Below are 49,353 nucleotides of genomic sequence, written 5' to 3'. Positions count from 1 at the left end.
GGTCACCCCGTTCACGTCGTCCGACACGGACGTGCCCTCGGCCGACTCCTTCCAGAAGGCCAGGACGGCCTCGACGTCGTCGGGAGCGGCCGGACTCGGGCTCGCGGCGTGATCGGCAAGACGCCCCCTAGTCGCCCAGGACCTCCGCGAAGTGCGTGTTCACCGCGAGCAGGCCGCCGTCGACGCGGAGGGTCGTGCCCGTGATCCAGGCCGCGTCCCGGGAGGCGAGGAAGGCGACCGCCGCCGCCACGTCCTCCGGGGTGCCGACGCGGCCCAGGGGGTAGACGCGGGTGGCCAGGGCCGTGAGGTCGGCTTCCCGGCCCGCCCAGGCCGTGGTCGCGATCGTGCCCGGGTTGATCTGGTTGACCCGGACCCCGCGCGGCGCCGCGTCGCCCGCCAGGGTGCGGGTGAGGGACGCGAGGCCCGCCTTGGCCGCGCTGTACGCGTGGTTGCCGAAGTCCGCCTCCGCGTTGACCGAGCCGATCGTGACGATCGCCCCGCGCCCGTCGGCCGCCGCGAGGTGCGGCAGGGCGGCGCGGGAGCAGCGGACGGCGCCCATGAGGGTGACGTCGAGCTGGGCGGTCCAGCCCCCGTCGGGCTCCTCCTCGAAGCGGTCCCGGTCCGCGGCGACGGGGGCGAGGGCGTTGTTGACGAGGACGTCGAGGCCGCCGAAGGTCTTCACCGCGTACGCGACGGCCGCGTCGACCGACGCCTGGTCGCCGACGTCGCAGCGCAGCGCCACCGCCCCGGGCAGTTCCCCGGCCGTCTTCCGGGCCGCCTCCTCGTCGATGTCCGTGACGAGGACCCGCGCGCCCTCCGCCGCGAGCCGCCGGGCGGTGGCCGCGCCGATACCGCGCGCCGCGCCCGTGACCAGTACCGCGTACCCCTCGAACCGCTCCCTGAGATCCATGGGTCCATCCCAGCAGATCCCCGCACCTCGTCACGGCGTCCGGTTCGTGATCGTCCGAGGCCGGGGAGCGGGGGCGCGGCGGCGGAGTACGCGCTGGTCACCGGCGGATCCGTGCTCCTGCTCATCGGCCTCCAGGGATCCTCGCTGGGGCTCGGCGTGACCGGCACGATCGCGGCCGTCCTGGTCGGCCTGGTGGCCCTGGCCCTGCTGCGCCGGTTCGGCGGGGCGCTGGTCCCCCGGCAGGTCTTCGGCCGGACGCCCTCCGCGGGCGCGGCACTGGCGACCGTCGGAGCCGTCGTGGTGATGTACGCGACGGTGACGGTGCTGCCGGTGCGGCTCGCCGCGCACGGCGCGTCGACGACGAAGATCGCCGTGATCGTCGGCCTCTCGGCGGTCGGTTGGGTCCTCGGCAGCGCGGTGACCGGAGGCGTCGTCGCCAAGCGCGGCTACCGGCCACCGATGGCCGTCGGCTCGCCGGCGCTGCTGGCCGGCACGGTGTGCAGCGCGACCGGGGCACTCCCCTGGCTCGCCGGGGCCACGGCCGGGCTCGGCACGGGCGCCGTCACCGCGGCGACGCTCGCGCTGCTCCAGGACCAGGCTCCCGCCGAGCAGTTCGGTGTGGCGACGTCCGCCGCGACCATGCTGCGCAACATCGGTTCTGCTGTGGGCGTCAACGGCATCGCCGCCCTGTCCGCCATACTGGTCGCCTCTTCGCACTCCGAGAACGGCGCCTTCTGGGCACTGACCGTCCTCGTCGCACTGACCGTCTTCGCTCCGGCGCTGACCGCGCCCCGGCGGCGTACGACGGTGCACTGACAGCACGCACCCGCTTCGGGGCCTGCGGTCGGCCGGTCCGGCCGCGGGCCCCGGCGTGTGCCAGAACTGATCGGAGGCCCTGGATGACCACCACGACGGAGAGTTCTGCGAGCGAGGGCGCGCCCTCGTCGCACCTGAGCGCGCCCGCGCCACGGAGAGGCAGGTGGGGCCGGATAGGCGGTGTCTCACTGCGGATCCTCTCGGTGCTGTTACTTCTCGACACCCTGTTCCAGGCCGCCCTCGCCGGTCTGTTCGTCACCGGAGACGTCGCCCTGCTGGCCTGGCACGCGACGAACGCGATACTGCTGAGCGTGCTGGCCGTGTTGGTGTGCGTGGCGGCCGTGGTCGTGTGGCGCGCGGCGCGCAGGAGCGGCTGGCCCGCGCTGCTCGGCGTCGTCCTCGTCGCGGCGGTCGGCGTGCAGAACGGCCTCGGCGAGTCCCGGGAGCTCGGCGGGCACATCCCGCTGGGCATGACGATCTTCGGGATCGCGGTGGTCCTGGCGTACTGGTCCTTCACCTCGCCCCGCGCGATACGCGAGGAGGGGTCCCGGTGAGCGAAGCGACGGCACGCGGGTCCATGGGCCGCCGGCGCTTCCTCGGAGCCGCCGCCGGCGCGGGGGTCGCGGCGACCACCGTCGGCGCGGTCGCCTGGGGCCGGCTCACCGGGGAGACCACCGGCACGGTACTGGCCAGCAGGGGCGAGCCCGCCCCGCAGTTCGCGGTGGAGCTCCCGATCCCGCCGACGGCCCGCCCGACCAGCCGTAAGAACGGCGTGGACCACTTCGACGTCGAGCAGCGGGAAGCCTCGGTCGAGATCATCCCCGGGCGCAAGACGACGATCTGGGGGTACGACGGCATCTTCCCCGGCCCCACCTTCACCGGCCGCACCGGTCACAAGGCGGTGGTCCGGGTCCTCAACTCCCTTCCCGTCCCCACCTCCACGCATCTGCACGGCGGCGTCACCCCGCCGGACTCCGACGGCTATCCGACGGACCTGGTGGTCCCCACGAAGCTGTGCGGCCAGAAGCTCCGCGGGGGCTCCCCCGGGATGTCCGGCCACGCCATGTCCGGCCACGCCATGCACGCCCCGGCCTCCGACTGGCACCTCTCGCCGGGCTCCAAGGCCTACGAATACCCCCTGGACCAGCGCGCGGCCACGCTCTGGTACCACGACCACCGGATGGACTTCAGCGCCCCGCAGGTCTGGCGCGGACTCGCGGGCTTCTTCCTCGTCCACGACGACGAGGAGGAGCGGCTCCCGCTGCCCCGGGGGGAGAAGGACGTCCCGCTGCTGCTGTGCGACCGGTCCTTCGAGGCGGACGGCGACTTCCGCTATCCCGCCAAGGACCCCACCTGCACCGGTGAACCGGGGGTGCACGCGGACTACATGGACGGCGTACTGGGGGACGTCCAGCTGGTCAACGGCGCCCCCTGGCCCGTGCTCGACGTCGCGGCCACCCGCTACCGGTTCCGCCTCCTCAACGGCTCCAACGCCCGGCGCTACCGTCTCGCGCTGGAGCCCGGGCCGCGGCAGGGCGTTCCCTTCACCCAGGTCGGCAGCGACGGAGGCCTGCTCGGCCGGCCGCAGGGACTCCAGGACATACCCGTCTCGCCCGGCGAACGCTACGACGTCGTCGTCGACTTCTCCGGCTACCCGGTCGGCACCGAGGTCACCCTGGTCAACACCCTCGGGAAGGACCGGATGCGTCAGGTGATGCGCTTCCGGGTCGTCCGCCGGGAGCGGGACGACACCCACGTACCGACACGGCTCTCGTCGACCGCCGGGGCCCTGGACCCGTCGGACGCGGTCCACGTCCGGCAGTTCGACTTCCGGCGCACCGGCTCGGAGGGCGCGCAGGCCATGTGGACGGTCAACGGACGCCCCTTCTCCACCTCCGAGGTCCTGGCCGAACCCCGCCTGGGAACGGTGGAACGCTGGCGCTTCACCAGCGACTTCCACCACCCGGTGCACCTGCACCTCGCGCACTTCCAGGTCCTCACCCGGGACGGCAAGCCGCCCCGGGCCGCCGACGCCGGCTGGAAGGACACCGTCGACGTCCGCCCGTACGAGGTGGTCGAGGTCCTCGCCCGCTTCGCCGGGCACCGGGGCCGCTACATGCTCCACTGCCACAACCTCGAACACGAGGACATGGCCATGATGGCCAACTTCCGCGTGGTGTGAGCCGTCGGCGCGTCGCGGGCACCCCGTGCTCCGGCGCGCCGGCTGCGCCGCCCCGTTCTCGCGCCGCCCCTCGGCGATCGGCTAGGTTCGCAGTGCTCGTCGAGGGGTGGGGGGATTCATGGGGCAGTTGATCGCCGTGGCGGTCATCACGGTGCTGGCCGTCATCAGCCCCGGCGCGGACTTCGCCATGACCGTCCGCAACAGCTATCTGTACGGGCGGACGGCGGGCGTCCTCGCGGCGGTCGGGATCGCGGCGGGCGTACTCGTCCACGTCACGTACACCATGCTGGGCGTGGGCCTGCTCGTCTCCCGCACACCGGCGCTGTTCACCGCGATGAAGCTGGTCGGCGCCGGGTACCTGGTGTACATCGGGTACAGGACCTTCGTGGCCAGGTCCCAGGCGGACGTGGACCTTTCGGGCGACGCCGGGATGACGAAGGCCGGGGCGCTGCGCACCGGGTTCCTGACGAACGCGCTCAACCCGAAGACGATGCTCTTCGTGCTGAGCACGTACACCCAGGTCGTCAGCGCCGACACCCCGGTCCTCCAGCAGGTCGGCTACGGCCTGTTCATGTCGTTCGCCCACCTGGTGTGGTTCGGGCTCGCCGCCGTCCTCTTCTCCAACTCCGCCCTGCGGGCACGGCTGTTGCGGCGACAGACCGTGCTCAACAAGGTCATCGGGACCGTGCTCGTCGGGCTCGGGATGGCGCTGGCGCTGACGCCCGCCATGGCCTGACGCCGTCAGTCCGTGGACACCCGCTCGACGCGCGGTTCCGCGATCGACCGGTAGTCCTCGGCCGAGAGGGCGAGCGAGCGGTCGAGCCGGGCCGCGTTGAAGTAGAACTCCTCGTGCGCCAGGAGGTCCGGGTCGACGAACAGGTCGAGCCGTTCGTCGAAGGAGAACGGCAGGATGGTGCCGCTCGGCGAACCCGCGAGTTCCTCGGCGATCTCCGGGGAGGCGAAGGAGACGTACGTGCCGCCGTACAGCGCCTTCACCGCCGCGAGGTCGATCCGCCGGTCGCCGGGGACGACGACCAGCGCGAACCGCTTCTCCTTCTTGCCGATCTTCACCATCGCGATGATGCACTTGGCGGCCTGTGCGAGGTCGTGGCCGCGCAGCGCGCTGACCGCCTCGGTGGCGCCCTCGGGGGCGTGCTCGATCACCCGGTAGGAGGCCCCGCGCTCGTCGAGGAGGGCGAGCAGCTTCCCGTACGTGTCGTGCGCCGTGTCGTCCGAGTCGTGCGCCGTGCCGTTCGTGGAGTCCACCGTCGTCATGCGTCCGCTCCCCTGCAACTGGTCCGTTTCTCCGGTGCCTTGACCCTACGCGTCAGAGCGCCGCCGTCTTCACCGCGCGCACCAGCGCCTGGGCGCGCGGGTCGGCCGTGACCGTCTTGCGCATGCCGTTGGTGACGTACCCGAAGGCGATCCCCGTGTCCGGGTCGGCGAAGCCGAGGGAGCCGCCGCGGCCGGGGTGGCCGAAGGAGGACGGGCCGAGGAGCGGGGAGGCCGGGCCGTGCAGCATGTGGCCGAGGCCGAAGCGCGTGCCGACGAGGAGGACCCGGTCCGGGCCCGCCGACTCCTCCGTACGGGCCAGGGTGAGCGTCGCCGGGGCGAAGAGGCGCTCGGCGCCGTCGACGGGGCCGAGGGCGGCGGCGTAGAAGCGGGAGAGGGCCCGGGCGGTGGCGACACCGGCCGAGCCGGGGAGTTCGGCGGCCCGGTAGACGGGGTCGTTCTCGTCGGGCTTGGGGTCGATGACCCCGAAGGCGCGGCGGGTGAGGGACTCGGGGTCCTGGTAGGCCTCGGTGACGGAGCGCTTGGGGCGGAGCTTGAGCGCGCCGCCGCCCGGCGGGTCGATCTCCTCGACGGGACCGAGCCGGCCGACGCGGTGGGCCTCGGCCTCGGGCAGGCCGATCCACAGGTCGAGGCCGAGGGGGCCGGTGATCTCCTCGGCGACCCAGCGGCCGATGGTGCGGCCGGTGACCCGGTGGACCAGGCCGGAGAGGAGCCAGCTGAAGGTGTGGGCGTGGTAGCCGTGGGCGGTGCCGGGCTCCCAGACGGGCGCCTGGGCGGCTATCGCCCCGGTCGCGGTCGGCAGGTCGACCGCCTCGGCAAGGCTGAGGGGCCGGTCGAGGACGGGCACCCCCGCCTGGTGCGCGAGGAGCTGCCGTACGGTCACCCGGTCCTTACCGTGGGCCTTGAAGTCGGGCCAGTACGTGGCGACGGGGGCGTCCAGGTCGAGCAGTCCGCGCTGGTGCAGCAGCAGGGGGACGGCGGCGGCGACGCCCTTGGTGGCCGAGCGGACGACCTGGGCGGTGTCGGCGGTCCACGGGTCCGTGCCGTCGGCGTCGCGCGTGCCCGCCCACAGGTCGACGACCTTCTCGCCGTCGCGGTGGACCGTGACGGCCGCGCCGCGCTCGCCCCGCTGCTCGAAGTTGCGCAGGAACGCGTCCCTGACGGGCTCCCAGCCCGCCGCCACCGTGCCCTGGACGTCCACGTCCCCACTCCTCACTCGCCGATCCGACTCTCCATGGTGCAACGCGGCCGGTGAGGGGCGGATTCCGGGGGCCGTCAGACCACCGAGCCCGGCACAAAGCCGAACGGCAGCTCCAGGCGGTGCCGGGCCATCAGCTCCTCGTCGGCGAGGATCCCGGCGGTCGGCCCGTCGGCGGCGATGACGCCCTCGCTGAGGATCACCGAGCGCGGGCAGAGCTCCAGGGCGTACGGCAGGTCGTGGGTGACCATCAGGACGGTGACGTCGAGCGTCCGGAGGATGTCGGCGAGCTCGCGGCGCGAGGCCGGGTCCAGGTTGGAGGACGGCTCGTCGAGGACGAGGATCTCGGGCTCCATGGCGAGGACGGTCGCGACGGCGACCCGGCGGCGCTGCCCGAAGGAGAGGTGGTGCGGGGGCCGGTCCGCGAAGTCCGCCATCCCGACCCGGTCGAGGGCCTTGCGGACGACGGCGTCGAGCTCGGCGCCCCGGACGCCGGCGGCGGCCGGGCCGAAGGCCACGTCCTCGCGGACGGTCGGCATGAACAGCTGGTCGTCGGGGTCCTGGAAGACGATGCCGACCTTGCGGCGGATCTCGGCCATGTGCTTCTTGCCGACGGGCAGCCCGGCGACGGTGACGGTGCCCGCGCCGCCGGTGAGGATGCCGTTGAGGTGGAGGACGAGGGTGGTCTTGCCGGCGCCGTTGGGGCCGAGGAGGGCGACCCGTTCGCCGCGCCCCACGGTCAGGTCCACGCCGAAGAGGGCCTGGTGGCCGTCGGGGTAGGCGTACGCGAGGCCGCGCACTTCCAGCGAGGCGGTCATAGGGTCCATCCCAGGAGGCAGATCAGGAGTGCGGAGAGCGGCAGGGCGGCGGCCTGCGCCCACTGGGCGCGGGTGGCGGTCACCTCGTCGATGACCGGCATGGTGCCGGTGTAGCCGCGGCTGACCATGGCGAGGTGGACGCGTTCGCCGCGCTCGTACGAGCGGATGAAGAGCGCGCCGGCGGACTTGGCGAGGACGCCCCAGTGGCGGACGCCCTTCGCCTCGAAGCCGCGCGAGCGGCGGGCGACGGACATGCGGCGCATCTCGTCGGTGATGACGTCGCCGTACCGGATCATGAACGAGGCGATCTGGACGAGCAGCGGCGGCAGCTTGAGGCGCTGGAGGCCGAGGATCAGGGCCCGCAGTTCGGTGGTGGAGGCGAGGAGCACGGAGGCGGCGACGCCGAGGGTGCCCTTGGCGAGGACGTTCCAGGCGCCCCACAGGCCGGGGACGCTCAGCGAGAGGCCGAGGACCGTCGTCCGCTCGCCGGGGACCACGAAGGGCATGAGCAGCGCGAAGGCGACGAACGGGATCTCGATGAGCAGCCGCCTCAGCAGGAAGCCGGCCGGGATCCGGGCCTTCGCCGCGACGGCCGCGAGGAGCGCGGCGTAGAGCGCGAAGGCCCAGACGGCCTCGCGGGGCGTCGAGACGACGACCACGACGAAGCCGAGGACGGCGGCGAGCTTGGTGTGCGGGGGCAGCCCGTGGACGGGCGAGTGCCCGTGCCGGTAGAGCTTGTGCGCGTGCCCCGCTCCCATGTCAGGCCTCCAGGGCGGCGGTCTTGCGGCGGCGCACGACCCAGAAGGCGCCGGTGCCGACGGCGAGGGTGGCGCCGACGCCGATCGCGCCGGCGAGGCCGCCGGAGAGCCGGGGGGCCTCGATGCCCTTGACGCCGTAGTCGGCGAGCGGGGAGTTCGCGGCGGCGTGCTCCTCGACGTTCTTGTCGATGCCCTGGTCGGCGGCGACCTTCTCCAGGCCGTCGGGGCTGGCGGAGGCGTAGAAGGAGACGAAGCCGGCGAGGACGAGGGCGGTGACGACGCCGCCGATCCACAGCTTCTTCGGGGAGCCGCCGGCCGCCGGGGCGGCGGCGGGGGCGGCGTCGACGAGCTCGCCGTCGACGCGGAGCTTGAGCGGAGCGGTCAGGCCGCGGGCGCCGTACACCAGGTCGGGGCGGACGGCGACGACGGCGCCGACGGTCAGCATGGTGATGACGGCCTCGCCGACGCCGATGAGGACGTGCACGCCGACCATGGCCGTGAGGACCTTGGGGACGGGGACGTCGGTGGTGCCGCCGATCGCGTAGACGAGGGTGAAGACGGCGGCCGCGGCCGGGACGGAGACGAGCGCGGCGGCGAACGAGGCCACGGTCACCGAGCGGCGGGTGCGCGGCAGGACGAGGACCAGGCCGCGGAAGAGGGCGTAGGCGACGACGACGGTGACGACGCCCATGACCGTGATGTTCACGCCGAGGGCGGTGAGGCCGCCGTCGGCGAAGAGGATGCCCTGCATGAGCAGGACGACGGCGATGCACAGGACGCCGGTCCAGGGCCCGACGAGGATCGCGGCGAGCGCCCCGCCGAGGAGGTGCCCGCTGGTCCCGGCCGCGACGGGGAAGTTCAGCATCTGCACGGCGAAGATGAAGGCCGCGACGAGCCCGGCGAGCGGCGCGGTCCGCTCGTCCAGTTCGCGGCGGGCTCCGCGCAGGCCGGCGGCGACGGCGCCGGCGGCGACGACACCGGCGGCGGCCGATACGGGGGCGTTGATGAATCCGTCAGGTACATGCACGTTCGAAATGATAGAGCGCTCTTGCGAAGAGCTTGCAAGAGCGCATCGGTCACAGAACCCCGGCGCGTGACCCCGCCCACACTCCCGGTCATCCGCGCATGCGTCGCGCGCCCGCCGGGAAGGAGTGGGACATTGGTAGACAAGAGGACAAAAGGTGAGGAGTCACCATGGCCGCCGTAGACGAACACGTGATCGACGACCATGCCAAGGGGCGGATCATCAGCGACGCCCCCCTCTCCCGCCCCGTCCCCGTGGCCCTGCGCTACGACCCCGAGCACTCCCCCGCGACCGTCCGCTTCGTCTTCCCGGGCGCCGTCGAGTGGTCCTTCCCGCGTGCCGTCCTGGAGACGGGGATGCGCACCCCCACCCGCCGCGGCGACATCGGCGTCTGGCCGTGCGGCCGGGTGCAGACGGTCGTGGAGCTCCACCGGGACGACGGGGTCACGGTCGTGCAGTTCGACACCACCGCCCTGGTGCGCTTCCTGAAGCACACGTACGCCGCCGGCACGTCGTCGATGACGACGCGCTGACGGCGTCCGCGCGGAACCGGCCGGGGGTCAGGCCTTCACGAGGTCCGGCTTCGCGGCGCCGTGCCCGTCCGCGGACTCGACGAGCCCCTTGCCCTCCACGTCCACGTTCGGCAGGATCCGGTCCAGCCACTTCGGCAGCCACCAGGCCTTGTGGCCGAGGAGCGCCAGGACGGCCGGGACGATCGCCATGCGGACCACGAAGGCGTCGAAGAGGACGGCGGCGGCCAGGCCGAAGCCGATCATCTTGACCATCTGGTCGTCCATGCCGATGAAGCCGGAGAAGACACCGATCATGATCACCGCGGCGGCGGTGACCACCCGGGCGCTGTGCCGGAAGCCGCTCACGATCGCCTCGCCGGGCCGCTGGCCGTGCACGTACGCCTCGCGCATCCGGGTCACGAGGAAGACCTCGTAGTCCATCGCGAGGCCGAAGACGACGCCCACCATGAAGATCGGCATCATCGACATGATCGGGCCGGTCTGCTCGACGCCGAAGAGGCCGCCGAGCCAGCCCCACTGGAAGACCGCGACGACCGCGCCGAGGGCGGCGACCACCGAGAGCAGGAAGCCGAGGGCCGCCTTGAGCGGCACCAGGACCGAGCGGAAGACGAGGGTCAGGAGCACGAAGGCGAGGCCGACGACGAGCGCCAGGTACGGCACGAGCGCGTCGTTCATCTTCTGCGAGAAGTCGATGTTCATCGCGGTGGCGCCGGTGACGAGCACGTCGTCGCCCGTGGCGTCGCGGATGTCGTGGACCAGGTCCTCGGTGGCCGTCGAGGACGGCCGGTCCTTCGGGACCACGGTGATCGTCGCGGCGTCGCCGGCCTTGTTCGGCGTCGCCGGGGTGACCGCCGCCCAGCCGTCGAGGCCCTTGATCGTGGAGACCGTCCGGTCGGCGGTCGCCTTGTCGCCGTCCACGACGACGAGCAGCGGGCCGTTGAAGCCGGGGCCGAAGCCGTCGGACAGCGCGTCGTACGCCCGGCGCTCGGTGGTGGAGGTGGGCTTCACGCCGTCGTCCGGCAGGCCCATCTCCAGGGAGGCGGCGGGCACGGCGATCGCGCCGAGGCCGAGGACGCCGACGATCAGCACCATCAGCGGGCGGCGGATGACGAAGCGGGCCCAGCGGGTGCCGCCGTTGGGCTTGTCGCTCGCCTCGGCGCCCTCGGCGCTCTTCGCGGCCTTGCGCTGTTTGCGGCCGACGACCTTGTCGCCCGCGAAGCCGAGCAGGGCGGGGATCAGGGTGAGCGCGATCAGTACGGCGATCACGACCGTGCCGGCGGCGGCGAAGCCCATCTTCGTCAGCATCGGGATGTTGACGACGGCCAGGCCGACCAGGGCGATGACGACGGTGAGTCCGGCGAAGACGACGGCGGAGCCGGCCGTGCCGACCGCGCGCCCGGCGGCGTCCTCCTTCGCGCGGCCCTCGGCGAGCTCCGCGCGGTAGCGGGAGACGATGAAGAGGGCGTAGTCGATGCCGACGGCGAGGCCGATCATCGACGCGAGGATGGACGTGGTGGTGCCGAGGTCCAGGACGTTCGCGAGCGCTGTGACCGTCGAGACGCCGATGCCGACGCCGATGACCGCGGTGAGCAGCGGAAGCCCGGCCGCGACGAGCGAGCCGAAGGTCAGGACGAGCACGATGCCGGCGATGACCATGCCGATGGCCTCGCTCGCGCCCTGCTCCGGCGCGCTCTGGAGCGCGTCGCCGCCGACCTCGACGGTCAGCCCCTTGCCCTGGGCGCCCAGTCCGGCCTGGGTGAGCGCCTCGCGGGTCTCGCCGGTCAGCTCCATGGCGTTGACCTTGTAGGAGACCGAGACGTAGGCGGTGGAGCCGTTCTGGGAGACGGCGTGCGCGGTGTACGGGTCGGTGACCCGGGCGATCTGGTCCGAGCCGGACCTGAGCGCGGCGACGGTCTCCTCGACGACGGCCTTGTGGGCCGGGTCGGTCATCTTCTGGCCCTCGGGGGCCTTGAAGACGACGCGGGCGGTGGCCCCGTCGGCTCCGGCGCCCGGGAAGCGCTCTTCGAGCAGGTCGAAGGCGCGCTGGGCCTCGGTGCCGGGGATCGAGAAGGAGCTGGAGGTGGGGGTGGACGCGGTGGCGGCACCGACGCCGGCGATCGCGAGGAGCGCCACCCAGAGGAGGGCGACGAGCCGTCGGCGCCGGAAGGCGGTGCGACCCAACTTGTAGAGGAACGTGGCCACGGGGGCGTACTCCCGGTGTGAAGTGGGACAGGGCATGGGGAGCCGGCCCGACGGCGTGAGCGGTTCGTCGTCAGGTGGAGCGAACGAGGTGGAGCGGGTTCAGACGCCGAGTGAGGGGAGCACGACGGCGTCGACGTAGGCGCTGAGGAACGCGCGGTCGACCGGCTGATCGTCGATCAGCGGCCGGGCGACGAACGCGCCGATCAGCATGTGCGGGACGAGCTTCAGCGCCGGGTTGCCGGCGTCGACCTCACCCCTGCGGACCGCCCTGCGCAGCACTTCGTCGAGGCCGTTCATCTCGGGTTCGATGAGCAGCTCGCGCAGCGCCCGGTGCAGGTCGGGGTTGGTGTGGACGGCATGGGCCAGGCCCCGCATCAGCGCGGAGTCCTTCTCTATCTGGCAGTCGTCGGTCCTCGCCATGAGCGCGTGGAAGTCGCCGCGCAGGGAGCCGGTGTCGATCTCGGAGAGATCAGCCGGCTTGTTGGCGCGCAGCGCCCGGGCGACCAGCTCGGGCTTGCTCCCCCACTGGCGGTAGAGGGTGGCCTTGCTGGAGTGGGTGCGGGCGGCGACGGCGTCCATGGTGAGGGCGTCGTAGCCGACCTCGCGGAGGAGGTCGAGCACGGCTCCGTACAGCTCGGACTCACGCTCTGGGGTGAGCCTGCTGCGGGCCATGCGGACCTCCGGACCGAACGAAACGGTTTCGTACAGTACGAAGGTACCCCTGCCCCCAGCGAAACGAAACCGTTTCGTACGTGTCCTGGGCCACACCGGGGCGAACCCGCGTACGAGTTGCCTCACCCCCTCAGCGCGGAAAGCATGGGGAGGTGAGTGACGACGTCGCGTATCTCCGTTTCCCGCACCTCCACGACGACCTGCTGTGCTTCGCCGCCGAGGACGACCTGTGGATCGCCCCGCTCGTCCCCGAGGGCCACCGCCCCGGCCGGGCCTGGCGCCTCACCGTCGACCGGACGCGGGTCGGCCACCCGCGCTTCTCGCCGGACGGGCGGCACATCGCGTACACGAACTGGCGCAGCCTCGATCCCGAGATCCACCTCGTCCCCATAGAGGGCGGCACCGCCCGGCGGCTCACCTACTGGGGCTCCACCGACACCCGGGTCTGCGGCTGGACGCCCCCCGACAAGGACGGCCGCTCCGACATCCTCGCCGTCTCCTCGCACGGGCAGCCCTTCTCGTACTACTCCTGGGCCTACACCGTCCCCACCGACGGCTCCCCCGGCCTCCGCCAGCCCTGGGGCCCCGTCTCGGACATCGTCCTCACCGGCGACCCCGCCGTCTGCGGCACCGGCGCCGAGCGCCGCACCCTCCTCCTCACCGGCAAGCCGCCGCACGAACCGGCCGCCTGGAAGCGGTACCTGGGCGGCGCCACCGGCCGCCTCTGGCTCCACGGGGAACGGCTGCTGCCCGACCTCGGCGGCCACCTCGACGCCCCCATGGTCGTCGACGGCCGGATCGCCTTCCTCTCCGACCACGAGGGCATCGGCAACCTCTACTCCTGCCTGCCCGACGGCACCGACCTGCGCCGCCACACCGACCACGACGACTTCTACGCCCGCCACGCCTCCAGCGACGGGCACCGGGTCGTCTACCAGTGCGCGGGCGAGCTGTGGATCGTCGACGCCCTCACCGCCGACTCCCGCCCCCGCAAGCTGGAGGTGCGCCTCGGCGGCCAGCGCGTCGGCCGCCGCTCCTACCAGGTGCCGGCCGCCCACCACGTCGACGCCGTCTCCGTCGACGAGACCGGCCGGGCCTCCGCCGTCTCCGTGCGCGGCAGCCTCTACTGGCTCACCCACCGCGACGGCCCCGCCCGCACCATCATCGACACCCCCGGCGTCCGCGTCCGGCTCCCCGAGATGCTCGGCAGCGGCGGCCAGGTCGCCTACGTCACCGACGCCGAGGGCGAGGACGCCGTCGAGGTCGCCTACCTCCCGCGCGCCAGCGGCGACCGGCCGCCCCGCAGGCTCGCCTCGGGCGACCTCGGCCGGGTCGAGGAACTCGTCTCCGACCCCGACGGCGAGCGGCTCGCCATCGCCTCCCACGACGGCCGGCTCCTCCTCCTGACCGTGTCCGAGGAGGCGGCCGCCGACGCGGGGGCGGAGGGCTCCGACGGCGAGGTGACGGAGCTGATCAGGTCCGTCAACGGGCCCGTCCGCGACCTCGCCTTCTCCCCCGACGGCGACTGGCTGACCTGGTCCCACCCGGGCATCGGCCGGTCCCTGCGCTCCATCAAGATGGCCCGGATCTCCGGCCCCGGCCCCCGCACCGTCGTCGACGTCACCAACGGGCGCTTCGAGGACGAGAACCCGGTCTTCACCCGCGACGGCCGCTACCTCGCCTTCCTCTCCTGGCGCGGCTTCGACCCGGTGTACGACGTGCACACCGGCGACCTGTCCTTCCCGCTCGGCTGCCGCCCCTACCTCGTCCCGCTCTCCTCCGCCACGCCCTCCCCCTTCGCGCTCCTCCCCGACGGGCGCCCGGCGGCCGGCGGCCTCGACCCCGCCGACGACGACACCGAGACCGGCGACGGCACGGTCACCGTGGAGATCGAGGGCCTCCCCGACCGGGTCACGCCCTTCCCGGTCGCCGCCTCCAAGTACTCGGCACTGCACCCGGTCAGCGGCGGCGGCCTGGTCTGGCTGCGCTGGCCCATCTCGGGCGCGCTCGGCGAGACCTTCGCCAACCCCGCCGACACCTCGGGCAAGCCCACCCTGGAGCACTTCTCCATCACCAAGGCCCGCAAGAGCGAACTCGCCAAGGACCTCGACTGGTTCGCGGTCAGCGGCGACGGCACCCGGCTCGTCGTCGCCGACGAGGGCGAACTGCGGGCCGTGCCCGCCACCGAGCCCGGCGACGGCGACTCCACCGTCTACCTGGACCTGCGGCGCATCCTGCACGAGATCGACCCCGGCGCCGAATGGCGGCAGGCCTTCGACGAGGCCGGCCGGATCGTCCGCGCCTACTTCTGGGAGCCCGACATGGGCGGCGTCGACTGGACGGCCGTCCTCGACCAGTACCGGCCCCTCGTCGAACGGGTCGCCTCCCCCGACGAGTTCGCCGACCTGCTCCGCGAGGTGATGGGCGAACTCGGCACCTCGCACGCGTACGTCACCCCCGCCCGCCGCAACGAGGGGCCACCGCACTACCAGCGCCCCATGGGCCTCCTCGGCGCCAACCTCGTCCCCCGGGAAGCCGGTTGGACGGTCAAGCGCATCCTGCCCGGCGAGTCCTCCGACTCCAAGGCCCGCTCCCCGCTCGCCGGCACCGGCATCCGCGAGGGCGCCGTCCTCACCCACGTCGACGGCCGGCCCGTCGACCCGGTCACCGGCCCCTACCCGCTGCTCTCCGGCACCGGCGGCACCACCGTCGAGCTCACCTTCACCCCCGCCGAGGGCGAAGGCCGCGCCCGCCGCGTCGCCGTCGTCCCGCTCATCGACGAGCGCCCCCTGCGCTACCAGGACTGGGTCGCCAAGCGCCGTGCGGTCGTCCGCGAGGTCAGCGGCGGCCGCTGCGGCTACCTCCACATCCCCGACATGGGCGGCTCCGGCTGGGCCCAGTTCAACCGCGACCTGCGCATGGAGGTCTCCCGGCCCGCCCTCATCGTCGACGTCCGCGGCAACGCCGGCGGCAACATCAGCGAACTCGTCATCGAGAAACTGACCCGCCGGATCCTGGGCTGGGACCTCACGCGGAACGCCCAGCCCGTCAGTTACGCCTCCAACGCCCCGCGCGGCCCCGTCGTCGCCCTCGCCGACGAGGCCACCTCATCCGACGGCGACATGATCACCGCCGCCTTCAAGCTCCTCGGCCTCGGCCCCGTCGTCGGACAGCGCACCTGGGGCGGGGTCGTCGGCATGACCGGCCGCCACCGGCTCGGCGACGGCACCCAGATCACGGTGCCGATGAACGCGGCCTGGTTCCCCGAGTACGGCTGGTCCCTGGAGAACCACGGCGTCGAACCCGACCTCGCGGTCCTCCGCACCCCCCTCGACTGGGCCGAGGGCCGACACGCCCAGCTCGACGACGCGGTCCACGTCGCCCTCGCCCTCCTGGACGAGACCCCGGCGGCGAGCCCCCCGGGCTACGAGTCCCTCCCGGACCGCTCCCGCCCGAAACTGCCGCCGAGGCCGTCCTAGACGGTCGCCAGGTCCAGTTCGTACGCGGTGCCGACTCGCCCGTCGAGCGTCACGCTCCCCACCGCCCCGAAGCCGACCCGCCCGAGCACGGCCCTCGACCCCGCGTTGTCGAGGGTCGTGACGGCGGTCAGCCGGCTCAGCCCGTACTCCTCCCGGGCCAGCCGGCACAGCTCCCGCACCCCGGCCGTCGCCACCCCGCGCCCGGTCGCCCGCTCGGCCACCCGGTAGCCCAGCTCGGCACCCCCGTCGGCGACGTCGATCAGGTTGAACCGCCCGAGGATCTCCCCCTCCTCCCCCACCAGCACGTGGAAGTGGATCGTCCCGGTCTCCTGCTCGTCGAGCAGCGCCCGGTGCCGCTCCGCGAAGTCGGTGAAGTACGCGTCCCCCCGGTCGGGCACGGACGCGGCGAAGAACCCCCGGTTCTCCCGCTCGAAGGCGAGCAGGGCGGGGGCGTGATCGGGTCGAAGTCTCTCGAGTACGGCCATGCCGCCACCGTACGAAGATCCGGCGGCGTACGCGCGGGAGTTACGCGACAAGATCCGAATACGGACACGCCTCCCGGGCACGCGCGAAGGCGCACCCGGCATCCCGGGTGCGCCTCCTTCAAGGACGGACGTCAGGCGTCGTAGTCCTGGTCCAGGCGGTCCTGGTCCTCCTGCGGAGACCGGCCCGACTTCTCCCGCTGCTCCCGCAGGCGGTCCCGGCCCTGCTGGGCGCGCTGGGACGCTTCGTCCTTCGCCCCCTGCATCTTCTGCTTCGCCTGCTGCGCCTTGTTCTGCATCTCGTCCTTGATGCCCATGCGGATTCACTCCTAGAAGGGTGTGAGGGAGGCCGGGGGCGGGGTGCCCCTCCGGCCTCGACCAGCCTTACACGAGCGAACATTCCACGCATTTCGATCAGTTACGGAGGGCTACCGCGCGGCGGAACCCTCCGCCCGCGCCTGCTCGTCGGCCGCCCCGCCCGCGCCCACCAGGCCCTTGGAGACCGAGCCCAGGCGCGGCTCGAAGCGCCGCATCTCGCGCTGCCCCACCGAGGCGATCAGGCCCGGCAGATAGCCGCGGACCGACTGCATCCCGCGCAGCCACCACTGGGCGTACACATGGGCCGAGCGCCGCTCGATGCCCGCCACGATCCGGTCGACGGCCGGGCCCAGGGGGTACGTGCGGTTCGAGGGCCACGGCAGCCGCTGCCGCAGCTCCTTCATCACGTCGTCCTGGTCCGCGCCCCGCACCATGTCCGTGTCGGTCCAGGACAGATAGCCGACGCCGACCTTCACGCCCTTGTACGCGACCTCGGCCCGCAGGCTGTGCGCGAAGGCCTCGACGCCCGACTTCGAGGCGCAGTACGCCGTCATCATCGGGGCCGGCGTGATCGCGGCGAGCGAGGCGATCTGGAGGAAGTACCCGCGCGACTCCATGAGGACGGGCAGGAAGGCCCGGCCGGTGACGGCGCCGCCGATGAGGTTGACCTCGATGACCCGCCGCCAGGCGACCGGGTCGGAGTCGACGAACGGACCGCCCGCCGCCACACCGGCGTTGGCGACGACGATGTCGACCTTCCCGAACCGCTCCTTCACCTCCGCCGCGACCCGGGCCATCGCCTCGTGGTCGGTGACGTCGGCGTGCCACCAGTCGGCCTCCGTGTGCAGCCGCCCGGCGACCTCCTTGAGCTGCTCCGGCTCCAGACCGACGAGCGCGATCTTCGCACCGCGCGCCGAGAGCTTGCGGGCGAGGAGCTCCCCGACCCCCCGGGCCCCGCCGGTGACGACCGCGACCTGTCCTTCCAGGCTCGTCCTGCTCATGCTCCTGCCTCCTCGTTCTCCTTGACGCCCAGGTATGTGAGGGTCAGTTCGCGGATCTGCGCGGTGACGGCCTCCGGGGCCTCCACCGGTGTCATGTGGCCCATGCCGGCCAGCTCGACGAGCCCCGTGCAGTGCGGCAGCGCCTGCGCCATCGCGCGGGAGTGGACGGCCGGCGTGAGCCGGTCGGCGGTGCCGACGAGCACGGCCGCCGGCACCCGGAGCTCCCGCAGTCCCGCCTCCAGGTCGAGCCCGGCCAGGACCTGCGACCAGCCGTACCGGGCGCCGCGCGGGCAGGCGTGCACGATCCGCGCACAGGCCTCGACGCGCTCCGGCGCCGAACCCGGTCCCATCGTCGCGTACTTCAGGATCCTCTTCGACACGGCGTTGACCGGGCCGAGCGGCGCCTTCGCGCCGAGGACGGCCGCCGTCAGCCGGCTCCGCAGCCCGCCGGGCCGGAGCGGTACGACGGTGGCCTCGGCGGTCAGCCGCGAGGGTCCCGTGGAGCAGAGCAGGACGGCGGCGGCGTGCTGCCGGAAGCCGGGCCGCCCGGCGGCCGCCATGATCGTCATGCCGCCCATGGAGTGGCCGGCCAGGACGGCCCGCTCGCCGGGGCCGAGGGTGGCCGCGAGCACCGCCTCCAGGTCGTCGGCGAGCGCGGTGGTCGAGTAGCCCCCTGACGCGGGGGCGGGCGACCGGCCGTGGCCGCGCTGGTCGTAGGCGATGACCCGGTGGTCGGCGGCGAGGGACCGTATCTGCTCGGCCCAGAAGGCGATCGAGCAGGTCCAGCCGTGGGACAGGACGACGGCGGGCGCGCCCTCGGGGCCGTACGCCTCGGCGTGGATCAAGGTGCCGTCGGCGGAGACGGCGGTGAGCGCGCGGGACTCGGGCAGCGAGTTCAGGTGCCGGCTCACTGGGCGGCCTCCTTCTTCTTCGGGGGACGGCGGGCCGCGGGCGCGGTCCGGGGGGCGCGGATCACCTCGTACTCGGAGAGGTCGACCTGCCGGGTCTCGCGCCGGAACTCGGCCGTGGTGCCCGGCCACAGGGTGGTGTTGCGGCCGTTGGCGTCGAGGTACCAGCTGTCGCAGCCGCCGGCCTTCCACACGGTCCGCTCCATCCGGGACTGGACCTTGCGGTTCCAGGCGTTCACGGCGGAGGGGCGGACGGCGAGGGCGGCGCGTCCGCCCAGGACGTTCAACTGGCGGAGGTAGTCGGCCATGTAGTTCAGCTGGGACTCGATCATGAGGATCATGGAGGAGTTCCCGAGGCCGGTGTTCGGTCCGATGATCATCATCAGGTTGGGGAAGCCGCCGGCGGTGGCCCCGCGCAGCACCTGGACCCCGTCCTTCCAGGACTCGGCCAGGGTGTGCCCCTCGGCCCCGACGACGCGCTCGGCGATCGGGATGTCGGTGACGTGGAAGCCCGTGCCGAAGACGATCGCGTCGACCTCGGTCTCGGTGCCGTCGGCGGCGACCACGGTGGAGCCGCGGACCTCGCGGAGGCCGGAGGCGACGACGTCGACGTTGGGCTGGGCGAGCGCCGGGTAGTACGTGTTGGAGAGCAGGATCCGCTTGCAGCCGATGCGGTACGAGGGCGTCAGCCTGGCCCGCAGCTCCGGGTCCTTGATGGAGCGCGCGATGTTGGCCTTGGCGAGCCTCTCGACCAGGCCCAGCTCGCCCGGGTGCTTGGTGAAGGCGCCGACCTGGAGCTCGCGGATGCCCCAGAGGAGGCCCCGGCGCAGGGTCGCCGTGGCGGGGAGCGCCCGGTGCAGCCGGCGCTCGAAGCCGCTGATCGCGCGGTCCATGCGGGGCATGACCCACGGGGGCGTGCGCTGGAAGAGGGTGAGCCTGCCGACCTCGCGCTGGATCTCGGGCACGATCTGGATGGCGGAGGCGCCGGTGCCGACCATGGCGACGCGCTTGCCGCGGAGGTCGTAGTCGTGGTCCCAGCGGGCCGAGTGGAAGACCTTGCCGGGGAAGTCGGCGAGGCCCGGGATGTCGGGGATCTTCGGGTCGGAGAGCGGCCCGGCGGCGGAGACGAGGACCTCGGCGCTGAAGGTGCCGCCGCTGGTCTCGATCTCCCAGCGCAGCGCCTCCGCGTCCCACCGCGCCTTCAGCATCTCGTGGTTCAGGCGCAGGTGCGGCCGGATCCCGAAGGTGTCCGTGACGTGTTCGAGGTAGGCGCGGATGTGGCGCTGCCCGGAGAAGGTGCGGGGCCAGTCCGGGTTGGGCGCGAAGGAGAAGGAGTAGAGGTGGGAGGGGACGTCGCAGGCGCAGCCGGGGTAGCTGTTGTCGCGCCAGGCGCCGCCCACGGAGTCGGCCCGCTCCAGGACGACGAAGTCGGTGATCCCCTCGCGGCGCAGCCGGACGGCGGCCCCGATGCCGCCGAATCCCGACCCGATCACCGCCACCCGTACGTGCTCGTGCTTCGCCATGCCGCCTCCCGTGCGCCCGGCCAAGATTCCGCCAGCAATCACTGGCACAGTCGGGACTGTAGAGCAGCTCCATACCGAGCGGTAGGGGTACGGCGAGGGAAAGTTACCGGCGGTACAACATAGGCTTGCGGCTGTGGCAGAAGGATCACGTCCCGAGACGGGCGCACAGGACGACCCGCGCGAGGCGACGAGCGGCGGCGCGCTCGACGACGCACCCGCGCCCCGCGAGTACCGCATGGACGAACTCGCCGCCGCCGCCGGCATCACCGTGCGGACCCTGCGCTTCTACCGCGAGCGCGGCCTGATCCCGCCGCCCCGCCGCGAGGGCCGGATCGCCTGGTACGACGACAACCACCTGGCCCGGCTGCGCACCATCGCCGCCCTCCTGGAGCGCGGCCACACCCTCAACGGCATCGCCGACCTCACCACCGCCTTCGAGAGCGGCCGGAACGTCCGCGAGGTCCTCGCCCTCCCCGCCCCCTCCGAGGAGGAGCCGGTCCGCCTCACCCCCGAGGAGCTCGCCGACCACTTCGCCGGCGAGGTCACCGCCGAGAACCTCGCCGCCGCGCTCGACCTCGGCTACCTCGTCACCGACGGCGAGGAGATCATCCACATCAGCCGCCGGCTGCTCGACGTCTCCGCCGCCCTGGTCCGGGAGGGCGTCCCGCTCGCCGAGGTCCTCAAGGCGGGCGCCCGCGTCCGCGAGCACGCCGACGCCCTCGCCGCGCTCTTCACCGAACTCCTGCGCGCCCACACGGCCGAGGACGACCTGGGCAGGCTGCGCCCGCTCGCCAAGAGCGTGGTGGAGGCCGAGCTGTCGATGGCGCTCGACCGGCGGCTGAACCCCGGGAAACCGGGCTCATGACCGCCTGACAGGTTCTTCAGGAGTTCTTCATCACCTCCGTCCCACGGTCGCCGCACCCACCGAGGAACGGGAGAACCGACGAGGACCGACCGGGTGCTGCCGGCCGCCGCGGCGGCCACCGCCTTCGCGCTGACCGGCTGCGGCGGAGGCGGAGGCGACGAGGAGGACGAGCGCGAAGACCCGCAGCAGCTCGTCCCGGGCGGAAAGGATCTACAGCTCGTAGACGGCGGTCACGGGCGCGTGGTCGCTCCACCGCTCGCCATGAGTGGCAGCCCGCTCGACGTACGCCTTGACGGCCTTGGCGGCGAGTCCGGGGGTGGCGATCTGGTAGTCGATGCGCCAGCCGGTGTCGTTGTCGAAGGCGCGCCCGCGGTAGGACCACCAGGAGTAGGGCCCCTCCTGCTCGGGGTGGAGGGCGCGCACGACGTCGACGTACCCCCCGTCCCCCTCGTCGAGAACGCGTCCGAGCCACTCGCGCTCCTCGGGGAGGAACCCGGCGTTCTTCTTGTTGGCCTTCCAGTTCTTGAGGTCGGCCTCGCGGTGGGCGATGTTCCAGTCGCCGCAGACGACGACCTCGCGCCCGTCGGCGGCGGCGCGGGTCCTGAGCTCCTTCAGGTACGGCAGGAACTCGCCCATGAACCGGTACTTCTCGTCCTGGCGCTCGGTGCCGACCTCGCCGGAGGGCAGGTAGAGGCTGGCGACGGTCACGCCGGGCAGGTCGGCCTCGACGTACCGACCGCTGGAGTCGAACTCGGCGGACCCGAAGCCGATGCGCACGGCATCGGGCTCGCGGCGCGTGTAGAGGGAGACGCCGGCGCGGCCCTTGGCGGCGGCGGGGGCGTGGACGGTGAACCAGCCCTCGGGGCTTCGCACCTCCTCGGGCAGCTGCGCCTCCTCGGCGCGCACCTCCTGGAGGCAGACGGCGTCGGCGGAGGTACCGGCCAGCCACTCGACGAAGCCCTTCTTGGCGGCGGCGCGGAGACCATTGACATTCGCGGAGGTCACGGTGAGCATCCCGGGAGAATACCGACACCCGTGGATCGCACACCCGTACGATCCACGGTATGAACATCCGGCCCACGCCCTATGACCACCCCGACGCCGTCACGCTCGACGACGCGGTGCAGGCCGAGTACGCCGCCCGCTACGACGACGAGGGCGACGTCACACCGCTGGACGCCGCCATGTTCGTCCCGCCCCACGGCCTCTACCTCCTCGCGTACGACCCCGAGGGCCGTCCGGTCGCCACCGGCGGCTGGCGCACCCAGGACGAGAACGACCAGGGTTACGCGGACGGCGACGCCGAGCTCAAGCGCATGTACGTGATCCCCGAGGCCCGCGGCCTGGGCCTGGCCCGCCGCATCCTCGCGGTCCTCGAAGCCGACGCCCGCGCCGCCGGCCGCGTCCGCATGGTCCTGGAGACGGGCATCGCCCAGCCGGAGGCCATCGCCCTCTACACCTCCAGCGGCTACGAGCCCTGCGCCAAGTTCGGCCACTACCGCCACTACCCCACCAGCCGCTGCTTCGCGAAGCCCCTGGGCTGAGACCGCCGCCGCCCCGCGCTCACCAAGCGCGGATCAGCCCCTCCGTACCCCGGGACAGCAGAAATCCCGCCCGATCTCGCGATCGGACGGGACTCCCGTGGACGCGTCGGGCACCTACTGCTCGCGAAGCGAGGGGCGGCGCGGGACGACGGTGGTGGGGTCGGTGGCGGTGTGGGGGGCGGTGTCGCCTCCTCCGGTGACGGTGGCGCTGTTGGTGACCGTGTCGGGAGCGTTGCGGGCGACACGGACCCTGAGGGTGATGGGCGGGTAGCTGCTCCCGGGGGCGAGGACGTCGCTGCGGGTGCAGGTGAGGGTGGAGCGGGTGCAGCTCCAGCCGGGGCCGACGAGCCTGCCGGCGCTGAGGCCTGTCGGCAGGGTGTCCTGAACGGTGACCGGGGTGCCGTTCGTCGGGGCGGTCCCGTTGTTGCCGACGGTGATGGTGTACTCGCCCCGCTGACCGCGGGTGAAGGTTCCGGTGTGGGACTTGCCGATGGTCAGGGAGGGTTGCTGGGGCGGGGTGGCGCCGCCGTTCTGGTAGCGGGCCACCGCGAAGTCGGTGGTGGTGCTCGAGGCGTGACCGGCGGCGACGATCTTGCCGTCCGCCTGCAGGGCCACCGCGTTGGCTCCGTCGTTGGCGCCGAAGAAGTCGGTGGTCACCCTGCCGTCGGCGTCGAAGCCGGTGTCCGGGGTGCCGTCGGGGTTGTAGCGGGCGAGTGCGAAGTCGCCCGGGGTGCTCTGGCCGACGACGATGATCTTGCCGTCGGCCTGTACCGCCACCGAGGCGGCGGTGTCGTTGCCGCCGGAGAAGTCGGTGGTCGCCCTGCCGTCGGCGTCGAATCCGGCGTCCGGGGTGCCGTCGGCGTTGTAGCGCGCCAGTGCGAAGTCGAAGACGCCGCCCGCGTTGGCGAGGCCCGCGGCGACGATCTTGCCGTCGGCCTGCAGCGCCATCCCGCGAGCCTGGTCGAGGCCGCCGAAGAAGTCGGTGGTCACCCTGCCTCCGGTGCCGAAACCGGTGTCCGGGCTGCCGTCGGCGTTGTAACGGGCCAGCGCGAAGTCGTCGTTTCCGCCCGGGTCGGCCTTGCCGGTGGCGACGATCCTGCCGTCGGGCTGCACCGCCACCGCGAAGGCCTGGTCGAGCCCCCCGAAGCCGGTGGTCACCTTGCCGTCGGTGTCGAAGCCGGTGTCCAGGCTGCCGTTCGCGTTGTAGCGGGCCAGCGCGAAGTCGTACGTGCCTCCCGCGTTGCTGGCACCGGCGACGACGATCTTGCCGTCCGCCTGCAGTGCCATCCCGCGAGCCTGGTCGGTGCCGCCGAAGTCGGTGGTCACCTTGCCTCCGGTGCCGAAACCGGTGTCCAGGCTGCCGTTCGCGTTGTAGCGGGCCAGCGCGAAGTCGCCGCTGTTCGCGTGACCGGCGGCGATGATCTTGCCGTCGGCCTGTACCACCACCGCGGCAGCCTGGTCGAAGCCGGAGAAGTCGGTGGTCAGTCTGCCGTCGGTGTCGAAACCGGCATCAGGGCTGCCGTCGGCGTTGTAGCGCGCCAGCGCGAAGTCGTGGACGCCGCCCGAGACGCCGCCCGTGTCGGTGAAGCCGGCGGCGATGATCTTGCCGTCGGGCTGCACCGCCACCGCGTTCGCCTGCTCGAAGCCTCCGAAGTTGGTCGTCGCCTTGCCTCCGGCGCCGAAGCCGGTGTCCAGGTCGCCCGGCGCCGCCAGCGCGAACCCGGGAGACACCAGGACGAGCGCCGCGCTCAGGGCCGCCGTCGCCGCCGCCCGGCCGCTCCTCGACCATGGCCGGCCCGGAGCACGTCCGGCGCTTCGCTTCGATACGGACGGTGGATCAGGGAGGGACGTGGAGATGGCCATTCACGCTGCCTTTCACGCTTGTGCCCTCGTTCGCCCGCACCGCGTTCGACGGTCATGGCTGCGACGGCACGATTCCGGGGGACGCCTCGTACACCTGAGGGGGCAGACCCGGGAGGACGGCACGTCGCCCCGGGCCCGCATCCACAGCTGTTCCACGTCTCCCTGACAACGCTTCATGGATTCGGCCAAGTGATGCCGGGAAAGCAGAGATCCCGCCCGATCTTGCGATCGGACGGGATCTCGGTGTCTGTGGACCTGTGGGGATTTGAACCCCAGACCCCCTCGATGCGAACGAGGTGCGCTACCAGACTGCGCCACAGGCCCTTGCGACGTGTGAAACATTAGCATCCCGATCGGGAAGAACAAAAATCGCTTCCGTCCCAGGTCAGCCGGGGGCCGTCGCGGGCCCCCGGCCGGGGTCATTCGTTGGCCGCCCGGGGGCGGTCGTCGTCGGCGTACTGGTCGAAGAGCGGGGTGCGGCCGTGGTCGCGGCCTCGGCGGGGCTGGGCGGTGCGCTGGCGGGGTGCCGGGGGCGGGGCGGGGGTCGGGTCGGCCGCCGTGGAGGAGCGGGCCGCGCTCCAGGTCTCCGGGTCCGTGATGTCGACGCCGCTCGTGGCACGCGGGGCGACCGGGGCGGTGACGTACGTGGGGAGCGGCACCGGGACCGGGTCCCAGCTGTCGCCGCGGGCCGGCCCGCGCTCGCGCTGCTGGTCCACCCACTCCGCGTGGTCGGTCTGTTCGACCAGGGCGCGCCGGTCCGCCTCCTGCGGGGAGACCGCCGGGGCCACCGGGGCCGGGTCGGCCTCCGGCTCCGGGGTCGGGACCGGGCGGCGGCTCTCGCGCAGACGGGCGGCGGCCGCTTCGGCGCGGCGCCGGTCCATCACGTACACGAAGCGCCGTCGCTCCTGGATCCGCAGGTGCACGATGTACGCGCTGAGGAGCAGCGCCGGGACCGCCGGGGCCCACAGGAAGGCGACGCCGCCGACGGCCGCGACGACCGCGCCGAGGGTGAAGGCGGCGAAGAGGAGCGTGGTGGTCCGGCGGCGCCGGGCGAGGACCTTGCCCCGGCGGGCGCGCTCGGCAGCGCCCGGGGCGGGCCGGGCCGGTGCGGGGCCGGGCGCCGGTTCCGGTTCGGGTTCCGGGAGCTCCAGGCGCGCTTCCGTCCTGGCCGCGGGCGCGGAGAAGGCCCGGACGTCGACCGAGCTCAGATGCTCGGTCTCCGCGTCCGGGTCCACGTCGGGCGTCGGTCCCTCCGCCGTACGGTCCCGTTCCCTGAGCTCCTTGGCGTACCGGCGCTCCATGCCCGCCCGTCCGGAAAGCAGCCGGATGGCGGTGCTGAAGCGTTCCGTCGGACGGGCTTCGTTCAGCTCGTCCTGCCTGCGGAGCCACATCGGCACCAAGTAGGCGGCCCAGGCCCCGACGATGACTGCGTAGATGAGGCCGCTGCTGCTCACGCCTCACACGGTAGAGGGGTTCCGCAACACGCATCGGCCAATTGGCCCGGTGTGTCGCACGATCTGGCTGATATCACTGAAGTTTTTTGTGATTGTTCAGATCGATTGACGCCAACTGGTGATTAAATTCGAACACTTATTGCATTCTTGCGTGGTGCCAGCGCCTCAGGAGTCCTTCCGGCACCTCTTCCGCCGTCAGCGCGAACACCAGATGATCCCGCCACGCCCCGTCGATGTGGAGATAGCGGGGCCGCAGACCCTCCTCGCGGAAACCCAGCTTCTCCACCACCCGGCGCGACGGCACGTTCTCCGGGCGGATGCAGACCTCCATGCGGTGCAGCCCGACCACGCGGAAGCAGTGGTCGACGGCGAGCGCGACCGCCGTCGGCATCACCCCGCGCCCGGCCACCTCGTTGTCCACCCAGTACCCCACGTGCCCCGAGCACATCGAGCCCCAGGTGATCCCGGCCACCGTCAACTGGCCGACGAGCCGTCCCCGGTACTCGATCACGAACGGCAGCATCCGGCCGGCGTTCGCCTCCGACCGCAGATGGCGCACCATCTGACGGAACGTGGGCCGCTGAGCGACCGGAGCGCCCGGAGGCGCCGGCGGAACCGTCGCCTCCCAGGGCCTCAGCCACTCGCGGTTGCGCCGGTTCACCTCGCGCCAGGCCGCCTGGTCGCGCATCTTTATCGGTCGGAGCAGCACCTCGCCGTCGACGAGGACCACCGGCCAGGACGGGATCACGACGCTCTCGGGTGGTCGCCGCCGCGGATCTGGTCGACGGCATGTCGCAGGAGCGGCTCCAGGACGGCGAGCCCGTCGCGCACCCCGCCCGGGGACCCCGGCAGGTTCACGATCAGCGTGCCGCCCGCGACCCCGGCCAGGCCGCGCGAGAGCGCCGCCGTCGGGACCTTCGCGCGGCCGTACGCGCGGATCGCCTCCGGGATGCCCGGGATCTCCCGCTCCAGGACCCGGCGGGTCGCCTCCGGGGTCTCGTCGGTGGGCGAGATGCCCGTGCCGCCGGTGGTGACGATCACGTCGTACCCGGCGGCCACCCCCGCGCGCAGGGCCGCCTCCACGGGCGCCCCGTCCGGGACGACCTGCGGGCCGTCCACGGCGAAGCGCATCCGGGTCAGGCCCTCGGCGATCAGCGGCCCGCCCTTGTCCTCGTACACCCCGGCCGAGGCCCGGTTGGAGGCGGTGACGACCAGCGCGCGGTAGGCCGCCGCGGGGACCTCCTCGGGCCCGCCGGACGGCGCCTCGTGCTCGTGCTCGTGCGTCCCGGCCACCCGGCCCGCGCGCGTCACGCCTCGGCCCTCGTCCAGTGGCCCGACTTGCCGCCCGTCTTCTCCTCCACCCGTACGTCGGAGATGACCGCGCCCTTGTCGACCGCCTTGATCATGTCGACGACGGTCAGGGCCGCCACCGAGACCGCCGTGAGGGCCTCCATCTCGACGCCCGTGCGGTCCGTGGTCTTCACCGTCGCCAGGATCTCGACCGCCTCGTCCGTGACCGCCAGGTCCAGCGTGACGCCCGAGACGGCCAGCGGGTGGCAGAGCGGGATGAGGTCCGGGGTCTTCTTGGCGCCCATGATCCCGGCGATGCGGGCGGTGGCGAGCGCGTCGCCCTTCGGGACGCCCTCGCCGCGCAGCAGCTCGATCACGCGCGGCGAGACGAGGACCCGGCCGCTGGCGCGGGCGGTGCGGGACGTGACGTCCTTCGCCGATACGTCGACCATGCGGGCCGCGCCCGCCTCGTCGATGTGGGTGAGACCTTGCTGCGTGCTCATGGCCGTGACACTCCCGGTCGCTGTGTGAAGGACGACACACCGTACCCCCAGCGTCGCCCCCTCAGCCGAGGAGGACCACTTCCAGCTCGGTGCCCGGCTCCACGCTCTCCGTGTCCTCCGGGACCACGAGCAGGCAGTCCGCGTGCGCGAGGGCCGCGATCAGGTGGGAGCCGGAACCGCCCACGGGTGTGACGGTGCCCGCCTCCCGGTCGTACGTGCCGCGCAGGAACTGGCGGCGGCCGGCCGGGGACGACAGGGCCTTCTCCGCATCGAGCACCGCCCGCACCCGGGGCCGGTGCAGGTCCTCGACGCCCATCAGCGCGCGGATCGCGGGGCGCACGAACAGCTCGAAGGAGACGTACGACGAGACCGGGTTCCCCGGGAGGGCGAGCAGCGGGATCTGCTCGGCGCCGATCGCGCCGAAGCCCTGCGGCTTGCCCGGCTGCATGGCCAGCTTGCGGAAGTCGACCTGCCCGTCGGCGGTCAGCGCCTCCTTCACCACGTCGTACGCGCCGACGCTCACCCCGCCGGTGGTGACGATCAGGTCGGCCCGGATGAGCTGGTCCTCGATGGTGGAGCGCAGCGACTCCGCGTCGTCGGCGACGGCCCCCACCCGGTAGGCCAGGGCTCCGGCGTCCCGCGCGGCGGCGGCGAGCGCGAAGCTGTTGGAGTCGTGGATCTGGCCCTCGCCCAGCGGCTCGCCGGGCTGGACGAGCTCGCTGCCGGTGGAGAGGACGACGACCCGGGGGCGGGGGCGGACCTTCACGGTGCCCCGGCCGATCGCGGCGAGCAGGCCGATCTGCGGCGGCCCGAGGACCGTGCCCGCCTCCAGGGCCAGCTCCCCGGCCCGTACGTCGCTGCCCGCCCTGCGGACGTGGGCGCCGGCCTCGGCGGCCCGGTGGACCCTGACCTCTCCGCCGGCCCCCTCGGGGGCGGTGCTCGCGGCGGTCATGCCGGTGGCCGCGCCGCCGCCCGTGCCGCCGTCGGTCCACTCGACGGGGACGACGGCCTCGGCGCCGGGCGGCAGCGGGGCGCCGGTCATGATCCGGGCGGCCTGGCCGGGGCCGACCTCCGGCAGGCCGCCGGCGCCCGCGGCGACGTCGCCGATGACGGTGAGGACGGCGGGGAACTCCTCGGTGGCACCGGTGACGTCGGCGACCCGGACCGCGTACCCGTCCATGGAGCTGTTGTCGAAGGGGGGCAGCGCGACCGGCACCGTCACGTCCTCGACGAGGACGCAGCCCTGGGCGTCGAGGAGTTGCAGCTCGATCGGTTCGAGCGGGGCGACCGTCGCGAGGATGTCGGCGAGGTGCTCGTCCACCGACCACAGGCCGCGGGCCGGGCCCGCGCAGGGGTCCGCGGGGCCGTGCCCGTGGTCGTGCCCGTGCCCGTCGTGGCCGCCGTGGCCGTGGTCGTCGTGCTCGTCGTGGGACGGCGACGGTGCCGCGCTGCTGCTCAAGGTGCTACATCTCCTCGCTGACGTATCTCCGGAGCCAGGCCCGGAAGTCCGGTCCCAGATCTTCACGTTCGCACGCGAGTCTGACAATGGCACGCAGATAGTCCCCGCGGTCGCCGGTGTCATAGCGGCGCCCCTTGAACACGACGCCGTGCACCGGGCCGCCGATCTTCTCGTCCGAGGCGAGTTTCTGCAGCGCGTCGGTCAGCTGGATCTCGCCGCCGCGGCCCGGCTCGGTCTCCCGCAGCGTCTCGAAGACGGCCGGATCCAGTACGTAACGGCCGATGATCGCGTAGTTGCTGGGCGCCTCGCCCGGGCCCGGCTTCTCGACCAGGTCCGTCACCTTCACGACGTCCGGGTCGGCGGTCGTCTCGACCGCCGCGCAGCCGTAGAGGTGGATCTGCGAGGGCTCGACCTCCATCAGGGCGATGACGCTGCCGCCCTCCCGCTCCTGGACGTCCACCATGCGCGCGAGCAGCGGGTCGCGCGGGTCGATCAGGTCGTCGCCGAGGAGCACCGCGAAGGGCTGGTCGCCGACGTGCGGGGCGGCGCAGAGCACGGCGTGGCCGAGGCCGCGCGGGGCGCCCTGGCGGACGTAGTGCATGGTGGCCAGGTCGTTGGACTCCTGGACCTTGGAGAGGCGTTCGCCGTCGCCCTTCCGGGTCAGAGCTTCCTCCAGCTCGTAGTTCCGGTCGAAGTGGTCCTCCAGGGGCCGCTTGTTCCGGCCGGTGATCATCAGAACGTCCGAGAGTCCGGCCGCGACGGCCTCCTCGACGACGTACTGGATCGCCGGCTTGTCGACGACCGGCAGCATCTCCTTCGGCGTCGCCTTGGTCGCCGGGAGGAAGCGGGTGCCGAGACCGGCGGCGGGGATGACAGCCTTGCTGATCCGGCCGAGCCTGGGGAGCGACTGATTCATGCGGGGAACCTTAGCTGTTCGTAATAAGAAGAAGATGTGACTTCGGTTAACTTCCTTCACATAAAGACAGTTACAAGAATTTCGTACATGCACATGAGGCCGACATGACACCTGAGTTGTCCGAAAAGACCATGCTGCGCAGCCGACTTCTGGCTGCCCGCGCCGCGCTGTCCCCCGCGTTCCTCACGGACTCGGCCGAATCCCTCGCCCGGCAGGGCATGGAGCTGGCCGAACTCGCCGAGGCGGCCACCGTCGCCGCCTATGTGTCGGTGGGCCGCGAACCGGGCACGCGCGCGCTGCTCGACGCCCTCCACGCGCGCGGGGTGCGGGTCCTGCTCCCCGTCCTGCTGCCCGACAACGACCTGGACTGGGCGGCGTACGAGGGGCGCGAGGCGCTGGCGAAGGCCGGCCGCGGCCTCCTCGAACCGACCGGGCCCCGGCTCGGCCCCGAGGCGGTGTGCGCCGCCGACGCCGTGCTGCTGCCCGGTCTCGCCGTCGACGGGCGCGGGATGCGGCTCGGGCGGGGCGGCGGCTCGTACGACCGGGTCCTCGCCCGGCTCGCACGCGCGGGCGTGGATCCGGCCCTGGTGGTGCTCCTCTACGCGGACGAGGTGGTCGCCCGGGTCCCGGAGGAACCGCACGACCACCCCGTGCACGCGGTGGTGACCCCGGAGGGGGTCACCCGTTTCTAGGGCTTGAGGACCAGCGTGTCCTTCGCCGCCGCGTCGACCGCCGCCTTGCCGTAGGCCCAGTCGTACAGCTCGCCCTTCGCCCAGGCGTCCGTCTGGTCCGTGTAGTGCGAGTGGAAGGCGTGGCCGGAGGCACCGGTCAGGTTGACCCACCGGGACCTGTCCCAGTCACCGACGTTGACGACCATCCGCATCGACGGCACCCAGATGACCTCGTAGCCGCCGGCCGCGTTCCAGCCGGTGGCGTCGACGGCCGCCTCGCCGCCGCCCAGGTTCCACGGGCCGCGGTTGAGGAGCTGCTGCACGACGCCGGGCCCTGCGGTGCCGAGGGTCTGGTTCTTCAGGGTCAGCTGGTGCAGCCGGCCCCAGCTCCAGGTGGAGACGTCCTTGCCGAGCTTGGCGGTCAGCTCCCAGCGGGCGTCCTTCATGGCGCGGGCGAGCAGCTGGTCACGCGTCTCGGTGGCCGGGTCGAGCCGGTTGCCGGGGGTGGCCCACCACTCGCTCTTCTCCTGCTTGAGGAGCGGGCGGACCACCTCGTACCAGCGGTCGCCGCCGTCCGGCTGCGCCGAGTCGGGGTCGCGCTCGCCGCACTCGCGGACGAGCTTGTTCTGCTCGTCGACCGGGCCGGTGGCCTCGGCCGGGCGGACGTTGATGCAGTCGCCCTCGGCGCGCAGCTCCTTGGGCAGCTTGTTGCCGAAGGCGAGCTTGAGGACGTTGCGCCAGACCGCGTTGAAGTAGGCGGCGGCGGCCGAGTCGGGCTCCTGGGTGTAGTCCCAGCCCTCCAGGAGCTTCTGCGCCTCGCGGACGTACGGGTCGGAGATGTCGATCTTCAGCAGCAGCGGGTTGAGCAGGGTCGCGATCTCGCTGCGGTTGTCCGTCTGCATGGTCCGCATGTCGTCCGACGAGATCTTGCCGCCGTCCTTGGTCTTCGACTCGATGAGGTCGTTGATCCGCTGGCTGCGCGAGCCGTAGCCCCAGTCCTTGGTGAGCAGGTCGGGGTAGGTCTTGTCGTCGATGACGGCCTGGTTGGCGGTGACGATGTAGCCGCGGTCCGGGTCGTACTCGTAGGGCAGCTTCTCGAAGGGGATGTAGCCCTTCCACTTCCACGAGGAGTCCCAGCCGGGTGCGGGCAGGGTGCCGTCGCCCTTGGCGCGCTGCGGGATCTTGCCCGGCGACTGGTAGCCGATGTGGCCGGCGGTGTCGGCGTAGATCAGGTTCTGGGACGGGACCTCGAAGTTCTTCGCGGCGGCCCGGAAGGTGGTGAAGTCCTTGGCGCGGTCGATCGCGAAGATCGCGTCCATCGACCTGCCCGGCTGGAGGGCGGTCCACTGGAGGGAGACGCCGTAGCCGGTGCCGCGGTCGGGGGCGGCGTTGCCGACGGGGGCCTTCTGGCCGACCGTCTCCAGTTCGGAGGAGCGGTCGGAGACGAGCGGTCCGTGCCCGGTGGAGCGGACGGTGATCTTGCGGTCGCCGCCGCCGGCGACCTTGATGGTCTCCTCGCGGGTGGTGAACGGCTTGACCTTGCCGTCGACGAGGTAGCCGTCGGGGCCGATCTTCTCCAGGTAGAGGTCGGTCACGTCGGCGCCGAGGTTGGTGAGGCCCCAGGCGATCTTGTCGTTGTGGCCGATGATCACGCCGGGCATGCCGGAGAAGGTGTAGCCGGCGACGTCGTAGCGGCAGGTGGCCGAGACCGAGCGGCAGTGCAGGCCCATCTGGTACCAGAGGGACGGCAGCTGGGGCGCGAGGTGCGGGTCGTTGGCGAGCAGCGGCTTGCCGGAGGTGGTGAGACGCCCGGAGACGACCCAGGAGTTCGATCCGATGCCGTTGCCGTTGGGGCCGAGCAGGGCGGGGACGGTGTCGAGGACCTCGGAGAGCGCGCCGAGCTGGGAGGAGACGCCGCCGCCGGAGCCGGAAGAGCCCGTGGAGCCGGTGCCGCCCGGGCCGGTGCCCGGGGTGTCCCCGGTGGTCGTCCCGTCGCCCTCGGTGGCGTCGGCCTTCGGGTCGAACTTCCCGTCGTCGCCGACCGTGCCCTTGTCGACGATCGGCTGGTGGAGCGCGTACGGGTACTCCGGGTACAGCTGCTTGATCTGCTGCGCGCTCAGCCGGCTCGTCATCAGCGAGCGGTCGATCTCGTCCTGCATGTTGCCGCGCAGGTCCCAGGCCATGGCCTTGAGCCAGGCCACCGAGTCGACCGGGCTCCACGGCTCGATCGCGTAGTCGCCGGTGAGGGCGAGCGCCGCGTACTCGACGGAGACGTCCTTCGGTGCGCGGTCCTTCAGATAGGCGTTGACGCCGTCCGCGTACGCCTGGAGGTACTTCTTCGTCTCCGGCGACAGGACCTTGTCGTACTCCTCCTGCGCGACGCGGCGCCAGCCGAGGGTGCGCAGGAAGGCGTCGGTGTCGACCTGGCTCTCGCCGAACATCTCGGAGAGGCGGCCCGCGGTCACGTGCCGGCGGACGTCCATCTCGTAGAACCGGTCCTGCGCCTGGACGTAGCCCTGGGCGCGGAAGAGGTCCGTCTCGTTGTCGGCGTAGATCTGCGGGACGCCGTTCGCGTCCCGCTTCACCTCGACGTCGGCGGAGAGGCTGTCGAGGCGGATCTCGCCGGTCGTCTGCGGGAACGAGGCCCGGACGGTGCTGACCCCCCAGTACCCGCCGAAGCCGATGCCCACGACCAGTGCGAGGACCAGGACGAGGAGGAGCAGGCGGGCGCGCCGCCCTTTCTTCTTGGCGGTCTTCTTGCCGGGGGGCGCGGTCGTGTTGGAGGGCATCGCTGTCCTTCGAGGGGCAGGGTGGTCCTGGAGTACGGGAGCAACCTTAGGCGCAGCGTCCGGACGGCCCGGACGCGGTGTCAGGAAGAGAACCGTACTGGTGAGCGAGGAGACGCAAAGAGAGCGTCAAGAAAGCGTTAAAGATTAGGTAAGGTAACGAAGTACCGGCCGCTGGAGGAACGATCCAGCCGCACGTGAGGGGAAGGAACGGCCACTGACTGTCCACCAGCTCAACGAACTCCTGCTCGTCTGCTCCCTCGTCCTGCTCGTGGCCGTCGCGGCCGTGCGGATCTCCTCCCGGAGCGGGCTCCCCAGCCTGCTGCTCTACCTGGGCATCGGCGTCGCCATCGGCCAGGACGGCATCGGCAACGTCGCCTTCGACAACGCGGAACTGACGCAGGTCATCGGCTACGCCGCCCTCGTCGTGATCCTCGCCGAAGGCGGTCTCGGCACGAAGTGGAAGGAGATCAAACCGGCGCTGCCCGCCGCGGTCGTCCTCTCCACCCTCGGCGTCGCCGTCAGCGTCGGCATCACCGCCGCCGGCGCCCACTACCTCGTCGGCCTCGACTGGCGGCAGGCCCTGATCATCGGCGCCGTCGTCTCCTCCACCGACGCCGCCGCGGTCTTCTCCGTGCTGCGCAAGGTGCCCCTCCCCTCACGGGTCACCGGCGTCCTGGAGGCCGAGTCCGGCTTCAACGACGCCCCCGTCGTCATCCTCGTCGTCGCCTTCTCCACCGCAGGACCCGTCGAGCACTGGTACCTCCTCGTCGGCGAGATAGCCCTCGAACTCGCCATCGGCGTCGCCGTCGGCCTCGCCGTCGGCTTCATCGGCGCCTACGGGCTGCGGCACGTCGCCCTGCCCGCCTCCGGCCTGTACCCGATCGCCGTCATGGCCATCGCCGTCGTCGCGTACGCCGCCGGCGCCATGGCCCACGGCTCCGGCTTCCTCGCCGTCTACCTGGCCTCGATGGTCCTCGGCAACGCCAAGCTGCCCCACGCGCCCGCGAACCGCGGCTTCGCCGAGGGACTCGGCTGGATCGCGCAGATCGGCATGTTCGTCCTGCTCGGCCTGCTCGTCACCCCGCACGAGCTCGTCCACGACTTCTGGCCCGCCGTCGTCATCGGCCTCGTCCTGACGGTGGTCGCACGGCCCATGGAGGTCCTGGTCAGCCTGCTGCCCTTCCGGATCCCCTGGCAGGAGCAGGCCCTGATGTCCTGGGCCGGCCTGCGCGGCGCCGTCCCCATCATCCTCGCCACCATCCCGATGGTGACGGAGATCGAGGGCAGCGAGCGGATCTTCAACATCGTCTTCGTCCTCGTCGTCGTCTACACCCTCGTCCAGGGCCCGACGCTGCCCTGGCTGGCGAAGGCCCTCAAGCTGGGCGACCCCGCCGAGGCCGCCGACCTCGGCGTCGAGTCCGCCCCGCTGGAGCGGCTGCGCGGACACCTGCTCTCCGTCGCCATCCCGGAGCGCTCCCGGATGCACGGCGTCGAGGTCGCCGAGCTGCGCCTCCCGGCCGGGGCCGCGGTCACCCTCGTCGTACGGGAGGACGCCAGCTTCGTACCGGGGCCCGCGACCGTCCTGCGGCACGGCGACGAACTGCTCGTCGTCGCCACCGACCCGGTGCGCGACGCGACCGAGCGGCGCCTGCGGGCCGTCGGCCAGGGCGGCAAGCTCGCCGGCTGGCTCGGCACCGGCGGCGCGACGGCGGCCTCGGCACCGGCCGTCACGGGGCGCTTCCACCTGCCGGGCAGCGACCGCCGCCCGCCGGGGAGCGACCGCCGCAAGGAAACTTAGGGTTAATCCCAGGCATTAATTAGGGTGCGGAGGCGTTTTCCCAGGCGGGAAGACGCTCTTCCCTGTACCATGAAGGCACACCAGATCGAACCAACTCTGCCTGACGCAGAGCTGGCGCGACCGTATGGCGGCCGTGGCGCCCCTCCGCAGTGGGGCCGACCCGGTATCTACCGCAGTAACGCGCATGAGGACAGCTCTCGGCGACACCCGCACCACCGTGCAGGGGGCGCGCTACCAGGCGGCAGAAAGGCAAGGACCGTGGCGTCCACGGTCATCACGGACAAGCGGCCCGGCTACGGGCAACTGCTGCGCACACCCGGCGCGCTGTCCTTCCTGCTCCCCGGCTTCGCCGCACGGCAGCCCTTCGCGATGCTGACCATCGGCATCGTCCTGCTCGTGCAGCACACCACCGGATCCTTCGGCAGCGCCGGCGCGGTCGCCGCCGCCACCGGCGTCTCCATGGCGCTCTTCGCCCCCCAGAGCGGCAAGCTCGCCGACCGCTTCGGCCAGCGCGCCGTCCTGGTCCCCGGCGTCCTCGTCCACGCCGCCGCCGTCTCCCTGCTCGTCGCCCTCGCCCTGGCCGGCGCCCCGCTCTGGGCGCTGTTCCTGGCCGCGGTCCCCGCCGGCGCCTCCGTGCCCCAGGTCGGGCCGATGGTCCGGGCCCGCTGGGCCGCCAAGTTGGACGGCACCCCGCTGATGCCGACGGCCGCCGCCTTCGAGTCCGTCACGGACGAGTTCACCTTCGTCGTCGGCCCCGTCCTCGCCACCGCCCTGTGCACCGGCGTCCACCCGGCGGCCGGTCTGATCGCCGAGGCCGCCCTCACCCTCGTCGGCGGCCTGTTCTTCGCCGCGCAGCGCGCCACCCAGCCCGCGTACGGCCTGACCGCCGCGGCCGGCCACCTCGGCGGCGAGCCCCGCCGCTCGGCGCTCTCCGTCCCCGGCGTCCGCGTCCTCGTCGTCGCCTTCCTCGGCATCGGCTCCGTCTTCGGCGGCATGCAGGTCTCCCTCACCGCCTTCACCGAGGAGATCGGCAACCCCGGCGCCAACGGCCTGCTGTACGGCGTCTTCGCCGCCGGCAACATGCTCGCGGGCATCGCCATGGGCGCCGTCGCCTGGAAGACCGGCCCCCGCCGCCGCCTGATCCTGGGCTACGCGGGCCTCACCGTCGCCGCCTCCCTGCTGTGGACCGCGCACTCGGTGCTGCTCCTCGGCGCCCTGGGCCTGGTCGTCGGCCTGTGCATCGCGCCCGCCCTGATCACCGGCTACACCATCGTCGAGACCCTGATCCCGGCCTCGGCCCGTACCGAGGCCTTCACCTGGCTCACCGGCGCCGTCGCGCTCGGCCAGGCCGCGGCCGTCACGGTCGCCGGCCGCCTCGCCGACGCACACGGCGCGAGCACCGGATTCCTGGTGCCGATGGCGGGCACGGCACTGGCCCTGGCCACGCTGCTGGCCCTGCGGTCGCGGCTGCGCCCCCGCGAGGCGAGCCGGGTCGCGGCACGTGGTATCGGTCACCGCGTGCCGGTGACGGTGGACTGATCCCGCGGAATACGTCAATATGGATCGTCGTTAGCACTCGATGAGTGTGAGTGCCAGGAGGAAGTCAAGTGCCGACCTACCAGTACCAGTGCACCGAGTGCGGCGAAGGCCTCGAGGCGGTGCAGAAGTTCACCGATGACGCCCTGACCGTGTGCCCCAGCTGCCAGGGACGCCTGAAGAAGGTGTTCTCGGCCGTCGGCATCGTCTTCAAGGGCTCCGGCTTCTACCGGAACGACAGCCGCGGCTCGTCGTCCAGCAGCTCGCCGGCCTCGTCGAAGCCCTCGACCACGTCGTCCTCTTCGACGTCGTCCTCGTCGTCCTCGGATTCGAAGCCGGCCGCGTCGACCGCTTCCTCCTCCTCGGCGTCCTCGTCGAGCACCGGAAGCTCGGCCGCCTGAACCAGGCTTTCCTTGGGCCCCGTCGCGGTGTGCGACGGGGCCCTCGGCGTTTCCGCACACCCTGCGTAGGGTGACCGGCATGGCGAACCATGACGTGTACGCGGACATCGGCGTGATCGGCGGCTCCGGCTTCTACTCGTTCCTCGAGGACGTCACGGAGGTGTCCGTCGACACCCCCTACGGCAGCCCGAGCGACTCCCTCTTCCTCGGCGAGATCGCCGGCCGGCAGGTCGCCTTCCTCCCCCGGCACGGCCGCGGCCACACCGTCCCGCCGCACCGGATCAACTACCGCGCCAACCTCTGGGCGCTGCGCTCCGTGGGGGTACGGCAGGTCCTCGGGCCCTGCGCCGTCGGCGGGCTGCGCGAAGAGTACGGGCCCGGGGCGCTCGTCGTGCCCGACCAGCTGGTCGACCGCACGAAGAGCCGGGCCCAGACCTACTTCGACGGGGAGCGGCGGGCCGACGGGGCCGTGCCGAACGTCGTCCACGTGACCTTCGCCGACCCCTACTGCCCGGACGGGCGGCGGGTCGCGGTCAAGGCCGCCCGGGGGCGGGGCTGGGAACCCGTGGACGGCGGCACGATGGTCGTCGTCGAGGGGCCCCGCTTCTCCACCCGCGCCGAGTCCCGGTGGCACGCCGCCGCCGGCTGGTCCGTCGTCGGCATGACCGGGCACCCCGAGGCCGTCCTCGCCCGCGAGCTGGGCCTCTGCTACACCTCGCTCGCGCTCGTCACCGATCTGGACGCGGGCGCCGAGACCGGCGACGGCGTCTCCCACACCGAGGTGCTGCGGGTCTTCGGTGAGAACGTGGGACGGCTGCGGGAGGTGCTCTTCGACGCGGTCGGGGCACTGCCGGCGACGGTGGACCGGGACTGCCTGTGCACGAGGGCGCACGACGGCTGGGACCTGGGGATCGAGCTGCCGTAAACCACCCCTGGGAGTGGAGAGGTTGTCCACAGGCGCGGGGTGGTCCCCAGGCCGGAGCGGAGCGGGGGCGGAGTCGGGAGAGTGGGGGCACATCCCGTTCCGACCAGGACAGGCGGTACCCCGCATGACGACCCTCTCCTCTTCCGTCCCCGCGCCCTGCACGGTGCCGGCCTTCGAGCCGGTACGGGTCCGGGGCGCCCGGCACCGGCTGCGGCGGGCGCTCCGCCGCGGGCGGCGCGCACCGGCGCTGCTCCTGGCCCTGACGGCGGGCGCGCTGGCCGTCGTCGCGAACACGAGCGCCGCCCCGGCCGCACCGCCTCCGCCGGCTCCCGCCCGCGCGCGGCCGCCCGCCGCCGTGCCCCTGGTGTCCGCGCCGGTACGGATCGCCGACGCCGCGACCGTACGGCTGCTGCGGCCCGGCGACCGGGTCGACGTGATCGCCGCGCCTCCTCCGACGCCGGGCCGGGAGGACGAGGCCCGGGTGGTCGCCGCGGGCGCCCGGGTGGCCGAGGTCCCGCGGCCGGACGCGAGCCGGTCGGACGGAGGGGCGCTCGTCGTCCTGTCCGTGCCGCGGTCGACGGCGGCGGAGCTGGCAGGTGCCGGTGTCACGTCCCAACTGGCGGTGACGGTGTGCTGATTCGCACTGACTCCCTGTCAAGTAACCGTCCCGTGTGTACGGATTGGACGCCCTTGTGTCGCTCACGGCCTAATGGCTCCGCACACAGCGGTACACACGACATCACACGCGACATCACACGCGACGAAAGGCACCCCGGTGACCGAGAAGAAGGAAAGTTTGCTGGGAGGCTTCAAGGCCTTCCTGATGCGTGGCAACGTGATCGACCTGGCGGTGGCGGTCGTCATCGGTGCCGCCTTCACGAACATCGTGAACTCGGTGGTCAAGGGAATCATCAACCCGATCGTCGGCGCCTTCGGCACCAAGGATCTGGAGAGCTACGCGTCCTGCCTCAAGGACCCCTGCAAGATGGTCGACGGCGAGATGCAGGGCATCCAGATCCAGTGGGGTCTGGTCCTCAGCGCGGTGCTGAGCTTCCTGATCACCGCGGCCGTCGTCTACTTCCTCATGGTCCTGCCGATGGCCAAGATCCTCGCCAAGCGCGCCGCGCACGACAAGGCGAGGGAGGGCGTCGAGGAGGTCATGGAGGTCAGCGAGCTGGAGGTGCTCAAGGAGATCCGCGACCACCTGGTCGCCCAGCGCGGCCCCGTGAACAACACTCACCCGGGATCGGCCGTCTCCGGCGGTGGGGCCACCGGGGCGCACTCCACCTCCTGACCGGCGCGGGCCGGTTTCAGAGGTGGTGCGGCGGCTTCTCGTCGAGGAAGCGCGCGAGGTCGGCGGCGCTGCCGCCGGCTGGAGGCCGCTCGCCCCACCCACGGTCCGTGTCGTCCGCGGATTGCCGGTCCAGCGGATCGTCGAAGACGAGTACCGGCTTCGGAGTGTTCTCGGGATCGGTGCCGGTCCGCTTCGCGTCTCGCGGTCCGTGGGCGGGGGCGGTGCTCATCTCTTCAGGGTACGCCCGCTCACCCGCCGCGCACCCCCCTGATCAGCGGTCCTCCGGGTCGATCAGCCACAGGCCCAGGAACGACAGGACGAGGAAGCCCGCGCCCCACCAGGCGGTGCCGGTGCCGCCCGCCATCCACTCGTCCACCACGACCGTCAGGCCCCACAGCTGGCCGATGACGACCGTGAGCGCCAGCGCGAGGCGGGCCGAGAGTTTCGAGGAGCGTTCCGGCTCCTGTTCCGTCCCCGCCCCGGGGCCCGGCCCGGTGTGCCGGATCCGGGGGTCGCCGTAGCCGCTGGTGGGCCGGATCTGGGGATAGCGCTCGTGCACGGGCCGGTTCAGACGCGGCTGCGCGCTGCCGGGGGTGTACGCCGGGGGGCGCGGGGGCGCCGCCGGGCCCGCGGCCGCGGGAGCCTTCGACGACGACGCCGGATCTGGGGCATCCGGCACCTTCGACGAGGCCGCCGGATCCGGAGCTCCGGGGTCCCGGGGGAACGCGCTCTCGCTCATGTCCGCTCACTCCTCTCGGGCCGGCCGGGCGCCTCCGGGGCCCCGTCTTCCAGCCGGGCGCAGAGGGGGCCGCCCGCGCCGCGCTCGCGGCAGTAGCCCTCCTGGAGGCTTTCGCCGGAGCGGGCGGTGCCGATGGCCCAGACGGAGCCGTCGGGCTGCTCGACGAGGATCACCTTCGGCAGGCCCCGAGGGGGCGGGCCGGCGGTGACCTCTCCCGTACGGGCGTCGAAGACCCCCTCGTGGCAGGGGCAGTACAGCTCGCCCTCGCTACCCCGTTCCTTGCGCCAGAGCACGGCGCAGGCGAGGTGGGTGCAGACGGCGGAGTAGCCGGCGAGTGTGCCGTCCTCCATGCGGACGGCGATCGCCCGGTCCTCGTCGCCGGGGTAGCGGAAGGCGAGGGACTCGCCCGGTTCGATCCGGTCGGCGACCTTCTTGAGCTGGGGGGTGCCCTCGCTGTCGCCGTGCCGGTGCAGGATGCCGGAGGCGACGCCGATGCCGCCGACGGCGAGGCCGCCGGAGACGGTGGCGACGATCCGCAGGTAGTCGCGGCGGGTGGTGAGGGAGTCGGCGGCGATCCGGTCGTGGAGCGCTTCCTGGGCCGCGTCGGCGCGGACGCCCGGCGCGGGCAGCTCGGGGTCGGTGACGCTCAACGGACTTCCCTTCCGTTGACCTCGACGACGGGGAGGCCGCCGGGCACCGGCCACTGGACCTTGTCGGCGGGGACGACCATCGCCACTCCGGTGGAGACGGTGGTGGTGCCGAAGGTGAAGGAGTCGGCGACCTGGACGCCGGGGCGTTCGGCGCGGAGCTCGTCGAGGGTTCCGTAGAAGAGGGCGCCGGTGGGGCAGACGGTGGCGCACATGGGGGCGAGGCCGTAGGCGGTGCGGTCGTAGCAGAGGTTGCACTTCATCTGGAGCTTCGCCTGGAGGTCGATCTTGGGGACGCCGAACGGGCAGGCGTTGACGCAGTTGGCGCAGCCGATGCAGCGGGTGGTGTCGGCCTGCTGCACGACGCCGTTGGCGGTGACGAGGATCGCGTCGGCGGGGCAGACCTCGGCGCAGGGGGCGACCGGGTCCTCGCAGTGCATGCAGACGGTGGGGAGGGAGGCGACGGACTGGCCCTCGTCGGGGTAGTCGAGGTGGATCATCGACTTGCCGCGGTGCGAGTCGCATTCGCGGCAGGCGGAGACGCAGGCCTGGCAGCCGATGCAGCGGCCCGGGTCGATGAAGATCGTGCGGCCCATCATGTGCGGGTCAGCTCCTCTCCGCGGTGCCGCGGCCCTGGGGGGAGGTGGGGGGCAGCGGGTCGGTGCGGGAGACCTGGGTCTCCGGGTAGGCCTGCCGGCCGGGGGCGGTGGGCGGGGCGGGGACCTCGTCGACGTGTTCGGCGGCCTCGATGCGGGCGGCGCACACCTTGTACTCCGGGATCTTGGAGCGCGGGTCGAGGGCGTCGATGGTGAGGGCGTTCGCCGCCGTGGGGACGGGCCAGTGGTACGGCACGAAGACGGTGTCGGGGCGGATGGCCTCGGTGACGAGCGCGGGGAAGACCTCGCTGCCGCGGCGGGTGACGACGCGGACGGGGTCGCCGTTGCGGAAGCCGTGCGAGGGGTGGACCTCCACCCAGGGGCGGGGGGTCTGTTCGACGAGGGCGCCGAGGCGGCGGGTCTGGTTGCCGGAGAGGAAGTGGGCGACGGTGCGGCCGGTGGTGAGCGAGAGGGGGTACTCCTCGCTGTACGGGTCCATGGGCGGGTGCCATTCGACGACCTGCAGGTGGATCCTGCCGTCGGGGTGGTAGGTGCGGCCGTCCTCGAAGAGCCGCGGGGTGCCGGGGTGGTCGGTGGTCGGGCAGGGCCAGGCGATGCCCCCGGTCTCCTCCAGGCGCTCGTACGTGATGCCGTAGTAGTCGTTGACGGTTCCGGCGGAGGCGATGCGGAGCTCCTCGAAGACGGAGCGGGAGTCGGGGAAGGCGAACTTGTCGCCGGCGCCGAGCCGCTTGGCCAGTTCGCAGATGACCCAGGTGTCGGTGCGGACGCCGGCCGGTGGTTCCTGGGCCTTGTTGTGCTTGACGACCCGGGCCTCGGCGTTGGCCATGACGCCCTCGTCCTCGGCCCACACGGTGACGGGGAAGACCACGTGGGCGTTGGCGGCGGTCTCGGAGAGGAAGAAGTCGAACTGGGCGTGGAACTCGAGGGTGTCGTAGCCGTCCTTGACGGTGGCGTGGTTCGGGAGGGAGACGAAGGGGTTGTTGCAGATGCCGACGAGGCCGCGGATCTCCTTCCGCTGCATCTGCCAGACCATCTCCATCATGGAGGTGCCCGCGGGCGGGAGTTCGGCCTCGTCGATGCCCCAGATCTCGCAGATCTGGCGGCGGTGCTCGGGGTTGGTGAGGGAGCGGCCGCCGGGGAGGAGGTCGGACTTCTGGCCGTGCTCGCGGCCGCCCTGGCCGTTGCCCTGGCCGGTGATGGTGCCGTAGCCGGCGCCGGGCCTGCCGATGTTCCCGGTGGCGACGCACAGGTTGATGATGCTGAGGCAGTTCTCGACGCCCTGGGAGTGGTGCTCGACGCCGCGGGCGTGCCAGGCCATGGCCTTGTCCGCGCCGGCGAACATGCGGGCGACCTGGACGATCTGCTCCTCGGAGACGCCGCAGATCTCGGCCGCGCGGGCGGGCGGGCAGTCGGCGACGGTCTTCCTGACCTCGTCCCAGCCGGTGGTACGGGCCGCGAGGTAGGCCTCGTCGGTGAGGCCTTCGGCGACGACGACGTGCAGGACGGCGTTGAAGAAGGCCGAGTCGGTGCCGGGCCTGAGGGCGACGTGGACGTCGGCGGTGCGGGCGATCGCCGTCTCGCGGGGGTCGACGACGATGAGGGTGGCGCCCCGGTCGCGGGCTCCCCACAGGTACTGGGTCATGACGGGGAAGCATTCGCCGACGTTGGAGCCGGCGATGAGGAGGCAGTCGGTGAGGAGGATGTCGGAGAAGGGGTTGCCCGCGCGGTCGATGCCGAAGGCGAGCTTGTTGGCTCCGGCGGCGGAGACCATGCAGAGGCGGCCGTTGTAGTCGACGTGCCGGGTCTTGAGGGCGACGCGGGCGAACTTGCCGACGAGGTAGGTCTTCTCGGAGTAGAGGCTGGCGCCGCCGAGGAGACCGAAGGAGTCGTTGCCGTACTCGGACTGGATGCGGCGGATCTCGGCGACGGTGTGGTCGAGGGCCTCCTCCCAGCCGACCTCGCGGAACTCCTCGTCGCGATTCCGGCGCATGAGGGGCGCGGTGAGCCGGTCGGGGTGGTTGACCTGCTGGTAGGCGTTGATGCCCTTGGGGCAGAGCCGCATCCGGTTGATGTCGTGGTTGCGGGGTTCGACGCCGAAGACCTTGCCGTGGTGGTCGACGCGGAGGTACATGCCGCACTGGACGCCGCAGAAGCAGCAGTGGGTGGGGACGAGGGTCTCGCCGTTCTGGTCGGCGTGCCAGCGGTCGGCGGGGATGCCCCCGGCGTCGCGGAACTGGCGGGTGCCGGGCGGGGCGAGGGAGGGGTCGAGCGGCAGCGGCCGGCCGGGGGTGGTCGCGGGGTCGGTCGCGCTCACTTGAAGCCCTTCTTCACGTGGTCGAGGTAGGCGGTGCCGCGCAGGACCCGCTTGCAGCGGGGGCAGTACTCGGCCCACTCGTCGAAGCCGAGGTCGAGGTCGCGCATGGTGCCCCGGAGGTTCGCCACGTACGGGGCGGTGTCGATGGGCTCCTGGCAGCGGCGGCAGGCGAGGACCTCGGCCTCGTCCTCGCGGCGGGAGGTGTACTTGAAGAGCTGCATGCCGACGGCGGCGGGCCGCTGGACGATGTGGAAGAACTTCCCGAAGGGGATGTAGATCAGGGTGAAGACGACGGACACCATGTGGAGGACGGCGAGGAACTCGTAGCCGCCGCCGTGCAGGAAGATCGACGAGAAGGTCAGCAGCAGTCCGGTCACCGAGATGACGACGAGGGCGATCAGCGGCACCAGGTCGTAGGCGAAGCGCTGGCCGGTGATGGCGCCCCGGTCCTTCATGCGGCGCCGGAGGAAGTAGGCGGCGCCGGCGATGACGAGGACGGCGGCGATGTCGAGGCCGTGGAACATGAGCCAGCCGACGGCGTCGAGCCCGTTGAAGCCGAGGACCTTGAAGCCCCAGATCCGCATCTCGTAGCCGGGGCCCGAGCCGGTGGCGGAGGTGAAGGTGAACCAGCCCCAGGTGAGCGGGAAGGTGATCGCCGCGGCCAGCAGGCAGCCCCAGAAGATGAGCTGGTGGGCGGCCCAGCGGGCGTGCGAGCGGGCGCCGAGGAACTTCTGGAAGCCGAGGTAGGTGGCGATCATCTTCGGCAGGGCGGTGGGCGCCTTGCGGAAGTTCGCGGCGGAGAAGAAGGAGCGCCGGCCCTGCCGGAAGAGACGGCGGGCGCCGGGCGCGGAGATCCAGACCGTGTAGCGGTAGGCGACGCCGAAGGCGAGGAAGACGGTGGCCACGGCGTAGGGCAGGAGGGCCGAGTCGAAGTCGCGGAGCAGGCGGCTGCCGAAGACGATCGCGAGGATCAGCAGGGCGGAGACGGCGGCGCCGGCGAGGGCGGCGCGGCGGCGCACGGCGGCCGGGGTCCGGGGCGCGGGGCCGTCGGCCGCCGTGGCGCCGGGTGCGGGGCCCGGGGCGGGGGCGGGGGCGGAGCCGGACGCGGAGGTCGGCTCGGCTGTCTGCGGTGGCTCGGTCACGCGGCCACGGTAAAGCCGTATGACCTGCTTAGTCCTGTTTTGACCGCTCCGAGGGTGATGGGCCGTTCAGACGGCACGCGGGCCGGTGAGGAGCAGGTCAGACGGTACGCAGGCCGGTGATGAGCCGGTCGGACGGCGCGCAGTCCGTGGCCGCGAAGACCTCGCGGGCGACGGCGAGCTGCCCGGAGTCGGGGAGGGCGTGTCGTGCGGGGCCGGGCCCCAGGCCTTGATGCCGAGGAGGACCAGGCCCCAGGAGGGGACCGAGCCCTCGGAGGGCCGCCGGGTGGCCACGGCGGCGGGGGTGACGGGACCCGCGGCGAGGCCCGTGGCGGCGGGCGGGCCCAGGTCCCGGCGGTCGCGGGCCGTAGGCGCCCCGCAGGGCGTGGCATGCGCGGGGGCCCGCCGCCCGTTCTGCTGTGCTGGGGCGCATGACACAACCGTTCACGCCCCTCACCGCTCGCTCCCGCGAGGAGTCGCACCGGACCGCCACGCCCCTGGAGCTCTTCTTCGACCTGTGCTTCGTCGTGGCCGTCGCCCAGGCCGGCGCCGAACTCGTGCACGCGGTCGCCGAGGGCCACGCCGGCGAGGGCATCCTCAACTACGCGATGATCTTCTTCGCGATCTGGTGGGCCTGGATGAACTTCTCCTGGTTCGCCTCCGCCTACGACAACGACGACGTCCTCTACCGGGTCGTCACCCTCGTCCAGATCGCCGGTGTGCTCGTCCTCGCCGCCGGCGTCTCGCGCGCCTTCGCGGACCACGACTTCCTCGTCGTCTACCTCGGTTACGTCGTGATGCGGCTCGCCATGGCCTCGCAGTGGCTGCGCGCCGCCCACCACGCCACCGCTCCGGCCGAGCGGACGATGTGCCGCCGGTACGCGGGCGGGGTCCTCGCCGTCCAGGTCGGCTGGCTCGCGCTGCTCCTCGCCCCCGAGCCGGCCCGTCCGTGGGTCTTCCTGGTCATGGCGCTCGCCGAGATGGCCGTGCCGGTGTACGCGGAGAAGGCCGCGCCCAGCACCTGGCACCCGCACCACATCGCCGAGCGGTACGGCCTGTTCACCATCATCGTGCTGGGCGAGACCGTCGCCGCCGCGACCGTCGCCGTGAAGACCGGCATCGTCGAGAACGACGCCCTCGGCGAGGTGCTGCCGATCGCCGCGGGCGGTCTGCTGCTGGTCTTCGCCGCCTGGTGGATCTACTTCGTCGTGCCCGCCCACGACCGGCTGACCTCCAGCCGCCAGGGCTTCCTGTGGGGTTACGGCCACTACGTGATCTTCTCGTCGGCCGCCGCCGTCGGGGCCGGCCTGGAGATCGCCGTCGAGCAGGTCGTGGGCAAGGCCCACATCTCCACGCTCGCCGCCTCCGCCGCCGTGACGATCCCCTCGGCCGTGTTCCTGCTGTCGGTGTGGCTGCTGCACGCCCGCTACTTCAAGATCGGCATCGCCCAGCAACTGGTCCTGCCGGTCTCGTCGTTCGCGATCCTGATGTGCTCGTTCGCGGGCCGCTGGGCGGTCCTCGCGGCCGGGCTCGTCGCGGCGGCCACGGTCGCCGTCGGGGTCACCCTGACCGCCCGCAACCCCCGCACGCGCGCGAGGTAGCCCCCTGGAGAAGTCACCGGCCGCCGGGACACAATCCGCACATGATCTTCCGCCTCCTCGGGCCGCTCGCGACCGCCGATGCCACCGGCGCCCCGGTGCCCGCCACCGGCGGCCCCAAGGTCCGCGCCCTGCTCGCCCGGCTCCTCCTCGACGCGGGCAGGACCGTCCCGGTGGAGCGGCTCGTCGACGGGCTGTACGGGGACGAGCCGCCGGCCGGCGCCCAGGGCGCGCTCCAGGCCCAGGTCTCGCGGCTGCGCCGGACCCTCCCGCCGGGCGTCACGGTCGGGTTCTCGCCCGCCGGATACCGGCTGGCCGTCGGCGACCCCGTCACGGACGTGGACGTCCTGCGCTTCGAGGCGCTCGCCCGGGAAGGCGCGCGGGCCGGTGCGGCGGGCGACCCCGGCCGCGCGGCCGACCTGCTGCGGGAGGCGCTCGGGCTCTGGCGGGGACCGGCGCTCGCCGACGTGCGGGACGCGCCGTTCGCCGCGGGCCAGGCGGCCCGGCTCGATGCGCTGCGGCTCGACGCGGTGGAGGAGTGGGCGGCCGCCGAGCTGGCCGTCGGCGGGGACCTGGCCGCGCTCGTACGGGAGTTGGAGCGGTCGGTGCGGGAGCAGCCGCTGCGGGAGCGGCTGCGCGGGCTGCAGGTGCGGGCGCTCGCCGCGGTGGGACGGCAGGCGGAGGCGCTCGCCGTGTACGAGGAGGTGCGGGCGGCCCTCGCCGAGGAGCTGGGGGCCGATCCGTCGCCGGAACTGTCCGCCGTGCACCTGGAGGTGCTGCGGGGCGAGGCGACCGTCCCGGACCGGACGTGCCCGCCGCTGCCCGCGCCGCTGACGGACTTCGTGGGCCGCGAACGGGAACGGGAGCGGCTGGCCGCCCTGGTGACGGCCGCGCGCCTGGTGACCCTGGTGGGCCCGGGCGGCGCGGGCAAGACCCGGCTGGCCCTTGAGGTGGGCGCGGGGCTGCCGGGGGAGGTGAGGTTCGTGGACCTGGGGGCGGTCGGGGGCGCGGGACCGGCGGCTACCGGGGGCGGACGCACGGGGTCTGCGGCTGCCGGGGGCGGACGCACGGGCTCCGCGGCCGACGGGGGCGGGCATACGGGCTCCGCGGCTACCGGGAGCGGACGTACGGGCTCCGCGGCTACCGGGAGCGGACGTACGGGCTCCGCGGCCGCCGGGGGCGGACGTACGGGCTCCGCTTCCGTCGAGGTCGCCGAGGCCTTCGCGGCGGCGCTCGGCGTGCGGGGTGCGGCGCGGCTCGAAACGGCCCTGGCCGGGCGGTCGGTGCTCCTGATCGTGGACAACTGCGAGCACGTCGTCGCGGAGACGGCGCTCCTCGTACGGCGGCTGCTCGCCGCCTGCCCGGGACTGCGGGTGCTGACGACGAGCCGGGAGGCGCTCGGCATCACCGGGGAGTCCCTGCTGCCGCTCGGCGCGCTCGCCCCGGACGCGGCGGAGGAGCTGTTCGTGCGGCGGGCGGCGGCGGTCCGGCCCGGATTCACGGGCCACGCGCGCGTGGCGGAGCTCTGCGCGGGCCTCGACGGGCTGCCGCTCGCCGTCGAGCTCGCGGCCGCCCGCCTGCGGACCCTGTCCGTGGAGGAGCTGGCGGACGGCCTCGGCGAGCGGTTCGAACTGCTGTCGCGCGGGGACCGCACCGCGCCGGAGCGGCACCGGACGCTGCGGGCCGTGGTCGAGTGGAGCTGGTCGCTGCTCGAACCGGACGAGCGGCAACTGGCCGCGCGCCTCTCCGTGTTCCAGGGCGGCGCGACGGCGGAGGCGGTGGCCCGGGTGTGCGGGGCGGGCGCGGACCCGCTGGCCTCGCTCGTGGAGAAGTCGCTGGTGGAGGTACGGGACGACGGCCGGTACCGGATGCTGGAGACGATCCGCGCGTACGCCGCCGAGCGGCTCCCGGACGGGGACCCGGCGATCGCCGCCCACCACGCGTACTACCGGGAACTCGCCGAGGCGGCCGACCCCGAACTGCGCGGGCCCGACCAGCTGGAATGGCTGGCCCGGCTGGACGCGGAGGACGCGAACCTGCGGGCGGCGCTGCGGCGCGGCACGCCCGAGGACGGGCTGCGGCTGGTGGCCGCGCTCAGCCCGTACTGGTGGCTGCGCGGGCTCCGGGGCCGGGTGGCGGCGCCGGTCGCGGAGCTCCTCGACCGGGTGGAGCCGACGGCGGAACTCGGCGAGGAGTACGCGCTGTGCGTCCTCGCGGCGGGCCTCCGGGAGGGCGAACACGTGGACCGCGCCCGGGAGTTCCTCCTCGCGCGTACGGCTCCGCTCGGGCAGCCGTACACGGCCTTCCTCTGGTCGACGTCCATAGGCCCCCTGGAGGGCCTCCGCATGGGCGACGACCCCTGGTCCCGCGCCCTCGGCCAGGTGGGCCACGCCCACCTGGCGTCCTCGAAGGCCCTCTTCGTCCAGGCCCTCGACGGTTTCCGGGCGCTCGGGGAGCGGTGGGGGACGGCGACCGCGCTGGAGGGACTGGCGGCGCACTCCGCCGAACCGCTGCCCCTGCTCGCGGAGGCCCTGGAACTCTTCGAGTCGCTGGGGGTCGCCGAGGACGTCGTCGACCTGCTCCACCGCCGCGCCGCCGTCCACGAGGCCGCCGGGGACGCCGCGTCGGCGGCGGCCGACCGCGCCCGCGCGGCGGACACGGCCCGCCGGGCGGGACTGCGGGCGTGACCGGCCGGCCCCCGCCACCTCCGTGTGGGCAATCGTCCCGCAGGGCGGGACGGGTGGGCACACGGGACGGCGCGCTCAGCGGCGCCTCTGCGTCTGAGCAGGTCCGGGGGATGCCCGCGACCGCCGAGTCGGATCTGTGGTCCCTGGGTGCGACCCTCTACGCCGCTGTGGAGGGGCGTGCTCCGTT

At 72.9% G+C, this 49,353-nt stretch carries 45 protein-coding genes, 1 tRNA gene and 1 pseudogene; 17 read left to right on the top strand and 30 right to left on the bottom strand.

Translation table 11 applies throughout. The features are described from left to right. Together ABZ318_RS18220 and ABZ318_RS18215 are read right to left on the bottom strand one after the other, a co-directional pair. Positions 1-63, bottom strand: a pseudogene (locus ABZ318_RS18220) (GNAT family N-acetyltransferase); the annotation flags it as partial. 64 nt (positions 64-127) lie between these two features. Further along, positions 128-910 (bottom strand): SDR family NAD(P)-dependent oxidoreductase, encoded by a 783-nt coding sequence (locus tag ABZ318_RS18215; protein ID WP_356903466.1) that lies wholly within the window; start codon positions 908-910, stop codon positions 128-130. 111 nt (positions 911-1,021) lie between these two features. On the opposite strand from ABZ318_RS18215, the gene ABZ318_RS18210 reads away from it, so the two are divergent. The 4 genes from ABZ318_RS18210 (at position 1,022) to ABZ318_RS18195 (ending at position 4,644) form a co-directional block, all read left to right on the top strand. Next, the gene (locus ABZ318_RS18210) at positions 1,022-1,726 is read left to right on the top strand and encodes an MFS transporter (protein WP_356903465.1); all 705 of its coding nucleotides are present in this window, start codon (positions 1,022-1,024) and stop codon (positions 1,724-1,726) included. Between the two features lie 203 nt (positions 1,727-1,929). Continuing rightward, a complete protein-coding gene (locus ABZ318_RS18205) occupies positions 1,930-2,280 on the top strand; it encodes a hypothetical protein (protein ID WP_356903464.1) in 351 nt (116 codons plus the stop codon). Then, positions 2,277-3,908 carry a multicopper oxidase domain-containing protein gene (locus ABZ318_RS18200; protein WP_356903463.1) on the top strand — a complete coding sequence of 544 codons (1,632 nt, stop codon included), beginning with the start codon at positions 2,277-2,279 and terminating at the stop codon, positions 3,906-3,908. The genes ABZ318_RS18205 and ABZ318_RS18200 overlap by 4 nt, the downstream gene beginning before the upstream one ends. Before the next feature lie 118 nt (positions 3,909-4,026). Continuing rightward, positions 4,027-4,644: a LysE family transporter gene (locus ABZ318_RS18195; RefSeq protein WP_356903462.1), complete on the top strand. Its 618-nt coding sequence runs from the start codon at positions 4,027-4,029 to the stop codon at positions 4,642-4,644. Between the two features lie 5 nt (positions 4,645-4,649). On the opposite strand, the gene ABZ318_RS18190 is transcribed toward ABZ318_RS18195, so the two are convergent. The 5 genes from ABZ318_RS18190 to ABZ318_RS18170 form a co-directional block, all read right to left on the bottom strand. After that, entirely contained in the window at positions 4,650-5,183 is a 534-nt protein-coding gene (locus tag ABZ318_RS18190; protein WP_356903461.1) for a YbaK/EbsC family protein, read from the bottom strand. A 52-nt stretch (positions 5,184-5,235) separates the two neighbouring features. After that, positions 5,236-6,402 carry a serine hydrolase domain-containing protein gene (locus tag ABZ318_RS18185; protein WP_356903460.1) on the bottom strand — a complete coding sequence of 389 codons (1,167 nt, stop codon included), beginning with the start codon at positions 6,400-6,402 and terminating at the stop codon, positions 5,236-5,238. A gap of 74 nt (positions 6,403-6,476) precedes the next feature. Further along, a complete protein-coding gene (locus ABZ318_RS18180; RefSeq protein ID WP_356903459.1) occupies positions 6,477-7,217 on the bottom strand; it encodes an ABC transporter ATP-binding protein in 741 nt (246 codons plus the stop codon). After that, entirely contained in the window at positions 7,214-7,975 is a 762-nt protein-coding gene (gene cbiQ / locus ABZ318_RS18175) for a cobalt ECF transporter T component CbiQ (RefSeq protein ID WP_356903458.1), read from the bottom strand. Before cbiQ ends, ABZ318_RS18180 begins: the two co-directional genes overlap by 4 nt. 1 nt (position 7,976) lies before the next feature. Then, positions 7,977-9,002: an energy-coupling factor ABC transporter permease gene (locus ABZ318_RS18170; protein ID WP_356903457.1), complete on the bottom strand. Its 1,026-nt coding sequence runs from the start codon at positions 9,000-9,002 to the stop codon at positions 7,977-7,979. 167 nt (positions 9,003-9,169) lie between these two features. On the opposite strand from ABZ318_RS18170, the gene ABZ318_RS18165 reads away from it, so the two are divergent. Further along, positions 9,170-9,532, top strand: coding sequence for an SsgA family sporulation/cell division regulator (locus tag ABZ318_RS18165; protein WP_356903456.1), 363 nt, complete (start codon positions 9,170-9,172; stop codon positions 9,530-9,532). A gap of 27 nt (positions 9,533-9,559) precedes the next feature. On the opposite strand, the gene ABZ318_RS18160 is transcribed toward ABZ318_RS18165, so the two are convergent. Next, complete coding sequence (locus tag ABZ318_RS18160; RefSeq protein WP_356903455.1) at positions 9,560-11,734, bottom strand: MMPL family transporter; 2,175 nt, start codon at positions 11,732-11,734, stop codon at positions 9,560-9,562. A 99-nt stretch (positions 11,735-11,833) separates the two neighbouring features. After that, a complete protein-coding gene (locus tag ABZ318_RS18155) occupies positions 11,834-12,406 on the bottom strand; it encodes a TetR/AcrR family transcriptional regulator (protein WP_356903454.1) in 573 nt (190 codons plus the stop codon). Positions 12,407-12,558: 152 nt separating this feature from the next. Here ABZ318_RS18155 and ABZ318_RS18150 point away from each other — a divergent pair, with 152 nt between their 5' ends. Next, positions 12,559-15,885 carry a S41 family peptidase gene (locus tag ABZ318_RS18150; RefSeq protein WP_356903453.1) on the top strand — a complete coding sequence of 1,109 codons (3,327 nt, stop codon included), beginning with the start codon at positions 12,559-12,561 and terminating at the stop codon, positions 15,883-15,885. Here ABZ318_RS18150 and ABZ318_RS18145 read toward each other — a convergent pair. From ABZ318_RS18145 to ABZ318_RS18125, 5 genes are all read right to left on the bottom strand, one after another. Next, positions 15,882-16,370, bottom strand: a complete 489-nt coding sequence (locus tag ABZ318_RS18145; protein WP_356903452.1) for a GNAT family N-acetyltransferase — start codon at positions 16,368-16,370, stop codon at positions 15,882-15,884. The two genes, ABZ318_RS18150 and ABZ318_RS18145, sit on opposite strands and share 4 nt — an antisense overlap. A gap of 131 nt (positions 16,371-16,501) precedes the next feature. Then, on the bottom strand, positions 16,502-16,684 hold the full coding sequence (locus ABZ318_RS18140; protein ID WP_356903451.1) for a hypothetical protein: 183 nt from the start codon (positions 16,682-16,684) through the stop codon (positions 16,502-16,504). Between the two features lie 111 nt (positions 16,685-16,795). Continuing rightward, positions 16,796-17,686, bottom strand: coding sequence for an SDR family oxidoreductase (locus ABZ318_RS18135; RefSeq protein WP_356903450.1), 891 nt, complete (start codon positions 17,684-17,686; stop codon positions 16,796-16,798). Further along, positions 17,683-18,597 carry an alpha/beta hydrolase gene (locus ABZ318_RS18130; RefSeq protein ID WP_356903449.1) on the bottom strand — a complete coding sequence of 305 codons (915 nt, stop codon included), beginning with the start codon at positions 18,595-18,597 and terminating at the stop codon, positions 17,683-17,685. Before ABZ318_RS18130 ends, ABZ318_RS18135 begins: the two co-directional genes overlap by 4 nt. Then, entirely contained in the window at positions 18,594-20,117 is a 1,524-nt protein-coding gene (locus ABZ318_RS18125; protein WP_356903448.1) for an NAD(P)/FAD-dependent oxidoreductase, read from the bottom strand. The genes ABZ318_RS18130 and ABZ318_RS18125 overlap by 4 nt, the downstream gene beginning before the upstream one ends. Positions 20,118-20,352: 235 nt before the next feature. Here ABZ318_RS18125 and ABZ318_RS18120 point away from each other — a divergent pair, with 235 nt between their 5' ends. Continuing rightward, positions 20,353-20,982 (top strand): MerR family transcriptional regulator, encoded by a 630-nt coding sequence (locus ABZ318_RS18120; RefSeq protein WP_356903471.1) that lies wholly within the window; start codon positions 20,353-20,355, stop codon positions 20,980-20,982. Positions 20,983-21,192: 210 nt separating this feature from the next. Here the strand turns inward: ABZ318_RS18120 and ABZ318_RS18115 are convergent, their stop codons facing one another. Then, on the bottom strand, positions 21,193-21,996 hold the full coding sequence (locus ABZ318_RS18115; protein WP_356903447.1) for an exodeoxyribonuclease III: 804 nt from the start codon (positions 21,994-21,996) through the stop codon (positions 21,193-21,195). A gap of 50 nt (positions 21,997-22,046) precedes the next feature. Between ABZ318_RS18115 and ABZ318_RS18110 the strand changes: the two genes are divergently transcribed. Then, a complete protein-coding gene (locus tag ABZ318_RS18110) occupies positions 22,047-22,526 on the top strand; it encodes a GNAT family N-acetyltransferase (protein WP_356903446.1) in 480 nt (159 codons plus the stop codon). Between the two features lie 114 nt (positions 22,527-22,640). Here the strand turns inward: ABZ318_RS18110 and ABZ318_RS18105 are convergent, their stop codons facing one another. The 8 genes from ABZ318_RS18105 to galU form a co-directional block, all read right to left on the bottom strand. Beyond that, positions 22,641-24,257 carry a calcium-binding protein gene (locus tag ABZ318_RS18105; RefSeq protein ID WP_356903445.1) on the bottom strand — a complete coding sequence of 539 codons (1,617 nt, stop codon included), beginning with the start codon at positions 24,255-24,257 and terminating at the stop codon, positions 22,641-22,643. A gap of 382 nt (positions 24,258-24,639) precedes the next feature. Continuing rightward, positions 24,640-24,713 (bottom strand) — tRNA-Ala (locus ABZ318_RS18100). Between the two features lie 95 nt (positions 24,714-24,808). Then, entirely contained in the window at positions 24,809-25,843 is a 1,035-nt protein-coding gene (gene glpR, locus ABZ318_RS18095) for a gephyrin-like molybdotransferase receptor GlpR (RefSeq protein ID WP_356903444.1), read from the bottom strand. A 136-nt stretch (positions 25,844-25,979) separates the two neighbouring features. Next, positions 25,980-26,573, bottom strand: coding sequence for a GNAT family protein (locus tag ABZ318_RS18090; protein WP_356903470.1), 594 nt, complete (start codon positions 26,571-26,573; stop codon positions 25,980-25,982). A 14-nt stretch (positions 26,574-26,587) separates the two neighbouring features. Continuing rightward, positions 26,588-27,058, bottom strand: coding sequence for a MogA/MoaB family molybdenum cofactor biosynthesis protein (locus ABZ318_RS18085; protein ID WP_356903469.1), 471 nt, complete (start codon positions 27,056-27,058; stop codon positions 26,588-26,590). 92 nt (positions 27,059-27,150) lie between these two features. Continuing rightward, a complete protein-coding gene (moaC, locus tag ABZ318_RS18080) occupies positions 27,151-27,636 on the bottom strand; it encodes a cyclic pyranopterin monophosphate synthase MoaC (protein ID WP_030690225.1) in 486 nt (161 codons plus the stop codon). Between the two features lie 61 nt (positions 27,637-27,697). Next, positions 27,698-28,966 carry a gephyrin-like molybdotransferase Glp gene (glp, locus tag ABZ318_RS18075; RefSeq protein WP_356903468.1) on the bottom strand — a complete coding sequence of 423 codons (1,269 nt, stop codon included), beginning with the start codon at positions 28,964-28,966 and terminating at the stop codon, positions 27,698-27,700. 133 nt (positions 28,967-29,099) lie between these two features. Next, a complete protein-coding gene (gene galU, locus ABZ318_RS18070; RefSeq protein ID WP_356903443.1) occupies positions 29,100-30,011 on the bottom strand; it encodes a UTP--glucose-1-phosphate uridylyltransferase GalU in 912 nt (303 codons plus the stop codon). A 104-nt stretch (positions 30,012-30,115) separates the two neighbouring features. Between galU and ABZ318_RS18065 the strand changes: the two genes are divergently transcribed. After that, positions 30,116-30,703, top strand: coding sequence for a 5-formyltetrahydrofolate cyclo-ligase (locus ABZ318_RS18065; RefSeq protein WP_356903442.1), 588 nt, complete (start codon positions 30,116-30,118; stop codon positions 30,701-30,703). Here the strand turns inward: ABZ318_RS18065 and ABZ318_RS18060 are convergent. Continuing rightward, a complete protein-coding gene (locus tag ABZ318_RS18060) occupies positions 30,700-33,471 on the bottom strand; it encodes a penicillin acylase family protein (protein ID WP_356903441.1) in 2,772 nt (923 codons plus the stop codon). The two genes, ABZ318_RS18065 and ABZ318_RS18060, sit on opposite strands and share 4 nt — an antisense overlap. Before the next feature lie 214 nt (positions 33,472-33,685). On the opposite strand from ABZ318_RS18060, the gene ABZ318_RS18055 reads away from it, so the two are divergent. The 6 genes from ABZ318_RS18055 (at position 33,686) to mscL (ending at position 39,425) form a co-directional block, all read left to right on the top strand. Beyond that, complete coding sequence (locus ABZ318_RS18055) at positions 33,686-35,269, top strand: potassium/proton antiporter (protein WP_356903467.1); 1,584 nt, start codon at positions 33,686-33,688, stop codon at positions 35,267-35,269. A gap of 258 nt (positions 35,270-35,527) precedes the next feature. Further along, complete coding sequence (locus ABZ318_RS18050) at positions 35,528-36,808, top strand: MFS transporter (RefSeq protein ID WP_356903440.1); 1,281 nt, start codon at positions 35,528-35,530, stop codon at positions 36,806-36,808. A gap of 68 nt (positions 36,809-36,876) precedes the next feature. Continuing rightward, positions 36,877-37,206, top strand: a complete 330-nt coding sequence (locus ABZ318_RS18045; RefSeq protein WP_356903439.1) for an FmdB family zinc ribbon protein — start codon at positions 36,877-36,879, stop codon at positions 37,204-37,206. Between the two features lie 79 nt (positions 37,207-37,285). After that, positions 37,286-38,131 carry an S-methyl-5'-thioadenosine phosphorylase gene (locus ABZ318_RS18040; protein WP_356903438.1) on the top strand — a complete coding sequence of 282 codons (846 nt, stop codon included), beginning with the start codon at positions 37,286-37,288 and terminating at the stop codon, positions 38,129-38,131. A gap of 124 nt (positions 38,132-38,255) precedes the next feature. Beyond that, positions 38,256-38,768 carry a hypothetical protein gene (locus tag ABZ318_RS18035; RefSeq protein WP_356903437.1) on the top strand — a complete coding sequence of 171 codons (513 nt, stop codon included), beginning with the start codon at positions 38,256-38,258 and terminating at the stop codon, positions 38,766-38,768. A gap of 138 nt (positions 38,769-38,906) precedes the next feature. Further along, on the top strand, positions 38,907-39,425 hold the full coding sequence (gene mscL / locus ABZ318_RS18030) for a large conductance mechanosensitive channel protein MscL (RefSeq protein WP_356903436.1): 519 nt from the start codon (positions 38,907-38,909) through the stop codon (positions 39,423-39,425). Positions 39,426-39,441: 16 nt separating this feature from the next. On the opposite strand, the gene ABZ318_RS18025 is transcribed toward mscL, so the two are convergent. From ABZ318_RS18025 to ABZ318_RS18000, 6 genes are read right to left on the bottom strand one after another with little or no spacing between them, the layout of a single operon-like run. Next, positions 39,442-39,654 (bottom strand): hypothetical protein, encoded by a 213-nt coding sequence (locus ABZ318_RS18025; RefSeq protein ID WP_356903435.1) that lies wholly within the window; start codon positions 39,652-39,654, stop codon positions 39,442-39,444. A 42-nt stretch (positions 39,655-39,696) separates the two neighbouring features. After that, positions 39,697-40,164, bottom strand: a complete 468-nt coding sequence (locus tag ABZ318_RS18020; protein WP_356903434.1) for a hypothetical protein — start codon at positions 40,162-40,164, stop codon at positions 39,697-39,699. Next, positions 40,161-40,814, bottom strand: coding sequence for a Rieske (2Fe-2S) protein (locus tag ABZ318_RS18015; protein ID WP_356903433.1), 654 nt, complete (start codon positions 40,812-40,814; stop codon positions 40,161-40,163). Before ABZ318_RS18015 ends, ABZ318_RS18020 begins: the two co-directional genes overlap by 4 nt. Next, positions 40,811-41,410, bottom strand: a complete 600-nt coding sequence (locus ABZ318_RS18010; protein WP_356903432.1) for a 4Fe-4S dicluster domain-containing protein — start codon at positions 41,408-41,410, stop codon at positions 40,811-40,813. The genes ABZ318_RS18015 and ABZ318_RS18010 overlap by 4 nt, the downstream gene beginning before the upstream one ends. Before the next feature lie 7 nt (positions 41,411-41,417). Then, positions 41,418-43,742, bottom strand: a complete 2,325-nt coding sequence (locus ABZ318_RS18005) for a molybdopterin oxidoreductase family protein (RefSeq protein ID WP_356903431.1) — start codon at positions 43,740-43,742, stop codon at positions 41,418-41,420. After that, on the bottom strand, positions 43,739-44,884 hold the full coding sequence (locus ABZ318_RS18000) for an MFS transporter (protein WP_356903430.1): 1,146 nt from the start codon (positions 44,882-44,884) through the stop codon (positions 43,739-43,741). The genes ABZ318_RS18005 and ABZ318_RS18000 overlap by 4 nt, the downstream gene beginning before the upstream one ends. A gap of 428 nt (positions 44,885-45,312) precedes the next feature. Here ABZ318_RS18000 and ABZ318_RS17995 point away from each other — a divergent pair, with 428 nt between their 5' ends. Further along, positions 45,313-46,482 (top strand): low temperature requirement protein A, encoded by a 1,170-nt coding sequence (locus ABZ318_RS17995; protein WP_356903429.1) that lies wholly within the window; start codon positions 45,313-45,315, stop codon positions 46,480-46,482. Between the two features lie 41 nt (positions 46,483-46,523). Continuing rightward, positions 46,524-49,166 (top strand): BTAD domain-containing putative transcriptional regulator, encoded by a 2,643-nt coding sequence (locus ABZ318_RS17990; RefSeq protein ID WP_356903428.1) that lies wholly within the window; start codon positions 46,524-46,526, stop codon positions 49,164-49,166. Positions 49,167-49,353: the final 187 nt, after the last annotated feature.

Source organism: Streptomyces sp. NPDC006197 (genome assembly GCF_040613865.1).
Taxonomy (GTDB): Bacteria; Actinomycetota; Actinomycetes; order Streptomycetales; family Streptomycetaceae; genus Streptomyces.
Note: the sequence above shows the minus strand (reverse complement) of the source record. Positions and strands in the feature narration are given on the sequence as shown.

Bases quoted from the DNA above. Each gene is read 5' to 3' on its own strand.
- ABZ318_RS18120 (WP_356903471.1), top strand. From the start codon at position 20,353: ATGGACGAACTCGCCGCCGCCGCCGGCATCACCGTGCGGACCCTGCGC.
- ABZ318_RS18140 (WP_356903451.1), bottom strand. From the start codon at position 16,684: ATGGGCATCAAGGACGAGATGCAGAACAAGGCGCAGCAGGCGAAGCAG.
- ABZ318_RS18145 (WP_356903452.1), bottom strand. From the start codon at position 16,370: ATGGCCGTACTCGAGAGACTTCGACCCGATCACGCCCCCGCCCTGCTC.
- ABZ318_RS18190 (WP_356903461.1), bottom strand. From the start codon at position 5,183: ATGACGACGGTGGACTCCACGAACGGCACGGCGCACGACTCGGACGAC.
- ABZ318_RS18010 (WP_356903432.1), bottom strand. From the start codon at position 41,410: ATGATGGGCCGCACGATCTTCATCGACCCGGGCCGCTGCATCGGCTGC.
- ABZ318_RS18065 (WP_356903442.1), top strand. From the start codon at position 30,116: ATGACACCTGAGTTGTCCGAAAAGACCATGCTGCGCAGCCGACTTCTG.
- ABZ318_RS18020 (WP_356903434.1), bottom strand. From the start codon at position 40,164: ATGAGCGAGAGCGCGTTCCCCCGGGACCCCGGAGCTCCGGATCCGGCG.
- ABZ318_RS18110 (WP_356903446.1), top strand. From the start codon at position 22,047: ATGAACATCCGGCCCACGCCCTATGACCACCCCGACGCCGTCACGCTC.
- ABZ318_RS18115 (WP_356903447.1), bottom strand. From the start codon at position 21,996: ATGCTCACCGTGACCTCCGCGAATGTCAATGGTCTCCGCGCCGCCGCC.
- ABZ318_RS18155 (WP_356903454.1), bottom strand. From the start codon at position 12,406: ATGGCCCGCAGCAGGCTCACCCCAGAGCGTGAGTCCGAGCTGTACGGA.
- ABZ318_RS18135 (WP_356903450.1), bottom strand. From the start codon at position 17,686: ATGAGCAGGACGAGCCTGGAAGGACAGGTCGCGGTCGTCACCGGCGGG.
- ABZ318_RS18060 (WP_356903441.1), bottom strand. From the start codon at position 33,471: ATGCCCTCCAACACGACCGCGCCCCCCGGCAAGAAGACCGCCAAGAAG.
- ABZ318_RS18025 (WP_356903435.1), bottom strand. From the start codon at position 39,654: ATGAGCACCGCCCCCGCCCACGGACCGCGAGACGCGAAGCGGACCGGC.
- ABZ318_RS18035 (WP_356903437.1), top strand. From the start codon at position 38,256: ATGACGACCCTCTCCTCTTCCGTCCCCGCGCCCTGCACGGTGCCGGCC.
- ABZ318_RS18195 (WP_356903462.1), top strand. From the start codon at position 4,027: ATGGGGCAGTTGATCGCCGTGGCGGTCATCACGGTGCTGGCCGTCATC.
- ABZ318_RS17990 (WP_356903428.1), top strand. From the start codon at position 46,524: ATGATCTTCCGCCTCCTCGGGCCGCTCGCGACCGCCGATGCCACCGGC.
- ABZ318_RS18180 (WP_356903459.1), bottom strand. From the start codon at position 7,217: ATGACCGCCTCGCTGGAAGTGCGCGGCCTCGCGTACGCCTACCCCGAC.
- galU (WP_356903443.1), bottom strand. From the start codon at position 30,011: ATGAATCAGTCGCTCCCCAGGCTCGGCCGGATCAGCAAGGCTGTCATC.
- moaC (WP_030690225.1), bottom strand. From the start codon at position 27,636: ATGAGCACGCAGCAAGGTCTCACCCACATCGACGAGGCGGGCGCGGCC.
- ABZ318_RS18165 (WP_356903456.1), top strand. From the start codon at position 9,170: ATGGCCGCCGTAGACGAACACGTGATCGACGACCATGCCAAGGGGCGG.
- ABZ318_RS17995 (WP_356903429.1), top strand. From the start codon at position 45,313: ATGACACAACCGTTCACGCCCCTCACCGCTCGCTCCCGCGAGGAGTCG.
- cbiQ (WP_356903458.1), bottom strand. From the start codon at position 7,975: ATGGGAGCGGGGCACGCGCACAAGCTCTACCGGCACGGGCACTCGCCC.
- ABZ318_RS18040 (WP_356903438.1), top strand. From the start codon at position 37,286: ATGGCGAACCATGACGTGTACGCGGACATCGGCGTGATCGGCGGCTCC.
- ABZ318_RS18215 (WP_356903466.1), bottom strand. From the start codon at position 910: ATGGATCTCAGGGAGCGGTTCGAGGGGTACGCGGTACTGGTCACGGGC.
- ABZ318_RS18125 (WP_356903448.1), bottom strand. From the start codon at position 20,117: ATGGCGAAGCACGAGCACGTACGGGTGGCGGTGATCGGGTCGGGATTC.